The sequence below is a fragment of the Bradyrhizobium sp. UFLA06-24 genome (assembly GCF_054967145.1).
This window is the reverse complement of the sequence record NZ_JADFUE010000055.1, coordinates 1-41,839: the sequence shown is the minus strand read 5'-3', so window position 1 is coordinate 41,839 and position 41,839 is coordinate 1. Positions and strand designations below refer to the sequence as shown.

At 58.5% G+C, this 41,839-nt stretch carries 27 protein-coding genes and 12 pseudogenes; 19 read left to right on the top strand and 20 right to left on the bottom strand.

Annotated elements, in window-relative coordinates:
* A pseudogene (locus IF809_RS30265) lies at positions 1–291 on the bottom strand (transposase); the annotation flags it as partial.
* Between the two features lie 881 nt (positions 292–1,172).
* On the opposite strand from IF809_RS30265, the gene IF809_RS30260 reads away from it, so the two are divergent.
* The 3 genes from IF809_RS30260 to IF809_RS30250 all read left to right on the top strand — a co-directional run bounded on the left by IF809_RS30260 (position 1,173) and on the right by IF809_RS30250 (position 6,574).
* Entirely contained in the window at positions 1,173–2,093 is a 921-nt protein-coding gene (locus tag IF809_RS30260; RefSeq protein WP_049803137.1) for a beta-keto acid cleavage family enzyme, read from the top strand.
* Between the two features lie 495 nt (positions 2,094–2,588).
* Positions 2,589–3,374 carry an SDR family NAD(P)-dependent oxidoreductase gene (locus IF809_RS30255; RefSeq protein ID WP_370115749.1) on the top strand — a complete coding sequence of 262 codons (786 nt, stop codon included), beginning with the start codon at positions 2,589–2,591 and terminating at the stop codon, positions 3,372–3,374.
* Between the two features lie 746 nt (positions 3,375–4,120).
* Positions 4,121–6,574: a CaiB/BaiF CoA-transferase family protein gene (locus IF809_RS30250; protein WP_441258780.1), complete on the top strand. Its 2,454-nt coding sequence runs from the start codon at positions 4,121–4,123 to the stop codon at positions 6,572–6,574.
* Positions 6,575–6,724: 150 nt separating this feature from the next.
* Here the strand turns inward: IF809_RS30250 and IF809_RS30245 are convergent.
* A pseudogene (locus IF809_RS30245) lies at positions 6,725–7,026 on the bottom strand (integrase core domain-containing protein); the annotation flags it as partial.
* A 43-nt stretch (positions 7,027–7,069) separates the two neighbouring features.
* On the opposite strand from IF809_RS30245, the pseudogene IF809_RS30240 reads away from it, so the two are divergent.
* Positions 7,070–7,417, top strand: a pseudogene (locus IF809_RS30240) (IS30 family transposase); the annotation flags it as partial.
* A gap of 228 nt (positions 7,418–7,645) precedes the next feature.
* Here IF809_RS30240 and IF809_RS30235 read toward each other — a convergent pair.
* From IF809_RS30235 to aepX, 5 genes are all read right to left on the bottom strand, one after another.
* Positions 7,646–7,891, bottom strand: a complete 246-nt coding sequence (locus tag IF809_RS30235) for a hypothetical protein (protein WP_441258781.1) — start codon at positions 7,889–7,891, stop codon at positions 7,646–7,648.
* A 179-nt stretch (positions 7,892–8,070) separates the two neighbouring features.
* Positions 8,071–8,583, bottom strand: coding sequence for a hypothetical protein (locus IF809_RS30230; protein ID WP_370115743.1), 513 nt, complete (start codon positions 8,581–8,583; stop codon positions 8,071–8,073).
* A 110-nt stretch (positions 8,584–8,693) separates the two neighbouring features.
* Entirely contained in the window at positions 8,694–9,488 is a 795-nt protein-coding gene (locus IF809_RS30225) for a phosphocholine cytidylyltransferase family protein (RefSeq protein WP_441258782.1), read from the bottom strand.
* Between the two features lie 46 nt (positions 9,489–9,534).
* Positions 9,535–10,725 (bottom strand): pyridoxal phosphate-dependent aminotransferase, encoded by a 1,191-nt coding sequence (locus IF809_RS30220; protein WP_370115740.1) that lies wholly within the window; start codon positions 10,723–10,725, stop codon positions 9,535–9,537.
* A gap of 58 nt (positions 10,726–10,783) precedes the next feature.
* Entirely contained in the window at positions 10,784–11,689 is a 906-nt protein-coding gene (gene aepX / locus IF809_RS30215; RefSeq protein WP_370123673.1) for a phosphoenolpyruvate mutase, read from the bottom strand.
* A gap of 985 nt (positions 11,690–12,674) precedes the next feature.
* Here aepX and IF809_RS30210 point away from each other — a divergent pair.
* The 4 genes and pseudogenes from IF809_RS30210 to IF809_RS30195 all read left to right on the top strand — a co-directional run.
* Positions 12,675–12,812, top strand: a pseudogene (locus IF809_RS30210) (transcriptional regulator domain-containing protein); the annotation flags it as partial.
* A gap of 58 nt (positions 12,813–12,870) precedes the next feature.
* Complete coding sequence (locus tag IF809_RS30205; RefSeq protein WP_441258783.1) at positions 12,871–13,323, top strand: DUF2285 domain-containing protein; 453 nt, start codon at positions 12,871–12,873, stop codon at positions 13,321–13,323.
* Positions 13,324–14,871: 1,548 nt separating this feature from the next.
* Positions 14,872–15,078, top strand: a pseudogene (locus tag IF809_RS30200) (hypothetical protein); the annotation flags it as partial.
* Between the two features lie 107 nt (positions 15,079–15,185).
* Positions 15,186–16,757, top strand: coding sequence for a porin (locus IF809_RS30195; protein ID WP_370115734.1), 1,572 nt, complete (start codon positions 15,186–15,188; stop codon positions 16,755–16,757).
* A gap of 267 nt (positions 16,758–17,024) precedes the next feature.
* Here IF809_RS30195 and IF809_RS30190 read toward each other — a convergent pair.
* Positions 17,025–17,123, bottom strand: a pseudogene (locus IF809_RS30190) (IS3 family transposase); the annotation flags it as partial.
* Positions 17,120–17,341, bottom strand: a pseudogene (locus IF809_RS30185) (IS481 family transposase); the annotation flags it as partial. The pseudogenes IF809_RS30185 and IF809_RS30190, both read right to left, overlap by 4 nt.
* A 746-nt stretch (positions 17,342–18,087) precedes the next feature.
* Here IF809_RS30185 and IF809_RS30180 point away from each other — a divergent pair.
* The 8 genes from IF809_RS30180 (at position 18,088) to IF809_RS30145 (ending at position 26,948) form a co-directional block, all read left to right on the top strand.
* Positions 18,088–18,240, top strand: coding sequence for a hypothetical protein (locus IF809_RS30180; protein WP_370115733.1), 153 nt, complete (start codon positions 18,088–18,090; stop codon positions 18,238–18,240).
* 23 nt (positions 18,241–18,263) lie between these two features.
* Positions 18,264–19,238, top strand: coding sequence for an ABC transporter ATP-binding protein (locus IF809_RS30175; RefSeq protein ID WP_441258784.1), 975 nt, complete (start codon positions 18,264–18,266; stop codon positions 19,236–19,238).
* Positions 19,235–20,233, top strand: coding sequence for an ABC transporter ATP-binding protein (locus IF809_RS30170; RefSeq protein WP_370115729.1), 999 nt, complete (start codon positions 19,235–19,237; stop codon positions 20,231–20,233). Before IF809_RS30175 ends, IF809_RS30170 begins: the two co-directional genes overlap by 4 nt.
* Positions 20,233–21,159 (top strand): ABC transporter permease, encoded by a 927-nt coding sequence (locus IF809_RS30165; protein ID WP_370115728.1) that lies wholly within the window; start codon positions 20,233–20,235, stop codon positions 21,157–21,159. Before IF809_RS30170 ends, IF809_RS30165 begins: the two co-directional genes overlap by 1 nt.
* Positions 21,156–22,034, top strand: a complete 879-nt coding sequence (locus IF809_RS30160) for an ABC transporter permease (RefSeq protein WP_370115726.1) — start codon at positions 21,156–21,158, stop codon at positions 22,032–22,034. Before IF809_RS30165 ends, IF809_RS30160 begins: the two co-directional genes overlap by 4 nt.
* Positions 22,035–22,075: 41 nt before the next feature.
* A complete protein-coding gene (locus tag IF809_RS30155) occupies positions 22,076–23,623 on the top strand; it encodes an ABC transporter substrate-binding protein (protein ID WP_041959870.1) in 1,548 nt (515 codons plus the stop codon).
* On the top strand, positions 23,620–24,429 hold the full coding sequence (locus IF809_RS30150; RefSeq protein ID WP_041959868.1) for a phosphodiesterase: 810 nt from the start codon (positions 23,620–23,622) through the stop codon (positions 24,427–24,429). The genes IF809_RS30155 and IF809_RS30150 overlap by 4 nt, the downstream gene beginning before the upstream one ends.
* Positions 24,430–25,229: 800 nt before the next feature.
* Positions 25,230–26,948 carry an asparagine synthetase B family protein gene (locus IF809_RS30145; RefSeq protein ID WP_441258785.1) on the top strand — a complete coding sequence of 573 codons (1,719 nt, stop codon included), beginning with the start codon at positions 25,230–25,232 and terminating at the stop codon, positions 26,946–26,948.
* A 402-nt stretch (positions 26,949–27,350) separates the two neighbouring features.
* Here IF809_RS30145 and IF809_RS30140 read toward each other — a convergent pair whose 3' ends face one another.
* The 3 genes and pseudogenes from IF809_RS30140 to IF809_RS30130 form a co-directional block, all read right to left on the bottom strand.
* On the bottom strand, positions 27,351–27,974 hold the full coding sequence (locus IF809_RS30140) for a CDP-alcohol phosphatidyltransferase family protein (RefSeq protein ID WP_375790951.1): 624 nt from the start codon (positions 27,972–27,974) through the stop codon (positions 27,351–27,353).
* 366 nt (positions 27,975–28,340) lie between these two features.
* On the bottom strand, positions 28,341–29,135 hold the full coding sequence (locus IF809_RS30135; RefSeq protein WP_441258786.1) for a phosphocholine cytidylyltransferase family protein: 795 nt from the start codon (positions 29,133–29,135) through the stop codon (positions 28,341–28,343).
* Positions 29,136–29,276: 141 nt separating this feature from the next.
* Positions 29,277–30,072 (bottom strand): annotated as a pseudogene (locus tag IF809_RS30130) (isocitrate lyase/phosphoenolpyruvate mutase family protein).
* A gap of 593 nt (positions 30,073–30,665) precedes the next feature.
* Here IF809_RS30130 and IF809_RS30125 point away from each other — a divergent pair.
* Positions 30,666–30,878 carry a helix-turn-helix domain-containing protein gene (locus IF809_RS30125; protein WP_028153753.1) on the top strand — a complete coding sequence of 71 codons (213 nt, stop codon included), beginning with the start codon at positions 30,666–30,668 and terminating at the stop codon, positions 30,876–30,878.
* An 801-nt stretch (positions 30,879–31,679) separates the two neighbouring features.
* On the opposite strand, the gene IF809_RS30120 is transcribed toward IF809_RS30125, so the two are convergent.
* Positions 31,680–32,066, bottom strand: coding sequence for a Crp/Fnr family transcriptional regulator (locus tag IF809_RS30120; RefSeq protein WP_240537804.1), 387 nt, complete (start codon positions 32,064–32,066; stop codon positions 31,680–31,682).
* A gap of 258 nt (positions 32,067–32,324) precedes the next feature.
* On the opposite strand from IF809_RS30120, the gene IF809_RS30115 reads away from it, so the two are divergent.
* Both IF809_RS30115 and IF809_RS30110 read left to right on the top strand, forming a co-directional pair.
* Positions 32,325–34,361 carry a prolyl oligopeptidase family serine peptidase gene (locus IF809_RS30115; protein WP_202949173.1) on the top strand — a complete coding sequence of 679 codons (2,037 nt, stop codon included), beginning with the start codon at positions 32,325–32,327 and terminating at the stop codon, positions 34,359–34,361.
* Between the two features lie 740 nt (positions 34,362–35,101).
* Positions 35,102–35,308 (top strand): cold-shock protein, encoded by a 207-nt coding sequence (locus IF809_RS30110; protein WP_018645234.1) that lies wholly within the window; start codon positions 35,102–35,104, stop codon positions 35,306–35,308.
* Positions 35,309–35,702: 394 nt separating this feature from the next.
* Here IF809_RS30110 and IF809_RS30105 read toward each other — a convergent pair.
* The 7 genes and pseudogenes from IF809_RS30105 to IF809_RS30075 all read right to left on the bottom strand — a co-directional run.
* A pseudogene (locus IF809_RS30105) lies at positions 35,703–35,894 on the bottom strand (transposase); the annotation flags it as partial.
* 593 nt (positions 35,895–36,487) lie between these two features.
* Positions 36,488–36,784: a hypothetical protein gene (locus IF809_RS30100; protein ID WP_249165080.1), complete on the bottom strand. Its 297-nt coding sequence runs from the start codon at positions 36,782–36,784 to the stop codon at positions 36,488–36,490.
* Entirely contained in the window at positions 36,754–37,542 is a 789-nt protein-coding gene (locus IF809_RS30095) for an MFS transporter (RefSeq protein ID WP_441258787.1), read from the bottom strand. The genes IF809_RS30100 and IF809_RS30095 overlap by 31 nt, the downstream gene beginning before the upstream one ends.
* Before the next feature lie 318 nt (positions 37,543–37,860).
* Positions 37,861–38,855, bottom strand: a pseudogene (locus IF809_RS30090) (IS110 family RNA-guided transposase).
* 146 nt (positions 38,856–39,001) lie between these two features.
* On the bottom strand, positions 39,002–40,558 hold the full coding sequence (locus tag IF809_RS30085; protein ID WP_441258788.1) for an ISL3 family transposase: 1,557 nt from the start codon (positions 40,556–40,558) through the stop codon (positions 39,002–39,004).
* A gap of 391 nt (positions 40,559–40,949) precedes the next feature.
* Positions 40,950–41,150, bottom strand: a pseudogene (locus IF809_RS30080) (IS701 family transposase); the annotation flags it as partial.
* A gap of 1 nt (position 41,151) precedes the next feature.
* Positions 41,152–41,674, bottom strand: a pseudogene (locus IF809_RS30075) (helix-turn-helix domain-containing protein); the annotation flags it as partial.
* Between the last annotated feature and the right edge of the window lie 165 nt (positions 41,675–41,839).

Sequence of the window (41,839 nt, the reverse complement as noted above, 5' to 3'; positions counted from 1 at the left end):
CAGCCTTCCGCTTGGCCGCGGGCGTCACCACTTCTTTCCCAAGAGGTCCTTCAACGCCGCATTGTCCAGCATGGAGTCGGCCAGCAGCCGTTTCAGTCGCGTGTTCTCGTCCTCCAGCGTCTTTAGCCGCTTGGCCTCCGACACCTCCATGCCACCGAACTTGGCCTTCCATTTGTAGATGCTGGCGTCGCTGACGCCATGCTTGCGGCACAGATCGGCGACCGACACGCCGGCCTCATGCTCCTTCAAAATCCCGATGATCTGCTCGTCCGAAAAGCGGCTGCGCTTCATGCTCTGGTCCTTGTCGTGGACCAGAGCGAACTTCAAACTGGATTAAGCCCGTGGGGCAAGGTCAGCAGCGCCGTGGATGAGACCCAGAGTATCGATCGATTTCTTGCGATTGCCAGTTGCTGAATGAGACCAACAGCGGGATCTGGACGTCGAAGTTGCAACAAACGAGATGCTAGCGGCCGCACTGTCGCTCTCGCACACGGTTTGGAGAGTCTAGCTTGGCGTTCGCAATTGTCGTCCTTCAGACAAAGGGGGCCGCACGTATGCTGATTCACGCGCGCTTCATGGAAGAGCTGCCGGGAGTATCACCCCCCGCGTCGCGAGCTAGGCTGCTTTGTTTTTCGAGCATGTCTCAGGCGCCTGGCTTCCGAGCAAAGCTCGTCAGCTAGGATTATGTGCGGCTCTCAAATAGTTCAGGGTGAGACCGAGACGAGCGAGAAAAAGCGTAATGCCCGAGTGGGGGCGTACATACAATTCGCCTCCTACATTGTAGCATTTGAGCCTGCCATCGACGGGCGGGAACAGCCTCGAAGATTTTGAACTGGCTGATTGGTGGTTTTCGCCAAATATGCATCTTAGCGTCCTCTTGTCTCGCTGCGCGCTACTCAGGGCGAGAGCCTCAGCCGAGGGCGATTCAGCCGGCCAATCGTGCTCCGCGCACAGACAACGATGATGCGTGCCGCGCTATCAAGGCGTAACGGCCTATGACGCGCACGCGCCGTATTCCGTGAGTGGCATGAGGCTTGCTGGATGATGGGCGGGGCCCAAGGTTTCGGACCTCCGATGACTGCGACCTGAGTCCTGAAGTCACGAGCTGCGGCTAGCGGTCCAGACATTGGTACCTGGCCGTGACAGGTCAGCCTTTGAAAGGGAGAAGATGCATGAATTCCGAGGTGTTTATCACCTGCGCTCTCACGGGCGGCGGAGGAAAACCGGACACCACGAATGTGCCCATAACCCCGGAGCAGATCGCTGACTCTGCAATCGCTGCGGCTCGGGCCGGGGCGGCTGTGGTGCATATCCACGTGCGCGATCCCGAGACTGGGCAAGGTTCGCGTGATCCGCTGCTGTATCGAGAAGTGGTGCGGCGCATTCGAATGTCGAATGTGAACCCGGTGATCAACCTGACTACGGGGATGGGATGCGGTCTCGTGCTGGGTGGGCCGGAGTCTCCGCTGCCGCCAACGGCCGGTACGGACATGGCGGGCGCGCTCGAGCGTTTGGTGCACATCGAAGAGTTGCGCCCCGAGATCTGCACCTTGGATTGCGGCACCTTAAACTACGGCACTCGCGACGAGTTGATCGTAGTTAATACGCCCGCGACAGTACGTAAGATGGCGGCACACCTACAGAAGATTGGAGTGCGCCCTGAGCTCGAGGTGTTTGACACTGGAGATCTCGTGTTAGTCGCGGAGTTGATCAAAGATGGCTTGATTGACGATCCGCCAATGATCCAGCTGTGCATGGGAATTCCTTATGGAGCGCCAAGCGATCCGATCACATTGATGGCGATGGTAAACCGCCTGCCGCCGCGCGCTATTTACTCTGCCTTTTCGATTGGACGAATGCAGTTCCCGTACGCAGCATTGGCGCCGTTCTTTGGCGCAAATGTACGGGTAGGGTTAGAGGACAACCTTTACCTCTCCCGTGGGCGGCTCGCGACCAACGCCGAACTCGTACAGCGCGCGGTCGAAATACTCGAACGTATCGGTGTACGAGTAATGAGCTCGGATCAGGTTCGCGAAAAGCTCGCGCTCACAGGTGGTAGAAGCCGATCTTCAACTCCAGCAGATCAGAAGTGACCGACCTGCTGCGCATTGTTTCCCGGGAGCGGCAACATGGCGCTCGCGCTTGGGGCAGGGGGTCGCGACGGCGCTCCTTGATGACCAAAAGCTCCGGTTGGCTTCAACAAGTCAACACACATCAACCGTTTGGATAACTATGATGAGCCATGTTGCCGTCGGTGGCCTGCCTTGGTCGAGATCGTAATGGACGAATATCGATCGAGGTCCATCCGTAGCACAGGAAGAGATGCATCTCAGAACTGAACTCTTGGCGATGCCATCTGCGTACTCACAAGCTCTTCTTCCGGAGGACGAACGGGTTCTCATCTTTCCAGTCCCATGCACATCCGGGATGGGAATCGATCCGAGAAGAAGCTGCTCCAGCCAAACTCGGCAGCGGATGCAGGCCGGAATGTCTGGTATTGGCGATAGAGCTGTGTAGGTTGACGGCTTTTTGTGGCGCCAAGCGTCTAGACTGTAAGATCCGGATTGAACGCGGAAAAAGGAGGATTGATGTCGAAGAATCCATTGTGCGCGATCATAACAGGTTCTGCGTCAGGACTTGGAGCGGCGACCGCCGCCTTCTGGGCCAGAGGCGGGGCCCGCATCGTGGTGAATTATTCTAAGAGCCAGAAGGAAGCCGATGCCACCGCCGAGGCCTGCCGGAAGGCGGGCGCAGCCGAGGTGTTGGTTGTGCAGGGCGATGTCTCGCGCGATGACGATTGTCGTAAGATTGTCGCGGCCGCGGCCAGGTGGGGGCGGCTCGACGTTCTAGTCAACAATGCCGCTACGACGAAACATGTGCCGCATCACGATCTCGCTGGACTCTCGGCGGATGAGTTTCAACGCATCTATGCCGTCAATACGGTCGGTGCGTTCCAAATGATCCGTGCGGCGCGCCCGCTGCTCGAAGCTGGCGCTAAGGTTAGCAAGCGCTCGGCCGCAATTGTGAACGTCTCCTCGGTCGCAGCTATCAGCGGTCCCAGCTCATCGATCGCATACTCGGCAAGCAAGGGCGCGCTGAATGCAATGACACTGCCACTGGCACGGGCGCTAGCACCTTCTATTCGCGTCAACACAATTTGTCCCGACTATATTGACACGCCGTGGTTCACAAAAACGCGTGGCGAGAAGGCTGCCCGAGAGGTGCGCGATGCCGTCGGGGCGAGCTCACCCCTCAAGCTTGTGCCTACAGCAGAAGATGTAGCACATCTCGTCTGTTTCCTCGCTAGCCCAGAATCAAGCAGCATGACGGGAGAATGCGTGCGCATCGACTGCGGCTTGCATCTGACCACCTGAAGCTGTTGATGTTCCAATCTATCACGTCAGCCTGTCCACGCGTAGTCATCAACTTGCGCCAAGGGCGATTGCGATGAACCGCGCAATGTCGCACCATCAGGTCCAGGTATGCCAGATAGATAGCATGCCATCGGCAATGCCGTCATGACTCGTAATTCGTTTGGTTGAAAGCGATTGCCGCACAGGCGGCTGCGTCGCGCTGTGAACATAGGAGACCTCAGCCTCGTGGGAGTCCCTACGAGAATCAAGGTGAGCGGAAAGCCTCTCGGAAGGATCCCCGCACTCTGAGAAAAGTGACGTGAAATCTCTTAGGATGAGAGGCCGCCAGTTCTCAGACGATGTAGATAAGCGGGCCAGAGGAGGCAGCGTCTCCCAAAGGACTGCGCACATCTCAGGCCCTGCCTATTCGACTTGGTAGCTGCACATCCAGGTCGTGCAGACTAGTTTGCTTTGGCGAGGACCACGCGACGTTCTCGAGCATGTGGTCTCCGAGCGTTAAGTCGGTGTTTCTTCTAGACAGCTGGAACTTGCCTCCGTTCTCTTGAGCACGATCATGCGAACCGAACGTTGTGGGAATACTCCTAGCTACGGCGCGGTGTCGCTGCGATCGTCTCCGCGAGACCATGGGTACCAGCACAAAAGCCCCTGTATAGGGGCCCTCGAGACGCGCCATTGTAGGTCAAAGAGATAAATTCCGGGACCGCGATCTCTGCAGTTTCGGCGTCTCGGGTAGCATGGGAGCCGCCATGGGCGTGTTGTCGGATTTTCGTGTCCTCGAGATTGGGAGCTCAGCCGCAACCAGCTATTGTGGACGGTTGTTGGCGGATTTCGGCGCAGATGTGCAGAAACTTGAGCCCCCAGCAGGAGACCCCCTTCGCAATAGTGCGCCATTTACGCCCGGCGGTCATAGCGCGTGGTTCGCATTTCTGAATTTCAATAAGTCAAGCATCATCATTGATGCAAATGAGTTGGACGCGACAGAACGGTTGACCGCGTTGATCGAAGACTGCGACATTCTGGTGGATGGCCGAGATGTCGATCCTGCCGGTTGCCCCCCAATTGACGTGGTTGGCATCCGGCAGCGCTGCCCAGGTTTGATCTACCTCAGCGCGAGCTGGTTCGGCGGCAAAGGGCCTTATGCCGGCTACGCAGCAACCGATTCGACTGTCCGAGCGCTGGCAGGTCTTGTTAAGCTAGTCGGCCCGGCCGAAGGCCCGCCATCGCACGCGCCGGATTTCCAGACGGGCATTCTGGCCGGTCTCTGGGGCTTCATCGCCGCGGCTTCTTCGGCGTTTGCGCGAATGCAGCGCGGATCAGGGCGGTCGTGGTCGCTCAGTATCCTCGAATCAAGCGTCGCGCTTTGCGACTATGTCATGTTCGAGCAGGTTTTGACCGGCGACATGATGCGCCGGATTGGCAACAATCGCTTTTGGCCCACCTTTCCGGCCGGAATTTACGAAACCAAGAACGGTTTACTGGGGGTTACGACAGGTACGCCAGCGCAATGGCGAGCGTTTTGCGACATGCTCGGCCTCTCCGAATTGGGTGACGATTTGGGGCTGGCACACAGCGCTGATCGTCTGCGCCACGTGGAGCGGCTTGAACGACAATTTGTTCCACTCCTAAGAACGAGGACAGCGCAGGACTGGTTTGCGGAGGGACTGAAGCGGAAAATTCCCATCGTTCCGGTACCGGAAATAGCGGATCTGCTTGAGGACCCGGAGAAGAGAAAGCGGGGCGCAATCGTGCCGATCCTGTTTGGCCGAGAGGAGGCTCTTGCGCCCGGATCGATGCAACGCTTGACGTTGACGCCGCCCCGCCGAGGGGGAAGGGTGCCGGCTTGTGGCGAACAGCAGGATACACCTTCCTCCTGCAAGCGGTTGAGCCGCATGGCCTCGGCGCTGGTCGGTCCCAGCGGGTCCGACACGCTGCCTTTGCAGGGGATTCGTGTCATCGACTTCTCGATGGGGTGGGCGGGGCCACTGTGTACACGTATTCTGGCTGACCTCGGAGCGGACGTGATCAAGATCGAAGCCATCCAGTATCCGGACTGGTGGCGCGGCGTTGACCGAAGATCTGTTTATGTCGACGCGCACATGTACGAAAAGGCGCCGGTGTTCTGTGTGATGAATCGCAACAAGCGCGGTATCACACTCGACCTGACGCGGAGCGAAGGATGCGCTCTCGCCAAGCGGCTCTTGGCGGGAGCCGATATCGTTGTCGATAACTATTCGGTCGACGTATTGCCCAAGCTCGGGCTTGGCTATGACGTGCTTAGAACGCTCAACCCTCGGCTCGTCATGATGTCAATGTCTGGCTTCGGGGCCAACAGCGCTCATCGCAATTGCCGGGCTTACGGCTCTACGCTCGAACAGGGCTCTGGCTTGCCGAGGGTGGTGGGAAAGTCAGACGGCCCCCCAGTGATGAGCCACATCGCCTTTGGCGATGCCGTCGGGGGATTGAATGGCTGCGCTGCTGTTCTGGTTGCACTGGTTCACGCCCGTACAAATGGAGAAGGCCAGTTCATTGATCTTGCGCAGATCGAGTGCATGATGCCGTTCGCGGCGCCATGGATCATTGTCCAATCGACTAGTCGTAAGCCACCTCGAAAGTATGGCAATCGACATCCGCAATTCGTACCACATGGCTGCTTCCGATGTGCGGGTGAAGATAACTGGATCATGATCGCTGTGACCAGCGCAGATATGTGGCGGAACCTTGCCGTAGTCATTGGTCGACCTGACTGGGCCATAGACGCTTCACTGATGTCCGCGGAAGCGCGACGCGACATCGAAGATGTGATTGAGGCTAGCATCGAAGCATGGACGTCGACCCGCGATGCAGATCAGGCTATGGCTGAGTTGCAAGCAGCAAATGTAGCTGCCGGCGTTGCCCGCCTGCCGATTGACCTACTCAAAGATCGACATCTCCGCTCGCGCGCGTTTATGCAGGAAGTGGAACGCGCCTTCGTTGGGTTGCACCCGCAGCCCTCGATGCCAATTCGCGAAGGAGAAAGACCGTATCCGATCCGAGCAGCGGCGCCGACGCTCGGGGAACATAACAGAGAGATACTATCGGGACTTTTGGGACTGTCGGATGCCGAAATCGCGCAATTGACGAGCGCGGGAATCATCGGCACGAAAATGCTCTCCGAAGACGACCTCGCAAGAACAAAGAGAAAGCGCAGTGCATCAGGGTGATAAACCTGAATTTCGCCCAGGTTGGAAGAAGAAATCCAGGGGATCATAGAGCCACGTTCGAGCTGCCATGTCGAAGCCTGGAAGTGGAATGCCGGTCGGCTGATGATCAACTGAACCGCTCCGGGTTTGCCGGAGGCCGTTTGGTTTAAGTTATGCCGCCATGTCGGGTTGTTCCAGCATGGCGTAGCAGCGTTGCTCGGCTTCGGCCGGCGGTATGTTGCCGATGGGCTCCAGGAGCCTTCGGTTGTTGAACCAATCGACCATTCCAGGGTGGTGAACTCGACAGCCTCGAAGCTGCGCCATGGCCCACGCCGATGGATCACCTCGGCCTTGTAGAGGCCGTTGATGGTTTCGGCGAGAGCATTGTCATAGGAATCTCCAACGCTGCCGACGGAGGGCTCCACGCCTGCTTCAGCCAGGCGCTCGGTATATTTGATCGAGACGTATTGGGCGGATTCAAGCGGTCGTCGCAACACCAAGAAGTTGGAGGTTGCGATGAAAGTTGTAAGTCGACGTTCGCCGCGGTCAGGACGGGCGCCATCGCCATCGCCAGGCCGGCCGTCTGCGACGGGACGCGATGAACAGAATAGATTTTGGAAGGCGATTGCCACAGGGCAGAGCAGCGAAGATGCTGCGCTTGAGGCCGGACTATCGCAACCTGTCGGAAGCAGATTGTTCCGAAAGGCAGGCGGCATGCCACCAGCGATGTTTAGATCTTCGGGCAAGCCTCTCTCCGGGCGCTACCTTTCATTGGCTGAACGTGAGGAAATCGCGCGAGAGGGACGGCTGCGCTCAATGGCAAAACGGACGCTGAATCCATGCGGCCGAGCAGGCAGATCATCGCGGCGCTTCCGTCCAATGCCTCTGCAAGCCGTTCTACAGTGGCAACACTCACAATCTCGCCGCCTGCGATACGGATTGCCTGTTCATAGGAGAACCGTTGGTCAGAGGGGATCAATTCCTTGTTGGGTAGCACCGATGTTTCCGGCAATCGCAACATCAATTCAGGATTGTTTCCGGCGATGCACGCCGCTGTGGCTAGCGCCAGTGTCGCCGCAGTGCCGGCGGTAATCACACCCCATTCGGCGCCCGTGAGTTCAGCGAGCCGTCGACCTGCAGCCTCAGCCAATTCAACCATATCGACGAAAGCCTCTGCAGCCGCGTGACTTCTTCACTCGGATTGCTTGCTCCAAATAATGTGCGCACACCGGTGCATTGAATGAACGGCTCGACGCCGATTTCCCGAAAGATCCAGCCTCGCTCGTGCTCTCGTTGACGCAGATCGGGTCGCTGCAAGAGTTCAGGCCGGATGGTCATGCCAGCCACCTCGATGCAGGTACGATGAACGCCCCGACAATAAGTATCTCACGACCAAGTACGTGATGCCGAGCTGTTTCGGAGCTCAGAGAGGTACAACGTTCAGGCAAGCGGCTACGGACCCGAATATAGCAGGTCGTCCGGCCAGGAACCCTACCAGCTGCTCGGATCATGCCCGCCTACACGTGGCTCGACAATCTGCCCATGACTAAGGCGGCCGAAGACACCACGACGAAGATGCTGATTGCCGCATACATTGCCGGGCTGGGTGACGGCACGCGAATAGACGCCACGTGGGCGGCGGCAAGCAGCAGGAAACAGACGTTGACGAACCACTCAAATAGTTCGGCTCCAATGAACGGTTGTAAAAGGAACAAGAGAGCCAGTAGCGGCACGTCGTACGACAAAGGCACACCCAAGAAGCGCCCGTCGGATGATCGGCCGAAATTTGCAAAATAGCTAAGCCTGATGGCCCCCGCCACGAGCAGAGCAGTGGCCGTCGCAAGGGAAAGAATGGAGGCGTGGCTGAGCTGAATCACAATTGCCGTGGGCAAGACGGCTCCATAGATAATGTCCCCGAACCCGTCCAGGCTCTTGCCCATTTTTGCAGCGTCCGGGTCACGGTTCGGCGTCCGGTTGGCCACGATTCCGTCGATGTGATCTGCCAGGACAGCCCAAAGAGCCACTGCCACTGATAGCTCAAGCTCTCCGGATAGAGCGAGGAATAGACTAGCGGAAGAAAAACAAGCCCCACGCAGTGATGGCATTTGCGGGATCCAAAAGGTATCTTAGCATTGGCACCTCACTGATCCCGTTGGTCATACGATTGGCGAGCGGCATGCGCTCGTGAGAAAATGCGCTCTGCGAGATGCAGATCTTCGGCGGTATCGATTTCGCACCACCTGAGACCATCGCATCGCGCGGCTGCAAGCTGCAGGCCACGCCTCTCCACCAAATAGCCAAGAAGCTCCTCGGTGTAGGCCTGCCTGGCTCCGGACCCGATAACATCGTCCAGTGCTGGAACGATCGTTGCCTTGAGGGTCGAGCCTGAAAATCGTAGCAGGTTCATAGTTTTGAAAAGCTGCGGGCCGGCTGTGATGATGTTGGCCGCCGTTTGCTTCATGCGGAAAGCTGTGATGAAGCCGTCATCAGACAAAAGAGCTGCAGACCCTTCCATCGATTTTTCGAAGGGAGCTACTGCTGCCACATCGCTCGCTGGACCGCTCAGGCGGCGCAATGCATCTTGCTCGAAGAAAACGTCTCCCTCGAGGAGGAGGCAGTCTCCCGAAAGCAGTACCTCACGCGCCAACCACAGGGAATAAGCGCTCCCGGTGCGATCGAAAACCGTCGATTCGACATAGTTGATCTCAACCCCGCCGAAGCGGCTGCCGCAGGCATACTGGATGGCGTCCTTGCGGTAGCCCACGACAACCGTCACCTCACCGACGCCGATGGCCTCCAGATTCCGCAGGGCGTTGTGCAGGATCGGCATGCCGTTAACCTCGACCAGTGGTTTTGGCCGCAGATCCGTCAGCGGCCGCAGGCGCGAGCCGAGGCCGGCTGCAAGCACGATAGCGCGGCAAGGAACTTCAGCCATAGTGCTAACCTTCCGCAACGCTAAGCATGCCGAACCCACCAGGACTTCAATGCCACGTGTTTAGAGTTGCGGACAAACGCCGCAAGCCCTTGTCGAGCGAGCCAAGGTCAATTCCATAGGAGAGCCGGACCCCGTCTGAATCGCCAAAGATCGTGCCCGAAGCTGCCGCGACACCAGCGTCCATCAGCAATACGTCAACGACGTCATCGGCGTTGAATTCGGGGCCTGGTCCCTTGGTGCTTTGCCGCCACCCTTTGATATCTAGATAGAAGTGGAATCCGCCTTGAGCTGCAGGTTGCGGGATCGACTTCAGGGTCGAAAGAACCGAGAGCCCAAGCGTTCGCGCCTCGCTGACCTGACGTTGAAGTTTTTGTTGGAAGACGTCATCACCCGAATCCAAATGATGGAGCAGTGCATGTTGGGAAAGAACATCTGGGTTGCAGGCCGTATCGCGTTGTAGCGCCAGCGCGGCGCTTATAACGCATTTGGGGCCGGCGAGATAACCAATCTGCCAGCCGCTCAGGGCGAGGGATTTGGAGAACGAATTAACGATTAGCGTGCGACGACGCGCCGCAGGAGCGACCGACACAATCGGATGATGGGTGTGTGGAGCATGGGCGAAAGCCCCATAGCATTCATCGAACACAATCCAGAGATCCCGCTCAGCCGCAAGCTGCGCAATTTCAGTAAGAGTTTCGCGGTCGTAAATCGTGCCTGTCGGATTGTTCGGGGTGTTGACAACGATCGCTTTAGTCCTTGACGTAACTGCCGCAGCGAGATCTGAAGGCTTCGGCACGTAATTGTTGTCCCTGGTCTCGATGAAAATCGGAACTCCGCCTGCCAAGAGAACCTGCGCGGGGAAAGAAGTCCAATGCGGAACGGGGATGAGCACCTCATCTTTCGGATTCAGAAGCACCATAGCTGCGCTGAAGAGAGCGTGGCTGGAGCCGTTCGTAACTGCGACTTCATCCATTGACCAGGGTTGACCAGTCTCGGAGGAAATTCTGCGAGCGATCGCCTCTCGGAGCTCCGTCGGGGCGCCTGTCTCAGTGTCGCGGTTGATACTGCGATTGATCGCGATGATGGTGCCCTCGCGCACCATCGGCGGTAGATCACTCCGGATCTCTTCAGCGGTCAGATCGATGATCTGCTCGGCGCTCAAGATAGCCGCTTTGGCCGCGGTCCATGCCGCAGCTCTGTCCGAGTGTTTGAACAGGGCTGTTCGCTCCGCCAGCATGTGCGCTCTCCTTTAACCCGGCATGTCACGATTGGCGCTGCGAGGCGAACCTTTCATGTCAGCCCCCTACAAAATCGATGCCGCCGTCTGAATGAAAAGCCCCGCATCGCTGCCCAGGCAGATATCGAGCTTCCGCTCGTGCCAATTCGTCATATCTTAGCAATTCAAAGACCTCATCAAGGGTCGCGATACCAGGCTCAATGCTCGCAGTGTTTTCCTCGGTCATAATACGACGACAGACTTGCCCCATTGCTGCCATTGCCGCTCGCATCGAGTGATTGGCCCAGATCACTGTGGAGATGCGAGCTTCGCGATACACAGAGGCTGGTGTTCGATAATATTTCGTGGGAACGATCACGAGAGGCAACTTGTTCTGCCAAGCGCGTGCGAACGCAACGATCTCATCTGCGGCATTCCTTCGCGAGTGAATGAGGATCGCGTCGGCTCCGGCGTCCGCGTAAGCGTGAGCGCGCATAATGGCCTGGTCCATCCCTTTACCACCAATCAGTGCCTCGATGCGGGCCACAAGAACGAAGTCTTCGGCCAATGCATCCTTCACCGCGCGCAGACGGCCGGAGAATTCGTTGACTTCGGCGAGCGGATGTCGATCGCCAACAAACGAATTCATCTTGGGAAAGCAGCTGTCCTCCAGCGCGACACCGGCTGCACCCCGTTGATGGAGTTTGCGTGCCAGCAGACGAGCATTGTTGAAGTTACCGAAGCCTCCATCACCGTCGACGAGGACAGGCAGTCGGCTCGAGTCCACGATCCGCTCGACTACGTCGGCGAGTTGGCTCCAGGACGCTTCGTTCGCGTCACGGTAACCGAGCGAGCACGCGATCGACAGACCAGATGCCCAGAGCCCTTTGAAGCCCGCGCGCTCGGCGATCGCGGCGGAGAGGCCGTCATGTGCTTCCATAAGGAACGAGAGTTGGCTGCTGGAGCAGACCTCGGCCCGCAACATTTCTGCAACTGAAGAATCAGCGGAATGATCTGGACGATTGGCGAGAACTGATTGGGATTGATCTTGCATGCCAAATTCCTCGCTTGATCGGCCGACGTTCGTGCAGTGAAGATGACATCCATCTGTCATGTGAATCAATTGCGAGGTTTGGTAGTTGACTGGACCCTAGATCGTTGCGTCAAATCCGCAGGAACTTGGCTGAGACGGAGGGGGCATGTTCCGCCGCTGCATGTGTGCGCAATAGTGTCACTTGCGCGTCCTGGACCAATGCTTTGCCGCGGCGCCTGCCACGATGGTCTTGCTGGTTACACATTCGGATACGCAGCATCAAATCCAATCCAGGCCGCCCTTCGCTGGTGACCAGATGTGTGCTTCGGTGTCATCCGTGAGCGGGCGTGTTAAAGCCATCATCCGTCGATCGGGCGGTTATCGAGGCACAAGGGCGCCCATCACGAGCTGGAAGCAGTGATCAAGAATCGTCGCAGGCGTCGCTGGCGCCTGGTCGACTAGCATTCCGTCCCAGTTTACGCTTCGGCATAACCGATTAACCTCGGACTGAGGCTTAGGGGAGCCATACCAGTCCGGAGCTCGGTTGGGCGGAAACGAAAGCAAGAATGCCCAGTGTCGGTTCGCGGACAGTTGGGGATCGCCTGGTGCGCGAGGCACGGCCAATGCCTCATTTCCTCGTATTCGCGCACCACCAGCCTGTTGGTAGGGCACGCCGAAGTAATCGAGATCGCCCGCACCGAATTGCCGAGAAGGAAGAGTGACAGTTCCGAAGCCGAGGTGGGTCCTTTTCAAATCGCTAAAGTTGATTGTTCCATCGCCAAAACGCATCAATCTTGAACGGTTGTGGCTGTGCAGCCATAAATCGTCACGACCGCGCAGTTTCTTTTGCACGTGCATTCGGAACATGCGGGGAAATAGTACTATGTCAGGTGCCGACTGAAGATCAGAGAGCGCATAATACGAAGTCAAGCAGGCAGAAGCGGCCGACATAGCGTGGGAGTGGCTACGCCGCGACCACGAGTATCAAAAAGACTTCAGGACTCTGCACAGGAGCAAACGGTCCAGCACGACGGACCACTTCCGGCGTAACTGGGGACTGACGTTTTCCGGCTGATCCGGAAAAGACTTTCGAAAAACAGGCTGTTTTCTGGTCGCCTGAGGCGCCGTCGAGCGTGCTGATCGTCCGCACGGCGGTCGGCTCGATGGTGTCTAAGCCGTGTGACCTTGATTTCGCCGACCTGACAGGCAGCGAGTCGCGTGAAGCACCGGCCGGATGGCATGCTGTCGTGCCACTCGGTGGAGCGAAGCATCGGCTTTGGCTAACAGAACTCCCGCCGAGTGGAACAATGATCGTGTTCGACTTGCCGCTCGACCGCAACTTCGCCATCCGTCTACAAGCTGCACATCGTTTCTGGTTGGCACTCGAACAGCGTTCCGTTGGATCGTGTTCTCTTGCTCGATCAATCGGAACGCGACACCGGCACATTCTCGCTGTGCGAGCAGTGGATGGGTGGCTTGAAGGCAACAGCTATCGCAACATCGCGGAAGGGCGTTTTGGTAAGGCTCGCATTCCCGACCGAGGCGGGAAAACACACAATCTGCGCAGCCGGTTCATTCGCCTGTAAGATCGGGCTGCGCCTCATGCGGGGCGGTTATCGTGAGTTGCTCCGGTACAGGAGCAAAGACAAGCACACGAATCCTGAGCGCTAGTCAAATCACGCGTGTACGTCGGTTCAATTGAATCAAAGTTGAAGAGCTCTCGGCATCAATAGTAAGTCGGATCGTAAAACATGAGCTGACAGCTAAGTGATCAATGCTGCCCGTCGGCCTGCCGTACCATGAGGCTCATGTCGTGAAGCTGTTCGCGTCGGCGGCTACAGGCTATGGAAGAAGGTCAAAAGCCGTGGCAGTTGATCGCCGAAAGATCAGCGATTGGGTTGTTTGCGTTCGGTGCGAATAGGTGCTGATGCAGAAGGCGAGACCACGCCGGCCAGGCGCCCGTGCAGACTGCCGCGCGGCGATAGATCAACGTTCATCGCTCGACAAATGATGTGCTTCTGTCATTTCGATCAATTGCCCGAAATGGTAGGTGACACTAAGAGAAAAGCGGGATCTCCGGGTCGGGAGTTGAGCCGGCGAAGCCGATCTGCGCTTTAGCTCAACACCGTGGTGATGTGCGGAAGGGTTCGAGAGCAAAGCATCGGGGCCGTCCTGAAAGCTCTTCTGATAATACTATACGAGTTCGCCCGTAGCGGAGCGCATGACGCCGCGGAGCGTCCTACTGTTCGGGCTGTGGCGTCCGAAAATCGAGTTCAATTGCACGCGTTACCTCGATGATGCACTCCGGATGGCCGCCGTTCTCGAAGAGAGCATATCTCAGAGCTTGGGTGCGGCTGATAAAGAAGCCGCCAAACGCGCCCCGTCGTTCGCAGGCGACCCAGTTACCGGCCCGATCTCGGCCAACGAGAACAATCCGTGGGGCGGAGTCACGCGAACGGGGCTCACCAGGCGACTTATACTGCGCATGATGGAATGACATCAAGGATCATCTTCGTGGCGGCCGCATAGGCTAATGCGGTTAGGTCGTGCCAAGCACAGCTGGTGTAGGGTACCTGAATTGCGAACCGGGTTCTCCTATCAGTTCTAGCAATGGGAGAGTCGCGGTAATGCGTAGCCATAGCGTGCTGACGGTCAAAAGCGGCGCATGGCCGATTTTTGGTCCGCAGGATGTTGGTGTCGCAACGGCGGACGTGGCGATTGATGCGAAAAACTTCGCTTTGTCCCGGTCTCCTCTCCTCTAGCCGTTTCGCCGGTCTCTATTGATTGACTAAAGAGATCCTTCCTCGAATGCGGCGAAATACTGGTGTTGCGTTGTGGAAATCGTCCGCCGTGGGTGCTGCCTTCGTTGCACTGCGCGCCCCCCTGGAAGGACACCTTAAACGCGGACAGGATCATCGATTTTCCGGCTTCGGCTGGCGCCAGCTAGGTGCATAAGCCGAATGAGACCCCGGACTCAGGTCCTTCCTAGAACGTCCGTCCTCAAGAAGGGCCCGTCCCCGCTTTGGATCGCGCCGCCGATACGATCAGCCCTGTCGGCTGAGCGTCGATACGGCGATCATATCGACTGCTGCGACAGAACTGCGCCTTAATTCCATCAGTGGCAATTCGCCGAGCTCGCCGAATTGAAGCAGCAGAGCCCGGAGCTTCGAATCCTGATTTCGCTGGGCGGTTGGAGCAGATCGGACTGTTTCTCGGCGCCGCTGCCATACCAGGCGCGCACGCGGTTCGCACAGTCAGTCCTTGAGACGTTCTTTCGGCGACCATCCGCAAAGGCAGCCATTTGGATGGCCATCAAACCACTGATTATAAGCTACCTATAAGCATCATCGAATTGGAGGGTTCGATCGCATTATTCGATGCGTGTCACCGAACGGTTGTTCCCCGACGCTACTTGGGCGGGCCACAAAGGCTGGCAAGGAGAGAGGCAATGACGTTCGGGCGTAAGTATTCTCATTCTAACTACAGGACTGCGTTAGGTATTCTCAGCTTTGCCGCAGGATTGGCGGAGTGGAGCGGCACACAAGCGGCGGACCTGCCGCTGAGGGACAAAACGGTCGCGTACGTGAAGGTCTGCTCGTTATATGGCGCTGGCTTCTATTACATTCCAGGCACGGACACCTGCGTCAAACTCGGCGGTTACCTGCGCACTGACTTGGTCGTGAATAGCAACAGTGATTTCGATCCGGCTTACAATGGAGTGGCGGGCGCCCGAACGCGCCTCAGTAATGCCTATACGTCGCGCTCCCGCGGAGATCTGAATATCGATACACGAACGGCGACCGAATATGGCACGCTTCGCACTTTCTTCGAGACAGGGCTAACCTGGACGGATGGAACCTACAGCGGCGCCGGAACGGGTGCGACCGTTTACGCGTCGATCGGCGGTGTTCAGGGGCCAAACAACGCCAGCCCAGGTGGCATCGCCGCCGGTACCCTCGGCGTCTACTCAGCCTTCATTCAGTTCGCCGGGTTCACCGTGGGAAAGGCGATCTCGCAGTTCTCGGTGCCTTGGACGAACTATCCCGCGAACAATTACGATGATCTGCCAGGCGGCACCGGATGGGTCACAGGCGTCAACCAGTTCACTTATACAGCAGATTTCGGCCAAGGCATTACCGCGTCTTTCTCGGCTCAGGATCAAGTCGCTCATGCCACAACTAGCGTCTGGAACGTGACCGCTGCGACCTCAGCTGGGCTCGCGACGGGTGCGTATGGTGGCAACGACATCGGCGGTGCGGCCGCCCCAGACTTCATTGCCATGCTGCGCGTGGATCAGGCCTGGGGACTGTTCCAGGCGTCCGTTGCGGCACATGACAACCATGCTGCTTACAACGGTGCCGACGAAACGACCGGCCATCCCGCTGACAAATGGGGGTGGGCCGCTCAGTTGGCCCTCTCGATCAAGAACATCCCGACCGGGCCAGGTGACACAATCAACATGTCTGGCGTGTATACTAAGGGTGCGAGCCGCTACGACTTCAACGAGAATATGGCGACCACCTACGCGATGTACGGCGGCACAGCTATGGCCGGCGCCTATCAAAGCCTGGGTCTTGCCGGTCTGTCTGATTCTGTCTTTGTGGCCGGCACTAAACATGAGTTGACCACGACTTACGGCTTCCGAGCTGGTTACACCCACAATTGGAATGCATATTGGAATACCGGGATCTATGGCGGCTGGGCAGCTGTTCGATACAACCATACGGCCAAAGCCTATATCTGCGGAGCCTTTGTTGCAGGCCTCTCGCTATCCAGCGGCCTTGCGGGCTGTAACCCGGATTTCAACTACGGAGCCCTTGGCCTCATCACACGCTGGACGCCGATCAAGAATTTAACCTTCTCGGCCGACCTAGCTTACACGATGCTCGATCAGAAGTACGCGACCGGCAGTGTGGTAACACTGCCGCTGCAATCAACCATCGCCAAGCCGATCGCTCTATACGAGCTGAAGGATCAGGGCACACTGACCTTGCTGCTCCGGGCGCAGCGCAACTGGTGATGTTCTGTGGAGCGTCGCCTTTCGGGGAGGGCAGAGATGCTCGGTAAATCCAAAGCGCACGGCATATGAAGGTCTGTGTTGGTGAGCAGAATCCGATCGGCTCCCGGCCAAACGGAGCTTTTTCGGGGGTTGCTCACCGGCCGTGAGAGCCGACACCACGTGACGGTTCATCCTTGGGCATAGACAGCGGGGACAGGCGCTCGCCTCTCGCCAGACACAGGTCTAGGTGTTGAGTCCTGGCATTTTCTGGAGCGGATTGAGTTTGAATCATTCTGGCTGGGAATTCCAGGATTTGCAGATGTATTCGTAAGGCGTGAGGCCCTTCAGGGTCTTTAGCCTCCGCGCGTAGTTGTAGGCGTTGATGAAACGATAATCGCCTCCTCCTCAATGGAAAGGACAGTCGACTTGGCTTCCTTGGGGCCCGTCGTTAGATCGGTGACAGTCCCGCGCTGCTTCGATTTCGCGACAGTCTTCTGGTTGATCCCCTAGCGCTTGGCGAGGGCTCTCAGGCTCTCTTGACTATTTTGTATTGCTCGACGGACTGCCTCCGTCGTGGTGGTGCAGCCGTGTAAAACTTGTCCCATAGCGCTTCCTAAGCTCGATTCGTGACAGCGCCGTTGATGGACACCATGGGGGCGGTCCGCTCCTCGACTTGCTTGCACTGACCGAGCAAGAGAACCTCGAGAAGGCTGGACCCGTAGCATTCCACTTCTATGAGCCGTGTTCGTCATACGCGCCAGTCCTTGCGGCTCCCCAAATCGGCTTTCCAGATTTAATGACTTGCGCGAGCCCCATGACCGATGGGCCTGCACAAATGCGAAGGACTGATAGCCGAGATCAATCGCCTTATAGGGGCAGAACGAGCGACGTCGACCATCCTTGCTATTTGAGTTCGCGGTTCGCTGATGTCCCGGTTTTGCTTCCATCCCTGTAGGTCGGCGCATGCGCTAGCGTTGGCCCCGCGGATCGGCCTCGATCTTGGAGCGGCGGTGGAGAGCGATGGGAGGAGCGTCGTTCGCTTTGGCAACAGGATCTCACCTGCCAAAACTCTGCGGTTGCCAGCCTCGACCCTGATTACGAGAGCGGTGTGCGTACGCGCCATACGACCACCTTTCTCTGAGCGGCAGATCACTCTTTTGGTTGGCTTTTCGGGAAAGGGTTTTTTGCCATCGCATTTTTAGATGCTTGCGTCTCATTAGACGATGAGTGTCATGCGCCTGTAGCAGGAAGGGTCTTGGAGTTCTCTCGCTCCATCGCTGTGCAACGGTAACTGTTTTTGTTAGCACCGTCCGGTTTTGCAGCGATCTTGCCGATGTGAAAGGAACCTGCAATGGCATCGTTCGTGCCCGAAAGTCTGAAGCAGTGTGGCCCCATGGCTGCACCTTTTGCTGTTTCCTTCCCGTCTGCGCAGGTGATGGGCGATACACGACTCAGCGAAGCGGAACTGGGTCGCTCCGGGATTTTCGTGGTGCTCGCGTGCTAGCGCACCAGAACGAGGGGCAAGGTGTGCGCGAGCTCCTGAGCATCGAACAGCTGTCGGTCAGCTTTGGAGCAACCAGAGCCGTGCGAGCGATCGATCTTCAGATCCGCAGGGGCGAAGCCGTCGGCATCATTGGAGAGAGTGGATCGGGAAAGTCAGTGACCTGGCTCGGCACTCTCGCTTTACTGCCGGCCAGTACAGTGATCTCGGGGAGCGCCCGGCTGAACGGCCAAGAGCTCCTCGGGGCGTCGAGCAAAAGCCTGTCGCGCATTCGCGGCAAGCGGATCGCGATGATCGTCCAGGATGCCCAAAGCGCACTCAATCCGGTTCTGACGGTCGGTCGCCAGGTGATCGAGGTCCTGCAGCTGCATCGCGGCATGGGCCGCGCGGCCGCGCGGGCCGAAGCCAAGCGCCTGTTCGATCTCGTCCGTATTCCCTCTGCCGCGCGACGGCTCAAATCCTACCCCCACGAACTATCGGGCGGACAGAACCAGCGGGTCATGATCGCCATGGCATTGGCCGGCAGGCCTGACTTACTGATCGCTGATGAGCCGACCACAGCGCTGGATGTAACCGTCCAGGCGCAAATTCTCGATCTCTTGCGCGATGTCCAGCGTGAAACCGAAATGGCTTTGGTCTTGATTTCGCACGATCTCGGCGTGATCGCCGAGGTCTGCAGCCGCGCCTATGTGATGTATGCCGGCCGGGTTGTTGAGGCCGGGCCCGTCGACCACTTGTTTGCTGCACCACGTCACCCTTATACGCGCAGCTTGCTCGAGGCGCTTCCAAGTTTTGATGGGCCTTTGCAGCAATTAAACGGCATTTCGGCAGCTGTCACCAACGGACGCTTTCCGCACCAAGGCTGTCCCTTTGCCCCGCGATGCCGACATCGTGCCGGCATCTGCGACCACCTGGAACCCGATCTCCGCACCGACCGCGACGGCTGGCTGGTCGCGTGCGTGCGGGCGGATGACGCCAAGCCTTTGGAGATCGTGGCGTGAACGATGCACTTCTCCTGGCCCAAGGTCTTGCAAAGACCTATCCCTCATCGGGCAGTCCGTTCGCGCCGCGGCATCGGGTGTTGGCCGTCGATGGGGTTTCGATTTCGCTAGCCAAGGGCGAGACGCTCGGTCTGGTCGGAGAATCCGGTTCCGGGAAGTCGACGCTCGGACGCCTGGTGCTCGGCCTTGAAAAGCCAGATGCGGGCCTCGTTAAATTTGACAATGACGTCATGCCGCCCAGCAAAACTGCAGCCTGGCGGCGGCTGCGCGCAAGGATGCAACTCGTCTACCAGGATCCGTTGGGAGCACTGGACGGGCGGCTTGCCGTTGCTGAACAGGTCGCTGAGCCGCTCGTCATTCATGGTGTTGACAAGGCGGCGAAGCGGATGGCCCAAGTGGCAACACTTCTGGCGCGCGTGGGTCTCTCCGAGGAGCATGGGACCCGCTTGCCGCATGAATTGTCGGGCGGCCAACGACAACGTGTGGTGCTCGCACGTGCCCTGGCAACGTCGCCGGACCTGCTCGTATGTGACGAGCCGATATCGGCGCTCGATGTCTCGATCCAGGCTCAGGTGATCAACCTGTTTGCCGAGGTCCAGCATCAGTTCGGGGTCGCGATGGTGTTCATCAGCCACGATCTTCGCGCCGTGCGGCAGATCAGTAAGCGTCTCGCGGTCATGTATCTCGGTCGGATCGTCGAGGAGGGGGCAACCGATGACATCCTGCAGGCGCCGCTTCACCCCTATACACGTGCCTTGGTCTCGGCCGTGCCGGACGCGCGTAAGCCGAGGACACGACGGATCACCCTCGCGGGTGATCCGCCGTGCCCGACTGAGCGCCCTGGCGGATGCGATTTCCATCCGCGCTGCCCCCTTGCTCGGCCAACCTGCCGCCATCTGCGGCCCATGCTCCTCAACAGCGGAGTTGCTGGCCGCAAGGTCGCCTGCCACCTGGTTAGCGAACCAGAGCTGCTTCAACTGGCGAGGGCGCATTGATGGCTTGGTTTGCTCTGACGCGGCTCGCGCGCACAATGATCACGATTGTTGTTGTGGTCGGTTTTGCATTCATTGTGCTGCGCCTGTCGGGGGATCCGGCGCTAGAGATCCTCTCCAATGATGCATCGGCACAAGCCCGTGAAGCGTTCCAAAAAGCTTGGGGACTCGATCAGCCAATCTGGGTACAATTCCTGGACTATGTGGCGCATGTCATTACTGGCAGCTTCGGTAATTCGATGCGCGAAGGTCGTGACGCGCTTGCCGTCGTCGCGGAGCGTGTTCCTGTCACGCTTATGCTTACAGTGCCCGCGCTCTTCATGAATGTGTTCATCGGTATTCCGGCGGGCATCTTAGCTGCGCTCCGCCGCAACAGCGTTCTCGATCGCGGCATCATGCTTGTGGCGGTGGCAGGCTTCACGATCCCCTCCTTTGTCCTTGGTTTACTGCTTGTGTTGGTCTTCTCGGTTTGGCTCTCTTGGCTGCCGTCCGGCGGTGCACGCAGTTGGCAGCACGCCATCCTCCCGGTCCTCACGCTGGGAGCCGGCAGCGCAGCGGTCCTTGCGCGTTACACCCGTAGCGCCATGCTGGACGTACTGGAGCAGCCCTATATCCGCACCGCAAGGGCCAAAGGCGTGCCGGCCCACTCGATCGTGTGCCGGCATGCTTTGCCCAACGCGGCAATCCCGACGGTCACGCTCTTAGGCCTCATGGTCGGACAGCTGATCGCCGGCGCGGTTTTGGTCGAAAGCGTGTTTTCATGGCCAGGAGTCGGCAGGCTGCTGGTGTCTTCGGTCGCTAGTCGTGATCTGCCCATTGTCCAATGCGTGCTCTTCCTCATCGCCGTAGCCATGGTGACCTGCAACCTTGCCGTCGACCTCCTTTACGGCCTGCTCGACCCGCGAATCCGGCGGGGAGGGCATGCATGATGCTGCAGAGGATCATAGCCGAACCGTTATCGTCGAAGCTGAATGCCGCGCGAGCGCCAAGCACACCGCTCGTTATCCGCCTCGCGTTCGCATATCTTCTCCTTCTGGGGACGACCGCCTTGCTGGCGCAATTGGTTATCCCCTATGACTCGGCAGCGATCGATCTGAAAGCTCGTTTGTCGCCGCCGATCGGATGGGGCGGCTCGCTTGCTCATCCGTTCGGCACGGACGAGCTTGGACGGGACATGTTGTCCCGCTTGGTCTTGTCCATCCAGATGAGCGCTTTCATCGGGCTTGGTGCGACTGGTGTCGGAGCGGTGCTCGGCACCACGCTCGGATTTGTTGCCGCTCATTTTCGTGGTTGGATCGAACAAGCCATCCTGGCCCTGGTCGATTTCCAGGCCACAATGCCATTTCTGATCCTGGCGCTCGCGGTGCTTGCCTTCATCGGAAACTCGCTTGCGGTCTTTATCTGTCTGCTTGCGCTGCATGGATGGGAACGTTATGCGCGGATCGCCAGGGGCCTTGCGATTAGCGCCAATGCTCAAGGTTACGCCGGCGCCGTCCGCCAGCTCGGTGCCCGTCCCCTTCACGTCTACTGGCGCCACATCCTTCCCAACGTGGCCGCGACGCTGATCGTATCAACGACCATCTCGTTTCCAGAGATTATCCTGGTCGAAAGCGGCTTGAGCTTTCTTGGCCTCGGCGTGCAGCCGCCATCGACATCGCTGGGCGCCATGGTGGGCTACGGCCGCGACTATCTCGCCCGCGCTCCTTGGATTTTGATGATTCCATCAGTCGTCATATCGCTGATGGCGCTATCGGTCTCGCTCATTGGCGACTGGCTGCGCGATCGCCTCGACGGCACGCTCTGATAGCTGTTTGCGCTCTTTGCTCTATCAAGAAAGGACGTCCCATGCCCGGCCTGAGTAGAAGGTCCCTGCTGAAGGCTGTTACGCTTGGAGCTGCGGTGCCTGAATTGGCTTTCGCCCAATCAGGGCGACCCAGGATCGTCGTCGCTGTGCCGACGCAGCCGGACTACGCGGACCCGGTGATGCTCAACAACACGCCGGCGCTACGGATGCTCTCCAATGCGTTCGATGGCCTGCTACGCATCGACTTTAGCCACAACATGGCCGTCAAACCAGCCATCGCGGAAAGTTGGCGACGTATCGACAGCACTAGCGTCGAATTCACGCTCCGCCCCGGCGTCAAGTTTCACGATGGCTCGACCGTAACTACCGGCGATATCGTGTTTTCGCTTGGCAAAGAGCGAAGGCTCGGTCCTACCCGGACCGGCAATACGATCGCCTCGCAATACCAGCAGAATATCGCCTCGGTGCAGGCGACGGGACCGAGCACAGTCCTTGTCACGACAACGATTCCCGATCCCGCGATCGATAAGAAGCTCGCCGCTTGGAGTGCCCAAATCGTCAGCGAAGCAGCCTTTCGCAACGCCGGCAGCTGGGAAAACTGGTTCAAGGCGCCGATCGGTGCTGGTGCGTATCGTGTGATGTCCAACCGGAAGGATGTCAGTCTGATCCTCAAGTCTCACGATGAGTATTGGGGCGGCCTTCCGCCATTCGCCAGCATCGAGTTCCGGATCGTTCCTGAGGTTGCTTCGCGGGTCAATGGCCTTTTGGCGGGCGACTATGATCTGATATCGGATCTACTGCCGGATCAGTTCGAGTCCATTGAGACCTCCCGGTTCGATGTTGTCGGGGGTGCCATATCCAATCTGCGCGTGCTCGCGATCGATACGACCGCTCCATGGCTATCGGACCGGCGTATTCGCCAGGCGCTGAGCCTTGCGATCGACCGCGAACTCATCATGGCGCAGCTCTGGCGAGGACGAATCGATGTTCCACATGGGGCGCAATATCCGATATTCGGGGACGTCTATGATCCTACCTTTCCTGCACCTGCCTACGATCCCGACAGGTCACGCGCGTTACTGCGCGAAGCCGGCTACAATGGCCATCCAATTGCCTACCGTCTGCTCAACAATTGGTATCCAAACCAGGTGCTGACGGCGCAAATCTTGGTGCAGATGTGGAAGGCTGTCGGCGTCAACGTCGTGCTCCATCAGATGGAGAATTTCAGCCAGGTCTACACAAAACCATTGAGCGCGATCTGGGATGAATCCTTTCTGCCATCCTGGCCCGACCCGACCTCCATGGTCTGGCGTCAGTACGGCCCAGGCGGCGGCCAGCACGCCCTCAAGATATGGGATTCGCCGCAGTATCAGTCGATCGGCGCCGCTTACGCGCAATCAAGCGATGGCCAAGAGCGCAAGCAGCTCGCCCGAGCTGCCCTCAAGATCTTTGCAGAAGAAGTACCCTTCATCATCCTGCACAACAATGGCGCTTTCTACGCCAAGCGCCGGAAGCTTGCCTGGGAGCCCTATGCTGCCCTGGTCATGGATTTCGGGCCTTTCAACCCAGCAAACAGCGCGAGACAATGAAAATCATCCAGTTGACCGATCCACATCTGGTCCCGAGTGGAAGCCTGCTGCGAGGGATTGACCCGCAGGCCCGTCTACGAGCTTGTCTTTCCGAGATCGAAGTCTACCATTCCGATGCGGCAGCGCTGGTCATCAGCGGCGACGTCACCGATCGGGCGGATCGAGCGTCCTATGAACTGTTCCGAGATGTCGTGGCGGAGTTCTGCTTGCCTCCGCTGCATATCACCGTGGGTAACCATGATCATCGCAGCGTATTCGGCGCGATCTTTCCAGAGCATTTGGCCGCTGACGGTTACGCCCACAGCAGATTCGATCTGCAAGATCATGTTGGTCTTCTGCTTGATACCTGGGCCGTCGGAACGCATGGCGGTGCGTTTGATGCTGTGCGCCTCGAATGGCTCAGGACACAGCTTACGGAGAGCCATAAGCCAGTTTTAATGTTCATGCATCATGCGCCAGTCAAAGTAGGGCTGAAGCGGCTCGATCAGATCGCGCTGCAGGGCGAGGAAGAACTTTGGGATGTCATCGCCCCGTTCAGCTCGCGCATCCGCCACATGTTCTTTGGCCACATGCATCGAAATGTCGCCGGCTCCTGGCGAGGCATCCCATTTACAGTCGCGGCCGGCCTGACCCATCAAGTCATGCTGGATTTTCAGACTGACATCGTCCGCCATATCGAGGTCGAGCCATACTTCAGTATCATTTTGGTCAGCGGCCGCGACGTCGTGGTGCATCCCCACGCGATCCGGGACGCCAAAATCATCGACATCATTCCGGACACGACACTTCCGTCCTGCTCTCCGTGACAATTCCCGAGGAAGCAGAGCTTGGAGCGAGTTTGATGGCGCTGGTGCAGGGCAAATAGTCAAAATCAACGTCCCCTCAGGTGGCTATGGACATGGCCACCCTGTTATTTGCCGGATCATCACGCCGCGGCATCCGCAGGCTCCCCGCCTTTGGCGCGCAGTGGACGATTCCATCATACAAATTTATGACCGAAGTTGCTATTCGGACAGATCTTGGATGGTTTCCGGTCCGGTCGAAAAAAGCAGGCACCAGAGCCGATGACGACATCCAAACCTGTCGAGGACGCATGTCGAACCGCATTGGCGCTACGACCCGATCCGGTAAAGTCCAATCCATGCATGCATCTGATATCTAGATCAATCACCAGCATTGGTAGTTGGCTTATCGCTGCGAACCTCGTCTGGTGTGTCTGCGTCCGCCAGACGCGCAACGCGTCCGCCTCGGCTTTGAATCGGCGCCATACCAGCTGGACATCCTCCGCGACTCTTTTGCTCCCGCAAGCGTCAGATATCTGGAAATGAGGGGCTTCACCGCGCTGCGATCATGAGCCTGGGTTCTTTGATCGGCGTGGTCGGCTCGGATCGGGGATCCGATCAAAGGTTCTGTCACGGTGACCACGATCTGGTGCCGAGTAGCGTGGATCCTCGTGAACGTGAGCTGCCATGAGCACATCAAGCCCGATCGATCCCGATAACATTGGCTCGCCTTGTAGCTGTCTTTCAACATCGGCCGAGCGAGATCTTTGATGAGCAGCATGTGTGGATTTGTGGGTCGCATTGACGGATCGCTGATGAGACGAATGGGACGGCTGCTCCCGCAAGGCGGATCAGAGGTTCACATTTGGGAATATGGTCCGGCGCACTTCGCTATCCGCGCTGGCTCTGATGGTGGCCTGGCGCGTTCGGGCAATACGCTGATTGCCTCTACGGGGCATCTGCTTAATGCGGAAGGGGTGTCACTCTCCGTGCATGACGTCGCGGAGGGCTATCGAAGACAGGGCATCCAGTTTTTTGATGACTTGGATGGACATTACGCGATTGCCGTCTGGGATGCCTCGCTTTGCAGTTTGGTCCTGGCCCGTGACCCGTTCGGGGTGATGCCGCTCGTCTTTGCACAGGGAAAGGACTGGACCGCCTTTGCGACGCACTATAAGGCGCTTCTTGCAGTATCGCAGATCAGCTCCGAACCTGACCTGCCGGCGATCAATACGTTCCTTTACAACGGTTGGGCCCCCCCTGGTCGAACCTTTTTCAACGACATTCGGCCAGTCTTGCCCGGCAGCGCCGTCATCGTCGGCCTAGAGGCGCCGAAAATTGTCCGCACAAAGCCCCGGCCTTGCGAATACGAGGCGCCGAGCCAGCCCGTCTCGCCCAAAGCTGTCCTCGAAGCGGTCGAAAGATCTGTCAATGCGTATGCCCATGATGCAACTGGCAGAATTGGTGTGTCGCTGAGTGGCGGCGTCGATTCGGCGCTCATCGCGGCTCTGCTGCGCAAGCGCCTACCTGGAACGCGGTTGTGCACCTTTACGGTCGGACACGGCGAGTCCGATCCGGATATTGCTGGTGCGCGGCAGACGTCGTCGGTTCTCGGAACCTGTCACCACGAGATCATCGTCAGACCGAAAGATCTGATCGAGCTGCTGCCGACGACAGTCTGGTGCTTGGAAGACCCAGGTGGCTATGATGAGTTCCCGCAGCTCTATGCGTTGGCGCGCGGGGCGGTCGGGAAGGTCGACACGCTGTTTTCAGGAAATATGTGCGACACACTGTTTGCAGGAATGCCCGCGCATCGCCGACTATGGCTTGGACGTCATGTGCCCGGCGCCAAAAGGCTTCTGCGCGAGCTGCGCTCTGCGGAGTGCTCGGGCACGCTTCCGGCTTCTTGGCTGGCCCGTGCGATCTTCCGTGCAACGAAAGGCAGCCACCCTTTGCCAGCGCCGTGCAAAGCCGGTCAGAACCAAAGTCGCCTGGCAACAGAAGAAATGACCTTTGTTGATGAAGACGCGCCGCTTTTCCGGATGTTGGGCTCAGCATTGGCTTCATGGGACAATAGGATGGGGGCGCAGGAGGTGCTCGCGGCGGAGTTTGGCCTTAAATCTTGCATGCCTTACGCCAGTAAGCACCTGATAGATCTAGCGCTCCGAATCCCCGATCGCCAAAAGGTTGGTCCAACTCAAGTGAAGGCGATTCTCCGCAAGGCTGCGGAGCTCGTTCTTCCGCGCGTCGTCACGCACAGAAAGAAGTATATTCAACAGTTTCAGTATGACGCCGACATGGCCGATGTGATCGACGATTTGTATTCGCGGCTGTTCGCCCCGGGCAGGCGAGCCCGAGTTAGGATCGTCAACCTGGCAGATGTGGAGCGCCTGCTGAGACGCGGAAAGCGGCCCTACCAACCTGTCGAAGTTCGTTGGCTTTGGAATGCGATAACCGCGGAAATCTGGACGCAGCAATTTGTCGACCGCCGTGAGGACTTTCTCGGTGATGCGAGGAAGGATATCGGACCAATCTCACTATAGCCAGAGGAAGGCGATAACAGCTCGGCCGGCGGTGCGGCGCTTTCCAGGCGCACACGACCGATCGCGGGAACCAAAACAGCCCGCCCCGGGACAATGGCTTGTGATTTGCAGTGCGCGGGCTCCATGACGTCGAACACTCCATTCGCAATCTTGCCAATGGCCGGTAATGCATCGTGAGCCGGTGAATTCTCGCGACCTATGTTCAGACATTGGACGTGTAAACCGGCTGAGTGTGCTATCCGTGGGCTGGAGCGCGTCGTCCCGTCCGGCTTATGTCGCCATCACGTTGTTCCGAATCAACCGAAGGATCAGCAACCAGACAATTGCCTCCTCGTAGTGCCCTTACTTTCCGCCGCACCAGATTGGTCGTGGGGCCAGCTGCGCCGGCACGGGACGGCCCGCTTAGCTGGGACTAGACAAGCTGATCGCTACCAGGGCCACCGAAAGCGCGATCGCTCCGATCGTTGCAATTGGAATTGCGCGGCCCTGTATCGCTGGAACCCGCACAAAGGTGGAGACGTAGAGAGTAGCAAGTGCTGTGAAAGCGAGAGCCAGAACTGTCGGGAACAATTCCGCCCAGATGAGTGGCCGAATCAGCAACATCACAGCCAATAAGGGCGTACCATACGAAACTGGAATTCCGATGAACTTCGCGTCAGCCGTTAGGCCGACATTTTCGAAATAGCTCAGCCTGATCGCACCCGACACGACGAGCACGAGGCTGGCACCAAACGAGATTCCCGAGCCGTCACCCACAAGGATGATAATGACGGCGGGAAACCAGACCCCATGTACAAAATCGGCAAAGCCATCGAAGCTTTGTCCGAACTCAGCCATTCCCGGCAGACGCATACGACGGGTCTTGCGAGCAATGTGCCCGTCCCAATGATCCAAAAACCATGTCCAAAGCATCGCGGCAGCGCCGAGCTCCGGTCTACCATTCAGGGCTAGGAAGACGCCGACGACTGCGAAGACATAGGAGCAAGCCGTGATTGCATTTGCACGATCAACCAGGTATTCAATCATCTCTTTGCTCCTGCTGTTTTCTATGTCCACTTGACGAGGTGCCTTGCTGCGGCAACGCTAGTCCGCCCCTGTCCTCTAGAGCGTAGATTTCTCCTTTCGATTGCAAGCAGGTCATTTCCTCATCAATCGCAATCAACAAATCTCGTTCTGGTTGCCCAGGCCCATCGCTTTCTCGAGCTTGGGCTGGCCTCGTACCTATTGCCCTTTGATCGGATCGAAGGAGAGGGAGTCCGCCAGGATAGCAAGGAGCACCAGCGGCGGAGCGCCAAAGTGGTGACCAGGCAATACTTGCCGTTGGTTGATCGACATGGACATCAGATCTGCAGGTCGATTGGCTTCGGCTCCGGTGTCCAAGCGGGCAATTTCTCACTTATTGTCTAAACTCGGTCGCTGCCGCAATACCGGCCGGCTCGCGAAGATGGTTTCGGCGATCTGCAGATCGACGGGTGTGTCGATCTCGTACCACTTAAGACCATCGCATCGGGCTGCCGCAAGCTGCAGTCCGCGCTGTTCAATCAGATAGGCGAGCAGTTCTTCAGTGTAGGCCCGCGTCGCGCCGGAGCCGATGATCTCGTTGAGCGCTCGAACAATCATGGTTCTGAGAGTCGAAGCCGCGAACCGCATCACATTGAGTGTTTTAAAGAGGGGCGGACGGTCGGCGGGGCGGCTTGCCGAGGTTTGCTTCATCCGGAACGCGGAAATCAGTCCGCTATCCGACAGAAAAACGGCGGATCCTTGCATGATTTCGGTAAAGGGAGCTACGGCGGCGGCATCAGGAGCCTCGCCCATCAAGCAGCGTAGAACATCCTCCTCGAAAAAGACGTCCCCTTCGAGCAAATAGCAGTCGCCCGACAGAAGTGAGTCTCGCGCGAGCCACAGCGAATAGGCGCTTCCGGTACGCTCGAATGCGGGCGTCTCGAGATAATTGATCTCCAGCGTGCCAAAGCGCTGACCGCACGCGTATTGAATGGCGTCCTTTCGATAGCCGACCACGATAGTGACGTCTTTCACCCCGGCTATGTCCAGATTACGCAGAGCATTGAAGAGGATAGGCGTGCCGTTGACTTCGACCAAAGGCTTTGGACGCAGATCTGTCAGCGGTCTCAGGCGCGAGCCGACACCAGCTGCGAGAATGACGGCCTTTCTTGGGGTATTACTCATTGTTTGTTCGCCCCAACTAACAGGCGTATCGGTTTCGCTGCAGAGCGTCAGGTGATGTGCGTATCACCTCTGTGAGATTCCAACTTAAGGTCCAGCCCCTGTTGGCCAAAGCAGAGTGAATGGGGCCAAACAAAATCATTGCTATCGCTTATTGGGCTGAAGGTACCGCTTCTCAGCCCTGGCGAGCTCATCGTATTGGAGCATGTCAAACACCTCTTCGAGGTCTGCGATATTCGGCTCGATCGTTGTCGCGTTCTCCTCAGCGAAGAGGCGGTCGCAGAGTTGCCGCATCGCGCTGACCGCGGCTCGCATGGAATGGTTGAACGATGACGACGGGCAGGCTGTTCTGCCAGGCGCGTGCGAATGAAAGAATTTCGTCTGCGGAGCTGCTTCGCGAATGAATGAGGATCGCATCCGCTCCGGCTTCCCTGTACGCGTGAGCGCGTGAAAGTGCTTCGTGCATACCATGGCCGGCGATGAGCGCTTCGATTCGAGCCACAAGGACGAGATCCGTCGCTAGCGTGTCCTTTACTGCCTGCAAGCGGCCACAGAACTCATTGACCTCCGCGAGGGGATGACGATTGCCGACAAAGGAGTTCATCTTCGGAAAGCAGCTGTCTTCCAGTGCAACACCCGCAGCGGCACGCTCACGGAGCTTACGAGCCAGTAGGCGGGCATTGTCGAAGTTCCCGAAGCCGCCGTCGCCGTCAACCAGGACAGGAAGTTGGCTTGAATCCACGATCCGCTCAACGGCGTCGACAAGCTGGCTCCACGATGCTTCGTTCGCGTCGCGGTAACCTAGAGAACACGCAATGGACAGACCGGACGCCCAGAGCCCCTTGAATCCTGAGCGCTGGGCGATTGTCGCGGACAGGCCGTCATGCGCCTCCATCAGAAACGAGAGCTCGCCATTCGAGCAGACCTGGGCACGAAGCATTTCGACAGGCGGCGGCGGAGTGCATTGATGACCTGCGTTGGGCCGAGCGGATTGTGGTTGATACTTCATACAGAAGTCCTGAGGCCGGCCTTCGATTGGCGCAAGCTGCACTGCTCATACTTTTTGTTGTGATGCCGATCAATGACCAGCGTTGGTAGTTGATTCGCACGTAAAAGCTTGCATGATCGCCATAGGATGGGCGCCTAACCCGGGGCTGTTGTGATAGGTGGATCCGAGCCGACACGTTGGAAAGGAAAGCTTTGGTGCAAATGAAGGATCTCGGCTCGCAAGCCGGGTGCTAGGGCCCTTCACAGAGCATTCACCCCTTGCGGGAGGGCGCCTGGCCAAAAGGTGATATCCAGCTCACACAGATGTTGAGCAAATATGGACTGCTATGGTTGTCGTAGTTGCTGCTGTTGCGTTTTCGACATATGTCGCAATCCGTCGATAGGGCTGCAGTTGGGTGGCAGTCTCCGGAGAAGTGAACCGGCAATCTCCCAAGATCTTGTCCTGCCGCGAGAGTTTGAGGTGCCACGGACTGGTATGGCATTTGCTGATCTCGTTCCACGTCCTCTCTGCTCCAGGAGAAACTCATGGCGGATGTGCAAGGGGTTGGTCTGTCGTCACGGGAAAGACAGTGCTTGCGATGGGTCGAGGAAGGGAAGTCATCCTGGGCCATCGGAGTCATCTTGAAAGTAAGCGAGAACACCGTCAACTTTCATGTCAAAAATGCAATGCGAAAGCTGGAAACGACCAGCCGTACCCAGTGCGTCGTCAAGGCGCGGCGGTTGCGTCTTATTGAGTAACGGCCGCCATTCCGCTGCCGCTGATGCAGATCTAGCGAAATGTAAGGGGCGACTGTGGGTTGCTCCAGCGCAATGCGAAGCGAATTACGCGACCGCAGCTGTATAGCCATACAGGCGCTGTTACTATGAATAGGGGCGTGCTTTTATTCGGTCGCCGATCGTCACTGCGGGCGCCGCGGACCACTAGGCGAGGTGAGATAATCGACGCATAACGCTCTTGAAAACGTGACTGCCGGTCGGAGCGCAGTGTCAACGTTGTGATCAATTGCGAGAATTGGTCGGTGACATCAATGGAACGTATCGCTGCGGGTCGCGCTGGCGTAGGCGACAATCAGAATTCTGAGCGTGAGATGACTCGCCGGGCCTTGTCTTGGCTGCCAGGAATCTTCGGAAGGGACACTATCCATGCGCCGGGCACCCAATTGACGAAGTCGGCTGGCGGGCTGCGCCGTGGAAAATGTCATGATCAATATACAAGATACGACAGGCCTCGGCTGGTCGGCAACCGAACTCGTTGGGCCAAGGCAGCAGGATCTTGCGTTGATGCTCAACCTTGAATTGCGTTTCATCGTCCGGCCGCCCGCTAATGGCCGGACGCATCGCGCGGCTGAACGACGACGCGTCAGCGTCGCGACAACCGCCAGCTGACCAGCCAGGTATCGCCGACGACCGGTCACCCACCGCCCGCTACACGGCGCAAGGGGAGCGATTGATTGGTGACGGGGTGACCTTCTCGGGGCGAATTGTCTCAAGTTCGCGGTCACAAGCACCCGAAGGACGCAGAACGCCAGTGGCGAGTTGCTAGCTCGTCTGTTCTTCACCGAGAGCGCGGACTGATAAGGAGGGAGCATAGGCAGCTGAGACGAACTTGTAGCAACGGTACGCTTTATTTTCGAGTAATTTGTGTTCATCGATCTGCAAGACGCCTCGCATCTTGCGAATCAGGGCTTGCTCCTCGAAGCGGATCAATGTTTCGGTCACCCCCGCGCGGCGCAGTCCCAGCACCGAGGACAGGTAATCGTGGGTGACTGGCAGCACGCGGGAGTCATCACCAGCAAGGCAAATCCAGCTCGCGAGGCGCTGTTCACGATGGTGCCGTACCCCGCACAATCCTGTCTGGACGCACTGAAATGTCAGCGCTTGCACGTACTCGAACAGATGGTCTCTAATCTCGGGATGCACTTTCATGATCCGACGAAGATCCTTGAGGCTTGTGGCTCTTTAGCCGGCACGCAGCTTGCAGTGGATGGTCCGCGACATAGCGCAAGCGGCGCTGTGTCATGCGCTTCCGTGCTTTCCGCCGCGTCTGCTTGACGCGCCAGGGCCCGCGAGCGTGGCCGCTGGACCTCAGCCGGAGCAAGTCCATGAAAACATCACTCTTGTCCGCTACGCTGCTTTCGAATCCCGCTTCACTTCCACGGGGCTTTCACAGGAGCGAACGGAACGGTGACTGATGACCCATTCCTTTGGCTCGAGGAGATCGAAGGGCCAGACGCAGTGGCTTGGGCCCGCGCCGAGAACGAGAAGACGCTCGGGGTGCTCCAGTCAGATCTTCGCTATCGGCACTTCTACGAACAGGCGCTCTCCATCCTGCAGGCCAAGGATAGGATCGCATACGTTTCGTTGGAACGGCGAGCTTTGGAGAATTTCTGGCGAGACGAGAACCACCTGCGCGGCATCTGGCGGCGCACCACGCTTAAGAGCTATCGTAGCCAAGACCCACAGTGGGAAACCATTCTCGACGTGGACGCCTTGGCGGTCGCCGAGAACAGGAATTGGATCTTTCAAGGTAGCAGCTGCCTTCCGCCTGAAGAGCGCCTCTGCCTGATTAGTTTTTCCGATGGCGGCAAGGATGCCGCGTCCATACGAGAATTCGACTGCGACGCCAAGACCTTCGTTGCGGATGGCTTTTATCTCCCAGAGGGCAAGCAGCACGTCAGCTGGGTCGATCGTGACACACTCCTTGTTGCACGTGACTGGGGCGAGGGGACTTTGACGCAAGCCGGCTACCCCTTTGTGGTGAAGGAGCTCAAACGCGCTCAGGCGCTCAGTGAGGCTCGCGAGATCTTTCGTGGCGAGCCCACCGACGTTTCGATGTCCCCCTTCGTGCTTCGTGACAGCGAGGGCAACATTCATGAGACCGGCGCGATCCGCGCAATCAGCTCTTTCGAGTCCGAGTATGTGGTCTTCCGCCCCAATGGGCCCGTCAAGCTCAATCTGCCGAAGAAGGCCGCGATGATCGGTCTAGTGGGTGGTCACCTGCTTGTAAGGCTTGATGAAGATTGGAGGCCGCCAGGCGATATCAGCTTCGCCGCCGGATCGCTGATTTCGTATGATCTGGCCGAATGGAAACAGGATCCGATGCGTGCCAAAGCCTCGCTCGTCTTCCAACCTGGGCCCCGCCAGGCCCTGAGCGGGTTAGGCGCCACAAAGAATTTGTTGATCCTGACGATCCTTGAGAACGTTCAGAGCAGAGCGTTCGCTTATAAGTACGATCACGGAGCTTGGTCCGCGGCGCCCATCCCGCTGCCGGAACATGCAAATGTCAGCCTGTTAGCCACCTCCGATGAAACGGACCGAGCCATGTTCGCGGTCTCGAGCTATCTCAGACCAACCTCAGTCTGGTATTTTGATGTCGAAAGCAAAAGCCTTGAGGAGTTGAAGACGACACCGGCTGCCTTCGATGCGTCCAATCATATCGTGGAGCAGCTCGAAGCCACTTCGCGTGATGGCACGTCAATTCCCTATTTTCTGGTGCGGCCGAAGAACGCAAGATTTGACGGGACGATCCCGACACTTCTTTATGGCTATGGCGGTTTCCAGGCTTCGCTTCTGCCCTCTTATCTGGGACCGGTGGGACGGCTCTGGCTCGAACAGGGCAATGCCTATGTCGTGGCGAACCTGCGTGGGGGCGGCGAGTTTGGCCCACAATGGCATCAAGCGGCCCAGACGGCAACGAAGCAGACGACATGGGATGATTTCATTGCCGTTGCCGAGGACCTGATCCGCCGGAAGATCACAAGTCCGAGCCGGCTCGGAATCATTGGCGGCAGCCAGGGCGGCCTGCTCGTTGGCGCCGCAATCACCCAACGTCCCGAACTCTTCAACGCGGCCATCATCAAGGTGCCGCTGTTTGACATGCTTCGATACACCAAACTGGGCGCAGGCGCCTCCTGGATCGGCGAGTACGGTGACCCTGCCATTGCCGAGCAGCGTGCGTGGATCGAAGGCTACTCGCCCTACCAGAAGCTGATGGCGGGCAAGACTTATCCCGCTCCCCTAATTCTTACCTCCACCAAAGACGACCGCGTGCATCCAGCGCACGGCCGCAAAGCTGCCGCGAAGCTCGCCGCGCTGGGCCAGCCTTACTTCTATTACGAGAACATCGACGGGGGGCACAGCGCCGCCGCCAACCTCAGGGAATATGCGCGTCAACTGGCCCTTGAATACACCTATGCATCGAGGCGGCTTTGTTCTGAGTAAAATTCGGTCAGCGGGCTGAGACCATTGGTTATCTCAACGTATTCACGGTGCTCAGCTGAATTCATCGAACCCAAGGCGAGAGAGCTGATGAGCCGCCGGCAGACGCGATGAAGGTCGTCAGATGCGCAAGTTACCGGTTTGAACAGCCTCCACCGCTGGCGAGCGGGTTTCCTGGCGTTCAACCACAACATGACGAGCGGGCGGTAAGTTGCCAGATGCGCTTCCTTGAGGATTGTCTCGCAGACCCCTGTTCGTCCGACATGGCCGGCGTGCGGCTAATATCTAAACGCGAACAGCTAAAGCGCAGCTCTGGGACTGTCTTCGTGCTTGAGAAAGCATGTCACGTAGCTCAATGCAGGCATGGCGCGGATTGATTATCCTGATCCCAGGCTGCGCGAAGGAGTTCACGGCCGCCCTGTCGTTCAACGACGATCAATCCCATTCGCTTTAGCTCGGCTCCGGATGAGCGCGGCGTGTTCGAGGCTCTGCAACTCTTCTGTAAGCCGCTAGCGCGCGACGAGTGAAGCGAAGGTCAAAACGTCATCCGGATCCTGAAGCCTTGAATCGAAGTGTGGTCGACGTCACGGCGCTTTCTGTCGTTTGCACAATGCGGCCGCAGATAGACCATGCGATAAAAAACGAGCATGTGACCAGCGCAGCGACGCTGGCGTCTTGCCGACCATCTTGATGGCCGGCAGACTCTTCGCTAGATCACAACGGTTCACTATGGAGATGCCGCCGTGGCAATGGGTATTGTGAAGTGGTTCAACTCGACCAAAGGTTATGGGTTCATCAGGCCTGAGGACGGAGGTCCCGATGTCTTCGTGCACATCGGTGCCGTCGAAAGGGCCGGTTACACCACTCTCGAAGAGGGGGCTCGGGTAAGTTATCAGCTCAAGGCCGGGCGTTCGGGCAAGATGTCAGCTGAGGATCTTCGGGTTGGCTGATCCGACTCGCCTCCGGAAACCGCTCTCTGCAAAGCGTGTTCTCGCACCTGTCCGGCGATGCCTTGTCGGGGCGCGCCGGGCGTTTGGCTTTTCGACGGTCTCTTCCAGCCATGAGGCTGTCTCGCAAACCGCATGACAGCGTTGATCTCTCGAGGCCGTCCACCGATCACTGCCGTCAGAGTTACAAGAGTTGCGAGCGGATCGCAGTGTGGGCGTGGCAAGATATTCCTGCGCCCCGAACTGTACGCTCGTGACCAACGCGCCGGGAAGTGCACGCCGCCGGGCTGGTGCTCCCCTGTCCAGGCGTGATGCATGTAGCTCATGAAGGTGCTCGCACAACCGGGTTCGTCCGTTATGGACCATACTGGCCGGCTGCGCTGAGGCAACAGCACACCCGCAGCAGCTTCTCCGGCGGGATCGACGGCCGCCCAATCGGCGAATAGAGCGCGGCAAACTCGCGCTCCAGCGTCGACAGCGCCTCGTTCACGATCGTCCGGATCGCTCGCAGCGGATGGTCACGCCGCACCCGAGCCTCCAGATCGACGTAGCTGAACAGCTCGCCCGTTCGATTGTCGCCGCCGCGCACGCATCATCTCCGAATCTCGTCGGAGCCAATGAATCACGGTCGCTGGTCGGCGGCGAGCACGTTTTTCAACTGCCTGCTAGAGGCGTACCTCGCACAAAGACTTTCGAGGATGAACGTTACGTGCGTGAATTGTATTGGGATTGGTCAAACCATCCACTTCGATAGACAGATTGGAGTAAGCGCCAAAGTCACCGCTGCGCGGCCAGTTGCTCCACCAGCTTGTCGCGTGGCCCTGCCGAGCCCGCCCTTGGACGCCTCCGGCTCGGCCTCTCGTGGCTGGAAATGGGGCTCCTCATCCTCGGATGAACCCGCGCGCCACCGTACGCCACCCTCGTAGCCGAGCGACACGGACGCGCCGCCCGCCGCCATATGTGCCGGGTCGAGACCCGTTGTCCCTTCAAGGCGTCCATCTCCGCCTCCAATTGGTTCAAGCGAGCCAGCATCGCCTTGAAGGCGCCAGGGCGGCCCCTTAGTTGTTTCGTACGAGGCGGAACGCGTGCGGCTTCGATCCAAATGCATAGCACGCTGCGGAAATGCCGTTTGAGGCTTCGTTCTTAATTGTGGGACTGCAATAACTCGATCGTTGAGCGATATCATCTCGGACATGCTGCAGTCGCGGTTTCTGCAGGTGCTGCGTCACGCATGAAGGCAACAGCCAGCCCGATGCCGATGAGACCAATCAGGATCGATGCCGCAGCCAGAGACGGGACGCCGCTAGTCTCGACAAGGATGCCGCCGAGAAAAGCGCTAATGGCGATCCCCGCGAAGGTGGTCGAGCTGTTCATCGCCAGTACCAGCTTCGACCTATCTCCGGCCAGACCGAGAAGACGGTGCTGGATCGGGACGAGATACATGTAGCTCACGTTACCCCAAAAGAAGGCGATGAGCACGGTGAGGCACCATGCTGTCTGAACGCAACCAAACCTACGAGCAGGATGAGTTGCGCGCCTACAACCGCAATGAGAACTTTATACGGGCCAAAACGGTCAGTCAGAACGCCGCACGCAACGTTTCCCGTCACGGCTCCGAAGCCGTAGGCAAAGAGTGCGGCTGAGAGCAGCGGCACCCCGGCAAGCAGAGAACCGATGATGAATACGCTCACATAGGAGTAAACGATGAACTCGGAAACGACGACGAATAACGTCACGGAAAGGATACCGTAGGTGGCCTTGGAGAGGCCTTTTGAGATCGGGCTGTTTCCGCGCTCCGGCGCCTTGGTAGCTATTCCGGACATCATCGGAGCGAAGATTATCAATGCGAGAAGCCCGGCAATGACGACGAAACCGAATGAGAAGCGCCAGCCGATAGCATCCGCGATCCAGCTTGTGGCAGGAACGCCGGCAACCTGTGAAACAGTCATGCCGCCAAAGATGAGAGACAACGCGAACCCTTTGCGGGCTGGCGGCAGGAGTTCCACGGCCAGCGCGGTAGCCGACGGGGTGAACATCGCCGCGCCGTAGGCCGAAATGACGCGGCCTGCAGCAAGGGTGAGGAAGTTCGGAGCGATCGCGCAGATCAGGTTACCGATGATGAAGATCGAAACGGACAGAATCTGAACATTATGGCCGCTCATGGCCTTGAACATCCAGGCATTCAGCGGCGCGAAGACTGTCATTCGGCCCTTTAATTGCGGATTGTTGTCAATCACCTTTTAAACTTTCCGACGGCACGACGGTAGCGCTCGCGCTGTCGGAGCTGGTCAGGGTTGCGGAGACGGCGCGAGCGCGGCTGATGCGTACTTTGCCGGCCAGGCATTGGATCGCCCGGGCTGGTTATGTCTTCACTGGGGTCACGGTCCTTTCCGAGGTCGCGCAGCGCCTCATGATGATGTCCGGGTCGGACGCCTCAACGTTTGCAGCGGAGTACGGTCGAGCCGCCACCAGCCGAATGAACGAGGTCGCCTCAACACCGTCCCAGCGGGACATCGCCAGTCCGGCAGACCGGACCAGGAACTTGCGAGCAAATATCAGACTGGCTGCGGCTGCCCCCAGTCGAAGGATGTGCCATGATGCAGTGAAGGATGACTGCGATCTTTCGGGCGACAGCGACCTTTGCCTTCCTCATACCGATCCGCTTGGCGAGCTTCATGCCCCAGGCCTTGAGGGAAGACCACTTCTTTGTCCGATAGAGAAGTACGGTGGCGGCCTCAAACAAGTAGGTTCGGAGAAGCCGGTCGCCCCATCGAGATATCTTGCCGTTGATGTCAGTTTCGCCAGATTGGTTGCGCCGAGGTGTAAGGCCGAGGTAGGCGCCGACTGTCAACGCCGACAATGGGTCATCGATCGTATGGCGGAAAGTCAAGGCGGTCACCACGCCGACACCGGGAACGGTCATTAGGCGGCGCGTCGTCTCGTCCGCCTTCGCCAACTGGCGAACTTCGTCGTCGAACTTGTTCTGCTGCTGACAGATATGCTCATGGATCAACAGGAGCGGCGAGATCACGCTAAGGAGTGGATGATTATCGCCCAATAGCTCGCTGACCAGGTTGCGGAACTGCTGGCCGATTGCGCGCGGGAACAGCAAGCCGTATTCTTTGATCAAGCTCCGGACCTGGTTCTCGATGTCTCGGCGCATGGACACGAGCCGGGATCTCGCGACGAGTATCGCGCGGATCTTCTGACTTTCCTCGCTCTTGACCTTGACTTCTCGATACCAACCAACCCGCACCAGTTCGGCCAGACCTCGAGCATCATTCTGATCGCTCTTGTTCATGCGTACGGACAAAGCCGCGTGGGCATGCCGCGCGTCGATGCAAACCACTAGGAGATCGACCCTACGAAGTTCATGCCATAGCCAGCTCGCCATCGCCCCGGTCTCAAATCCGATGCGCTCCGCTTGTGGCGCCCGCTTGCGAAGCAATGCCGCGAGCGCCCCGGGGGCGGACTTTGCCTTTCCTTCGAACAAGATCTGACCCACTTCGTCGACCACACATACCGACGTTTCTTTTTGCGAGACATCCAGCCCAACATATTACTTCATGGCCCCCTCCGATTCGTGAGATTGCGGGAAGGCTTGAAGATAGCGGACCTTTTTGAGCCGCGGGCGCCGACCGCAATTACGTCATCGTCTGCAAAATTGGCTCTGACGCAGTTTTGGTGCAGCTGGGTTTATTCTGCGCCGATTAGTCTGGCTTGAAGCAGATCGATTTTGCCACGGCCGTACATTTGGCGTCTGACGAGCTTGAGGCGCGTGATCTGCCCCTCAGTCTGTCCGTTGGACCAGGGCGAGGTGATCGCCGCCCGAACCGCCGCTTCATCGTTCGTTACGCCGCGGGCGAACGATGCAACAAGACTGGCGCGAGCGCGCTCGATCCATGGGACGAGGCCCGCCTCGGTCTTGCGTCGGATCATCAGGTGGAATTTGGCGATGATCTCGCGTGCCTCGACCAGGGGTGGCACGCCAGCTTCTACCGCAGCGACGGTCACCGTCTCTGCCTTCGATAGCGTAGCCCGTCCGACGGTCATGAGACGAGCGATCGTTCTGGCCGATGGAATCCGATGAAGGGTTTCGACATCAGTCTTTTCGGCCCGCCGTCTACGAGTCGTCCACTCGCCGACAACACGAAGGGAGCCTCGGAAACCGCGCGCCCGTAAGCGGCGCCAAAGTTCAGCGCCGTTTCGGCAACCGGCTGCCCATTGGTCGTCGAGCCATGGCAGGTGCTGATCGAGAGAGCTCTCCCGGGTCCGGAAGACATCATGGCGTTCGCCGCGGATCACCTGTCGCACCAGCCCCCTGCTGTGGCCCGTCTGGCGCACTATCTGCTTGATCGGCGTCCCACCTTTCGACAGGCTCAAGATGGTCGCGTTAGCCTCCTCGCGCCGGAGATAGCCCTCATATTGGAGACGCTCCACAGCTGTTAGCAGCTCGGGATTGATCGTAGTTGCTCCGATTGCGCTGCGGATCTGGCGCATCGATTTTCGGACGGCATCGAGGTAGGCCCGGCTGGCGTTCTCCATCAAATGCCAACGATCTGCGACCTGTACCGCGTGCGGCAGGGCCTTTGCTGCGGCTTCGCCATATCCTCCGCCGCGGTCGCGGGCGACGATCGCGATCGTGGGATGGGCGGCGAGCCAGGCCTGGGCGGTCGAGGGCTCACGGTCCGGCAGCAGGGTGACCACCCGGCGCCTTTCCAGGTTGCAGATGATGCTGGCGTATCGGTGATTGCGCCGCCAGGCCCAATCATCAATGCCGATAATCCTGAGCGGGTCAGCCGGCGGACGGCTACGGCGTCGAACCACGCGAAGGAGCGTATCCTTGCTCACCGGCAGCATCAGCCGTTTTGCGAAGCCTGCCGCCGGTCGTCCGCCAAGAGCCAGACCGAGGTGATGGACAATGGAGTCCGGCCTCGCCGTGCGTCGCGCTGATGGAGCCAGCAACCATTCGTCGAAGCGCTCAGTAAAGATTTGGCGCCCGCACAGGACGGCGTCGCAGCGGAAGCGGCGGGCGACCACCAGGAGCTGTACGATCCGCCCCGAAAGCGGGAGGTCAGTCACGCGTCGCCGATACCGGCTATGGACACGCCGAGAAACTGTTCCGCACAAGGGACACAGACCGACGCTTCCGGACGCCCGGATCTCAATCACGGCCTTATCACCTTCGTAGTACGCACTCTCTACAACAAACCCACGCGGCACCAGACTGGAGCGGTGGAGTGCTTGCTGCATGGCGTTGATTCTCCTCCAATCAAAGCGCCACGCATCCCCCAAACTGCATCAAAAGTGAGTCAGAGCCAAATTTACAGGCCGATTGACACTTTGCTGTCCCGACGAATGGCCGAGCGCTCAATGCGTTTCGGTTCTATCTGACCGATCTCTGGAGGCGGACGCTTCGGCGGCGCAGTCAGCGGACCTGTCTGACCTGGGATCGCATAACGCAGATCACCGATGACTGGCTCCCCAAGGCTCGCATCCTTCATCCATGGCCGAAGCTGCGCTTCGCCGTCAAACACCCGAGGTAGGAGCCCGGTGCCTTAATTGGGCTCGCCGGGATCTGCGCGGGGGGCGCCCAGTGATGGGTGTCCCTACCGCGAACAGAATGCGTTTGCGCCACTGTTTTTCAAGGATTTGCTTTCGGCAATATGGGCACTGCTGAGACGGCGGCCGAAGGATGAGATCGACGATGGCGAAACGTACGGCGGGCATGGTTGGTTGAGGCGGAGGCCCGTTGATTCTCTTTTTTTTGCCCCGCGTATGCGAGGCGATGATGTTGCAGGAAGGCGTAGGCAATCATTGTCATCAGGGCGTGGCGATGAAGACCTGAGGACAATGGCTCGGTTCGGGTAAAGCCAGACAATATCGCGCACCTTATCGACGAATAGCGGATCGCTCGACAGTTTAAATGTCTGGCTGCGGTGCGGCTGCAGGCCGAACGCCGTCCACTTTCGGCCGATCGTGGTGTGAGAAAAGCCAGTTTCCGCAGCCATCGAGCGGATCGACCAGTGCGTCCGTCGCGCGGCGTCGTACGCAATGTCCGCTCGATTACCACAGCAACCTGATCGTCGTCGATGGTTCGAGGGCGCCCAGGACGGGCTTCGTCAAGCAGGCCATCACAGCAATCCTTCAAGAATCGGCGGCGCCACTTGCCAACGGTGTGTTCATGGATGCCAAGTTTGGCAGCCACCGACTTGCTTGGCAGACTATCTGCACACCGCAGGATCGCGCGGCAGCGCTCAGATAGCGATTCGGCAACGCGATGACGACGAGCCTCTCCAAGTACGCCCGCTCTTGCGGACTAAGCACCAGCGGCGCGATCGGCCGGCCTCGCACACCCGCATTCGCCACGAGCACTCTCCTCTGTAGAGATTCGAGCTATCAACTAATGTGACGAACTTGCGTTCCAGAGGACTAGCACTACTTTGGCAGAATGTGTTTGCTGAGGCGGCGGCCGAAGGATGAGATCGACGATGGCATGGCGTACGGCGGGCATGGTTGGTTGAGGCGGAGGCC

Excerpts from the sequence above, each read along its gene's own strand:
- IF809_RS30260 (WP_049803137.1), top strand. The coding sequence starts at position 1,173 with ATGAATTCCGAGGTGTTTATCACCTGCGCTCTCACGGGCGGCGGAGGA.
- IF809_RS30255 (WP_370115749.1), top strand. The coding sequence starts at position 2,589 with ATGTCGAAGAATCCATTGTGCGCGATCATAACAGGTTCTGCGTCAGGA.
- IF809_RS30250 (WP_441258780.1), top strand. The coding sequence starts at position 4,121 with ATGGGCGTGTTGTCGGATTTTCGTGTCCTCGAGATTGGGAGCTCAGCC.
- IF809_RS30235 (WP_441258781.1), bottom strand. The coding sequence starts at position 7,891 with ATGACCATCCGGCCTGAACTCTTGCAGCGACCCGATCTGCGTCAACGA.
- IF809_RS30225 (WP_441258782.1), bottom strand. The coding sequence starts at position 9,488 with ATGGCTGAAGTTCCTTGCCGCGCTATCGTGCTTGCAGCCGGCCTCGGC.
- IF809_RS30220 (WP_370115740.1), bottom strand. The coding sequence starts at position 10,725 with ATGCTGGCGGAGCGAACAGCCCTGTTCAAACACTCGGACAGAGCTGCG.
- aepX (WP_370123673.1), bottom strand. The coding sequence starts at position 11,689 with ATGTTGCGGGCCGAGGTCTGCTCCAGCAGCCAACTCTCGTTCCTTATG.
- IF809_RS30195 (WP_370115734.1), top strand. The coding sequence starts at position 15,186 with ATGACGTTCGGGCGTAAGTATTCTCATTCTAACTACAGGACTGCGTTA.
- IF809_RS30180 (WP_370115733.1), top strand. The coding sequence starts at position 18,088 with ATGGCATCGTTCGTGCCCGAAAGTCTGAAGCAGTGTGGCCCCATGGCT.
- IF809_RS30165 (WP_370115728.1), top strand. The coding sequence starts at position 20,233 with ATGGCTTGGTTTGCTCTGACGCGGCTCGCGCGCACAATGATCACGATT.
- IF809_RS30160 (WP_370115726.1), top strand. The coding sequence starts at position 21,156 with ATGATGCTGCAGAGGATCATAGCCGAACCGTTATCGTCGAAGCTGAAT.
- IF809_RS30155 (WP_041959870.1), top strand. The coding sequence starts at position 22,076 with ATGCCCGGCCTGAGTAGAAGGTCCCTGCTGAAGGCTGTTACGCTTGGA.
- IF809_RS30150 (WP_041959868.1), top strand. The coding sequence starts at position 23,620 with ATGAAAATCATCCAGTTGACCGATCCACATCTGGTCCCGAGTGGAAGC.
- IF809_RS30145 (WP_441258785.1), top strand. The coding sequence starts at position 25,230 with ATGGGACGGCTGCTCCCGCAAGGCGGATCAGAGGTTCACATTTGGGAA.
- IF809_RS30140 (WP_375790951.1), bottom strand. The coding sequence starts at position 27,974 with ATGATTGAATACCTGGTTGATCGTGCAAATGCAATCACGGCTTGCTCC.
- IF809_RS30135 (WP_441258786.1), bottom strand. The coding sequence starts at position 29,135 with ATGAGTAATACCCCAAGAAAGGCCGTCATTCTCGCAGCTGGTGTCGGC.
- IF809_RS30125 (WP_028153753.1), top strand. The coding sequence starts at position 30,666 with ATGGCGGATGTGCAAGGGGTTGGTCTGTCGTCACGGGAAAGACAGTGC.
- IF809_RS30120 (WP_240537804.1), bottom strand. The coding sequence starts at position 32,066 with ATGAAAGTGCATCCCGAGATTAGAGACCATCTGTTCGAGTACGTGCAA.
- IF809_RS30085 (WP_441258788.1), bottom strand. The coding sequence starts at position 40,558 with ATGCAGCAAGCACTCCACCGCTCCAGTCTGGTGCCGCGTGGGTTTGTT.